This window comes from Sphingomonas sp. LaA6.9 (genome assembly GCF_022601895.1).
GTDB lineage: Bacteria > Pseudomonadota > Alphaproteobacteria > Sphingomonadales > Sphingomonadaceae > Sphingobium_A.
Window position 1 is genome coordinate 1 of record NZ_JAKVIO010000013.1, and the last position, 56630, is coordinate 56630.

Sequence of the window (56630 nt, forward strand, 5' to 3'; positions counted from 1 at the left end):
CCAGAGCATGCGCGCGGTGATCTTTTCGAGGCCGGGCCAGGGATTGTAGGTGCGCGAGGCGTCGAGCTGGTAGATCAGGTCGTTGGCGTCGCGGTCCTTGATTGTGCGCGCGAAGCTCGTGTCGAGATTGGCTTCGGCCTCAGCGCGCGTCGGGAATTGCTGCTGGAGCGCGAGCGGGTTGGCGCCTGCGAGTATCAGCAGGTCGGCGGCGGTGCGCAGGCCCAATGCGGGCTGGGCGGTGTAGTTGCCGGCGCTCCATGCGGGGTCTGCCTTGATCCCGTCGATCGCCATCTTGCGCCACATGCGGTTCATGCCCGCAATCTCGACGGGGAGGCACGCGAAGGGCGCGAGCGCTTGCGCGAAATCGGGGTGTGCCTCTCCCCAGACAAAGGCGTGCATGCAGCCCATCGAGGTGCCGAGGATCAGCTCCAGTTTCGTGACCTTGAGGCCCTCGACGAGCATGCGCCGCTGCGCCTCGACCATGTCGTCATAGTCGTATTTGGGGAACGTCGTCTTCATGCCGTCGCTCGGCTTTGACGAGGCGCCGTGGCCTATATTGTCGGGCAGGATGACGTAGTAACGCGTGATGTCGAGCGGCTGGCCGGGGCCGTAAAGCTCGCCCGCGAATTGCGGGGAGAGAAACTGCTTGCCGCTGCCGCCGGTGCCGTGGAGCACCATCACCGCATTGTCGATCTCACCCTTCGCATTGCGGTGGGGCGTGCCGAGCGTGGTGTAGTGGATGCGGAGCTCGGGGAGCTTTTCGCCCGAGCGGAAGGTGAAGTCCTTGAGGACCGCATCACCTTCCTTTGTCGGCAGGGTCTGGGCGGCAGCGGGGAGGGCGGCTGCGAGGAGGAGGGCGGAAATTGCTTTGGAGATCATGCGCATGGGCAATCGTACCGCTTGCTTGACTGGTACGCAAACACACCTCGGCCGCTCATCCTGAGGAGGGGCTGAGCGAAGACGAAGACCCGTCTCGAAGGATCAACATCGAACCGTCCTTCGAGACGCCGTTTCGGCAAGCTCAACGGCTCCTCAGGATGAGCGGGAATAGGAACACCGGCATGGCGCTACTGCCCGAAACCCGCTTCCCCCGCGATCCTGACGGCTTCCTTTGCGGCGGCGAAGAGCGCGCCTGACTTGGCCTCGCATTCGCGCTGCTCATAGGCGGGGTCCGAATCGGCGACGATGCCCGCGCCCGCCTGGACGTGCATGACGCCGTCCTTCACCACCGCGGTTCTGAGAACAATGCAGCTGTCCATCGAGCCGTCGGGGGAGAAATAGCCGACGCCGCCGGCATAGGCGCCGCGCGTTTCGGGTTCGAGCTCGGCGATGATCTCGCACGCGCGGACCTTGGGCGCGCCCGAGACGGTGCCGGCGGGAAAGCCCGCGAAGAGCGCGTCGAGCGCGTCCTTCTTCGGATCGAGGCGGCCGACCACGTTCGAGACGATGTGCATGACGTGGCTGTAGAATTCGACGGTGTAGCTGTCGGTAACCTGCACCGTTCCCGCCTCCGCCACGCGGCCGACATCGTTGCGGCCGAGATCGAGCAGCATCAGATGCTCGGCGCGTTCCTTGGGATCGGCGAGCAGGCTGGCCTTGTTCTCGGCGTCCTCGGCGGCGGTCTTGCCGCGCGGACGCGTGCCCGCGATCGGCCTGATCGTCACCTCGCCATCGCGCGCGCGGACGAGGATCTCGGGGCTCGACCCGATCAGCGCGAAGCCCGGCATGTCGAGATAATAGAGGAAGGGCGAGGGATTGATGCGCCGCAAGGACCGGTAAAGGTCGAAGGGCGGAAGCGGGAAGGGCGTTGTGAAGCGCTGCGCGAGCACGACCTGAAAGATGTCGCCCGCGGCGATATAGTCCTTGGCCTTCGCGACCATCTCGCCATAGCGGCCCGGCGCGAGCATGGGAGTCGACGCGATTTCGGGCAGGTCGGCGGGCTTTTGGCTCGCGGGCAGCGGGGCGGCGAGGCGCGCGGCGGCGGTCTCGATCCGCTCCTCGGCCAGTGCGACCTTCTCTTCGGGCGTGCCGGGCGCATCGGGCCAGACCGGCGAGACGAAGAACAGCTCGTCGGCGAGCCGATCGAAGATCAGGATCATCGTCGGGCGGACGAAAAGCATGTCGGGCAGTGCGAGCGGGTTTGCCGGCGGGCGGGGCAGCTTTTCGACGAGCCCCACGGTCTCATAGCCGAAATAGCCGACAAGGCAGGCGAGCGCGCGGGGGAGTGCAGCGGGCACGTCCATCCGGCACTGTGCGACAAGCGCACGCAAGGCCGACAGCGCATCGCCATTGACGGGCACGAAGGCATCGCGGTCCGACAGCCACCCGGCATTGATCGTCGCCGCGTTGCCATCGGCGCGAAAGACGAGATCGGGGGCGAGCCCGATCAGGCTGTGGCGCCCGCGCGTCTCCCCACCCTCGACCGATTCGAGCAGGAAGTCGCCGCGATCGGGTTCCATCAGCTTGAGCGCCGCCGATACCGGGGTGTCGGTATCGGCGATCTGGCGGCGCCAGACGAGCGCGGGCCGGCCCGCCTTCAGCGCGTCAACGGCGGCGAGGGTCACTGCACGGAGTCGGTGCCGGCGAGCTGGCGCTTCAGCGTGGCGGCGGCCTTTTCATTGCGCTTCACGCCGAGTTCCGCCTTGGCGGCATTGGCGAATTGCGAGACGTATTCCTGCCCTGTCACGCGCGTCATCTCGGCCTGGAGACTGGCGACGAGCTGGGGCTGGCTGGCGATGTCGCCGGGCGTGATCTTGTCCAGATAGACGATGAACCAGCCCTGCTTGCCCGGCGCCTCGAGCCGCTTGGTGCGCTTTTCGACCATCGAGAAGAGCAGCGCGAGCGGCGGCGGAACGCGCTGGCCGCCCGCGGTGAGTTCCATGCGCCGGCCGCCGATCGATTCGGGGGCGGGCAGCTTCACGCCCGCCTCGCTGATCGCCTGTGCGAGCGGCACGCCCTTCGACGCCTTGGCGACGATGGCATCGGCGATCGCTTTGGCCTGACGCGAGGCGCGCTCAAGCTCGAACGCCTTGACGACCTGATCGCGGATCTGCGCGAGCGGACGCGGCGCGGCGGGCACGATGCGCTCGACGTCGGACAGCGCATATTGCTCGCCCTGGGCGATGGTTTCGACCATCGGATCATCGTCGACCGCGGCATCGAAGGCGGGCTCGATCAGGCGGATAAAGGCCGGGTCGGGTCGGAAATTCGGCGAATCGGGGTCGACGCCTGCCGAGGTGATTGGCGGAGTAGACACCGCCTGAAGCCCGTTGGCCTTCACCACTTCGTCAAAGGTCGCGCCGTCGGCGATCGCATCCTCGATCTTTGCAGCAAGGTCGGCGACGGCAGCATCGAGCTTCTGCTTCGCGAGCGTCGCGGTGATCTCGGCGCGGACCGAATCGAGCGACTTGGCGGGGATCGTCTGGATCGCATCCACGCGGACGACGTGCCAGCCAAGACCCGAACGCTGCGGTGCGGTGACGGCGCCCTGCGCGGCCGAAAAGGCTGCGTCGGCGACGGCCTTCGACGCGAGGTCGGTCAGCTTTGCGCGATCCTGGGCGGCGAGCGTTGCGGGCTCGAGCCCGGCCTGCTGCGCGGCGGCGGCGAAGCTGGTGCCAGCCTTCACCTTGGCTTCGAAGGCGCGCGCGGCATTCTGGTCCTGCAGGATCACCTGCGTCAGATTGCGGGTCTCGCTGGCGGCGTATTTCGCGGCGTCGGCCTTGTAGGCGGCCGCGATCTCGGCTTCGGTCGGCTTCGCCTTGTCGGCCAGCATCGCCTTGCCAAAGGGCGCGTAGCGGATCACGCGGCGCTCGGGCACGGTGTAGCGCGCCGCATTCTGCTTGTAATAGGCGTCGAGCTCGGCCTGGGTTGGCGGATTGCCCCGGGCCATCGCCGCCGAAGGAACGAAGCCGACAAGCCCGCTGCGCGATTCGAGCGTGAGCGCCGCATAGGGGCGCGCGATCGCTGCGGGAACGCGCGACGCGCCCGCCACTGGCACGAGCATCTGACGGGTGAAGAGGTCGGCGCTGATATCGTCGCGGAGCTGCTTTTCGGTCACCTTGCGCTGGGCGAGGACCGAAAGGAAGGTGGTGCGGTCGAACTGGCCATTGGGTCCGTTGAATGCCGGGATGCTCGCGATCTCGCCATCGACAAGCCGCTTGCTGACCCCAAGCCCGACCGATCTTGCGAACTCCTCGAGCGCGCGCACGTTGATCATCTGTTCGAGCGTGTCCTCGAAGCCACCGGCGTTGACGAAGCTCGTCATGTCGATCCCGGGCATCTGCCGCCGCTGGACGTCAAGCTGGTTGTTCACGCGCATCGACAATTCCTCGGTGGAAATGTCGTGCTTGCCGACTTCGGCGACGGTGCTGCCACCCAGGGCCGAGCCCGACCCCATCGAACCGGTGATGTCGGCACCCGCGAACGAGATCGCGACGAGCACGATGAACACGAAGCTGACGATCAGCCCGATCCTGGAATTGAAGAGGCTGCGGAGAAAGGTGATCATGCTGCGGCTCGTCGCTCGAATAAAGGAAGTGAAGCGCTGCTTTAGGGGGCAGACCTTTTTTCGACAAGGCATCGGCGATATGGCCCGCGCGGAATCACACAAAGCGGAATCATCAAGGGAGCCCGATACATGGCATTGCGCAAACTGGTCGCCGGAAACTGGAAGATGAACGGCGATCGTGCCCAGCTGGCCGAACTCGACGCCATCGCGGCCGCAGCGGTCGCAAAATCGGGGGTGGATGTCGCGATCTGCCCGCCCTTCACGCTGATTGCGCCCGCGGCGGAGCGCCAGCCCGCACTTCCGATCGGGGCACAGGATTGTCATGCCGCGCCCAGCGGTGCGCATACCGGATGCGTTTCCGCGGCGATGCTCCGCGAGGCCGGAGCGAAGCTCGCCATCGTCGGGCACAGCGAGCGTCGTACCGACAACCATGAAGCTGATTCCGAGATTTGCGCCAAGGCCGAGGCGGCGATCGCGGCAGGGCTGATTGCAATCGTGTGCGTTGGCGAGACCGAAGAAGAACGCGATACGGACCGCGCGCTTTCCGTTGTCGAAGACCAACTCGACGGATCGGTGCCGCCCACGGGAACCGGGGATACGCTGGTTGTCGCCTATGAACCCGTCTGGGCGATCGGGACGGGGCGCACGCCCTCGGTGGCCGACGTTGCCGAGATGCACGCGGCGATCCGCGCGCGGCTGGTTTCGTTGCTGGGCGCCGAAGGCGAAAAGGTCCGCATTCTCTATGGCGGCTCGGTCAAGCCCTCCAACGCCGCAGAACTGCTAGGCGTCAAGGACGTCGACGGTGCACTCGTCGGCGGCGCGAGCCTGAAAGCGGCGGACTTCGTTCCCATCATCGAAGCTGCTGGCTGAGGACGTTTCCGCGCCGTTTCGGTCGAATAGATAACGCTGGGCTGCAAATTAGACCCACTCATCCTGAGGAGGGACTGAGCTTGGCGAAGGCCCGTCTCGAAGGGCTGGTATCGCTATGTCCTTCGAGACGGGCCTTCGCCGGGCTCAACGGCTCCTCAGGATGAGCGGAGGCATTGATATGTTCTACGCGCGCCGGATCACCTTCTTTATCGAGCCGCATGTCGCGCACTCATCCTCTTCGCGCACAAAGTCGCTGGTCGTCTCAAGCGCACCCGTTACCCTGGCTGATTGCTGGCGGCGGGAGAGGGTAAGGGCGTCGGCAATGCAATCATCGCAGAATGCTCGGGGGCGGCCTTCGGCAATATAGCTATTCACGCGTCGCGCTATTGTATCCATATTGTATCCATAATCCCTCCCTGCCTTCGCTTGGCACACAGTACCGCGGAAGAGAGGTCACCGGCGGTGTTCAAGCTGACGCACGTTGGCTTGTCTCGCGTGTTGAACATCCGGACGCGAGCGGGTATGGGGCAGCGCTTCATCTCTCCAGAATGTCGGCAAAAGCACTCATGTTCCAATTCCTGCTCGTCGTTCACGCCATCATCGCAGCAGCGCTTGTCGCGGTGATTCTCATGCAGCGTTCGGAAGGCGGCGGCCTGGGCATGGGCGGCAGCCCGTCGGGCCTGATGTCGGCGCGTGGCGCTGCCGATTTCCTGACGCGCGCGACGACCATCCTTGCGACGCTGTTCGTGGTGATGTGCATCGCGCTGGCCGCGCTCGCATCGTTCCGCACCTCGGGCACCGAGCTCGACACCTCGCTGGCGCGCCAGCCCGCAACCGCGCCCGTCGAAGGGGCGCCGCTGGGCGGCGAGGCGGCACCGGTGCAGCCGGTTCCGACCACCGATCCGCTCGCAGGTGCGACCGGAGCGCCCGCCGCTCCCGCGGCTGCGCCGGCGCAGAGCGCGCCGGCACCGCGCAGCGAACGCCGCGCGGCTCCGGCCAATCCCGATCCCGTGACGAGCACCGCGCCCGTCGCACCGCCGCCGGCAGTGCGCACGAGCAATGCCGCGGCGCCCGCTTCGAATAGTTCGGAAGCGCCGAACCCCTAAATCGACCCGTTTTTAGGGTCTTGACGCAATTTTACTGGCGGGCGCCAGATTCGGGCGCTTGCCGTAACCATATCTACAGGTCTAAGCCTTTTCTCCCATGGCGCGGTTCATATTCATCACCGGCGGCGTGGTCTCCTCGCTTGGCAAAGGACTCATGGCGGCAAGCCTTGCCGCCCTTTTGCAGGCGCGTGGCTATCGCGTGCGCATTCGCAAGTTCGATCCCTATCTGAACGTCGATCCGGGGACGATGTCTCCCTATCAGCACGGCGAGGTCTATGTGACCGACGACGGCGCGGAGACCGACCTCGATCTGGGGCATTATGAACGCTTCACGGGCGTTCCGAGCCGACAGTCGGACAATGTCACTTCGGGTCGTATCTATCAGACGATCATCCAGAAGGAGCGTCGCGGCGATTATCTGGGCGCGACCGTCCAGGTGATTCCGCACGTGACCGACGCGATCAAGGAATTCGCGCGCAACGAGGTCGACGATGTCGATTTCGTGCTGTGCGAGATCGGCGGCACGGTGGGCGACATCGAATCGCTGCCCTTCATGGAGGCGATCCGCCAGCTTCGGAACGATCTGGGCCGCAACAACAGCGTGTTCGTCCATGTGACGCTGGTGCCCTATATCGCGGCCGCGGGCGAGCTGAAGACCAAGCCGACGCAGCACAGCGTGCGCGACCTGACCTCGCTCGGCATCCAGCCCGATGTGCTCGTCTGCCGCTGCGAGCGACCGCTCCCCGAGAGCGAGCGCGCCAAGATCGCGCTGTTCTGCAACGTGCCCAAGGAAGCCGTGATCCCGGCGCTGGACGCGTCGAGCATCTATGGCGTGCCGCTGCAATATCATGCGGAAGGCCTCGACAATGCGGTTCTCGCAGCCTTCGGGATCGACGCAGGCGCGGCCCCGGCACTGACGCGCTGGGACGATATCATGGACCGCCTCGGCAATCCCGAGGGCGAGGTCACGATCGGCGTGGTCGGCAAATATGTCGGGCTTGCCGATGCCTACAAGTCGCTCAACGAGGCGCTGGTGCATGGCGGCATCGCCAACCGCGTCAAGGTCAATGTCCGCTGGATCGATGCCGAACTGTTCGAGAAGGGCGAGGCGGACATCGCGGCACAGCTAGAGCCGATGCACGCGATCCTCGTGCCTGGCGGCTTTGGCGAGCGCGGATCGGAAGGCAAGATCGCGAGCGTGAAGTTCGCGCGCGAGCGCAACGTGCCCTTTTTCGGAATCTGCCTCGGCATGCAGATGGCATGCATCGAGGGCGCGCGGAACACGGCGGGGATCGCGAGCGCATCGACCACCGAATTCGGCCCGACCGACGAGCCCGTGGTTGGCCTGATCACCGAGTGGATGACCGCCGAAGGCCTGCAGAAGCGCGAGGAAGGCGGCGATCTGGGTGGCACGATGCGACTTGGCGCCTATGACGCGAAGCTGACGGGCAACAGCCATGTCGCGAGCATCTACGGCAAGACCGACATCAGCGAGCGCCACCGGCATCGCTATGAGGTCAACGTCCATTACCGCGATCCGCTGGAAAAGGGCGGCCTCGTCTTTTCGGGCATGTCGCCGGACGGCACGCTTCCCGAAATCGTCGAACGGCCCGACCATCCCTGGTTCGTGGGTGTGCAGTTCCATCCGGAATTGAAATCCAAGCCGTTCGATCCGCATCCGCTTTTCGCAAGCTTCATCGCGGCGGCGCTCAAGCAGAGCCGGCTGGTCTGAGAACAAGGTCGGCCGTTGTGCTGGCCTTTGCGCACGCATCGGAAGTGCGCACGCTTGATTCGCTTGGATTTTATCACGCCCTTTCGATATGGTGCCGTTGGTGTTCCGTGCCGAAAGGGGGGAAATGAAGGCCGAGCAACTCTCTGCGCTGCTGCCCCAGCATTCGATTTTCGCGTCCTGCAGCGAGGAAGAACTCGCCGCGATCATCCTGCACGGCGCCCTCCACAGCTACAAAAAGGGCAGGGACATCGTGGCGCAGGGCGACGAAGGCACCTCGCTCTTCATCCTACTCACGGGCACCGCGCGGATTTCGATGGTGGCCAGCAATGGCCGCGAGATCATCCTCGATTATGCCGAACCCGGCAGCGTGATCGGCGAGATCGCGCTGCTCGACGGCGGCGAACGCACAGCATCGGTGACCGCGCTCGAAGAGGTGAGCGCGCTCAGGCTGTCGCGCGAGAGCTTCGAGAGCATCGTTTCGCAGCATCATGGCATGGCGCTCAGGATCATGCGCGAGCTTGCCCGCCGGCTGCGTCAGGCCAATGCGACGATCGAAAGCGATCGCGCCTATGCGACCGGGCCCAGGCTTGCGCGTTTCCTGCAGCGGCTGACGCTCAGCGGCGGCACCGACGGGCGCCTGCGCCTCGATCTGAGCCAGGGCGAACTCGGCATGTTCGCGGGAATGTCACGCGAACAGATTAACCGTCAGCTGGGGGCCTGGTCCGACTCGGGGATCATCGCGCTCCAGGGCGGGCGGATACGGATTACGGACAGCACCCTGTTGGCGGAGATTGCCGAAACGGCCGAATAGGCTTGGTCGTCCGGGTCCCTGCGACCCTGGCCCGGACGACATAGCAATCGGTGGCAATCGCGCTTTGGGTGTCCTGGGGCAGCCGCCCACCGAGGCGCCGGCTGCCCCTTTTTTTCAGGGGCCGGAACGCGAAAAGGGCGCCCCGACGTGATCGCCGGGGCGCCCCAGAGGTGAGATTGGAGTTGGAATCAGGCAGCGTCACGCTGCTCGATCAGCTTGCCCTCTTCGATGGGGGTTGCCGACCCGATCGCGATCTTCTGCGGTTTCATGGCTTCCGGAATCTCGCGCACCAGATCGACGGTCAACAGGCCATCCTGAAGGTTGGCGCTCTCGACGCGCACGAAATCCGCAAGTTCGAAGCGGCGCTCGAAGTTGCGGCTGGCGATTCCGACGTGCAGATAGTTGGTGCGGTCCTGACTGACGCTATCCTTTTCGCCCTTGATCAGCAGCAGATTCTGCTGCGCGGTGATATCGATCTCTTCGGACTTGAAGCCGGCGACGGCCAGCGTGATCCGGTAGCGGTCCTCGCTCAGCCGTTCGAGGTCGAAGGGCGGATAGTTGTCGCTCTGCTGCTGGCGAGCGCTGTTTTCGAGCAGATCGAACAGCCGGTCGAAACCAACGGTGGAGCGGCGATATGGGGTGAAGTCGAATGTCCTCATCTTTCAAATCCTCCAATGAGCAAAATGAAAAACATGTCGGGCCCGAAAGCGGCGCCCGGCTTGCGTCCGGCCCTGAAAAGCTACCGGACATGACGAATCTAGGTGAGGCAAAATCGGTTTCAAGAGATGGGACGCACCCTGGAAATGACAAGTGCCCGGATCGTTTCCGATCCGGGCACCCGCGTGACGAATGCTCGTCAGCCCCCTTGGATTGACTTCGGCGCGCTTCCGGTCCGCTCCCTTAAACGTCCCGTTGGGCGAAGCCTTTTCCCCGAACCACGGCCTTTGGCCTGCGTTTCAGCATGCGGACGCTACGCAAAGCGATTTGGCTTGTCATCGCCCGAATCGCGACGACGCTACGATTGCCTTAACCCTGTGTTCATTTGGCAACAGGCTCAGGGTGTTGCCAGTGCCCCGACTTCTTCCTAGACCGCGATGCAACATGCCCGCTTTGCCAAGGCTTCTTCCATGATCCTTTCCCGCTACGAGCGGATGATCGCCAAACGTTATCTGCTGCCGGGAAAGGGGGAGGGATTCATCTTCCTCGTTGCCGGAATCAGCCTGTTCGCGGTGATGCTGGGCGTTGCCGCGCTCATCATCGTGATGAGCGTCATGAACGGCTTTCGCGCCGAACTGTTCGACAAGATCACCGGACTGAACGGCCATGCCGTGGTGCAGGGATATGGCGGCCGGCTCGACGACTGGCAGCAGGTGCTGATCGAGGCGAAGAAGACGCCCGGCGTGACCTCCGCGACGCCGCTGATCGAGCAGCCGCTGATGGCGAGCGCTGACGGACGCGTCGAAGGCGTGCTCGTCCGCGGCATGACGCTCGAGGATATCCGGGGCAATGCGCAGATCGCGGGCAATGTCCGCCAGGGGAGCCTGAACGCGCTCCAGCCCGACAGCGACAATATCGCGATCGGGGCGCGGCTGGCCGAGGCGCTCGGCGTACGCGTCGGCAGCACGATCAGCCTGATCAGTCCGCAGGGGCTGACAACGCCCTTCGGCAGCGTGCCCAGGATCGTAAGCTACCGTGTGGCGGCGATTTTCGAGGTCGGCGTCTATGACTACGACAAGGCGTTCGTCGTGATGCCAATGGCGAACGCGCAACTGCTGCTGCTGATGGGCGACGCGGTGAGCATGATCGAGGTCGAGACCGTCGATCCTGACAGGGTCGGGCCGATCCTGGCGCCGCTGGCGCAGACGGTGGCGGGCAAGGCGATCATTTCCGACTGGCGCTCGATGAATGCGCAGCTCTTCGAAGCGCTCGCCGTCGAGCGTGTCGCGATGTTCGTGGTGCTTTCAATCATCATCCTCGTCGCGGTGTTCAACATATTGTCGTCGCTCATCATGCTCGTGCGCGCGAAGAGCCGCGACATCGCGATCCTGCGCACCATGGGCGCGACGCGTGGCGGGCTGATCAAGATCTTCGTGACGGTGGGGGTGACGATCGGCACGCTCGGCATTGTCGCGGGACTGATCCTCGGCGCGATCTTCCTGTTCTTCCGCCAGTCGGTGGTGAATTTCATCCAGCTCATCACGGGGCAGAATCTGTGGGATCCCTCGATCCGTTTCCTCACCGAACTGCCCGCGAAAACCGATCCTTTCGAGGTGGCGGGCATCTGCGCAATGGCACTGATCTTCAGCTTCCTCGCCACGCTTTACCCCGCCTTCAAGGCGGCGAGCACCGATCCCGTGCAGGTGCTGCGCTATGAGTGACATCCTGGCCACCACCAACCTGCGCCGCAGCTTCATCCAGGGCGAAGAGACGATCGAGGTGCTGCGCGGCATCGACCTGCATGTCTCCCCCGGCGAGATCGTCGCGCTGCTCGGACCCTCGGGGTCGGGCAAGTCGACCCTGCTCCAGGCGGTCGGGCTGCTCGAGGGCGGGTTCGAAGGCTCGATCCGGATCAGGGGACAGGAAGCCGCGAAGCTCGACAATGACGGGCGCACCACGCTGCGCCGCGATGCGCTGGGCTTCGTCTATCAGTTCCACCACCTGCTTCCCGACTTCAACGCCGAGGAAAATGTCGTTCTGCCCCAGCTCATCCACGGGGCTGACAATCCGGCCGCGCATGCGCGCGCGCAGTCGCTGCTGACGTCGCTGGGGCTCGGGCACCGGCTCAGCCACCGGCCGAGCCAGCTTTCGGGCGGTGAACAGCAGCGGGTTGCGGTCGCGCGCGCGCTGGCCAACCGGCCCGCGCTGGTGCTCGCCGACGAGCCCACGGGCAATCTCGACGAGCATACCGCCGATATCGTGCTCGCCGAGTTCCTGCGGCTGGTGCGCGAGGAAGGCTCGGCAGCGCTGGTCGCGACGCATAACGAGCGGCTTGCGGCAAAGATGGACCGCGTGGTGAGGCTGCACGAAGGGGTGCTTGAATAGGGAGGTGACGATGACGGCGGTAACGGATTTCGCGGTGAAGCTGCCTGATGGCGCCGAGCAGAAGCTCGCCGGCTATGCGGGCAAGGTGCTGCTGATCGTCAATGTCGCGTCCAAATGCGGATTTACGCCGCAATATAGCGGGCTCGAGGCGCTGTATCGCAAGTACAGGGACCGCGGCTTCGAGATCCTTGCCTTTCCGTGCAACCAGTTTGGCGCGCAGGAGCCGGGCAATGCGGAGGAGATCAAGAATTTCTGCTCGCTGACCTATGACGTGACATTCCCGCTCTTCGCGAAGATCGAGGTCAACGGCGCGGGCGCGGACCCGCTTTACGACTATCTCAAGGCCGCAAGGCCGGGGGTCATGGGCACCAAGGCGATCAAGTGGAACTTCACCAAGTTTCTGGTCGATCGCGCGGGCAATCCGGTGAAGCGCTACGCGCCCAACGACACGCCGGAATCGCTCGAGAAGGACATTGAAAAGCTGCTTTGAGCCTCTGTCATTCCCGCGAAAGCGGGAATCCAGAAGGAGCCGGTGTGCTCGGGCATCGTCTGGATCCCCGCTTTCGCGGGAATGACACATATAATTCAACTTATATGTGACCGAATCACTTCAAAAGTGACTAGGGTGCCGGCATGCCTCATGCGCCCTTTGTTCCGCTTCGTATCTTTTCGTCCTTCACCATGCTCGATGGCGCGATCGAGCCCAAGAAGATCGCGGCGCGCGCGCGTGAGCTGGGCTTTCCGGCCGCGGCGATCACCGATCGCAACGGGCTCTACGGCGCGATGGCCTTTTCGGATGCGTGCAAGGGCGCGGGGGTCCAGCCGATCATCGGCGGGATGCTGTGCGTCGCGCGGCCCGACCTGCCCGACGGCGTCGAGCCGATCTTCGACTGGCTGGCGCTCTATGCGCAGGACGAACAGGGCTATGACAATCTCTGCGCGCTCGTCTCGGCAGCGCATCTCGACCGGCCCGTCGAGCAACAGGCGCATGTGCGGTTCGAGGCGCTGGAGGGGCGCACCGACGGCCTGATCGCGCTCACCGCGGGCGCCGAGGGCGGGTTGACCAAGTTGTTGGCTGAAGAGCAGATGGCGCGCGCCGAAGGCTATGCCGACCGGCTTCAGGCGCTGTTTCCCGACCGTCTCTATATCGAGATCGTCCGCCGGCTCGACGAGTGCGAGGGCAAGGCCGAGCCGCATCTGCTCGATCTTGCCTATGCGCGCGACATTCCGCTGGTGGCGACCAATCCCTGCTGCTTCTCCGACGCGGGCTTCCACGCGGCGCATGATGCGATGCTGTGCATCGCGGGTTCCTCCTATGTCGAAAGCGACGACCGCAAGAAGAGTTCGCCCGATGCGTGGCTGAAGCCCGCCAAGGACATGAAGCTGTTGTTCGACGATCTGCCCGAGGCGCTGGCGAATACGCTTGTCGTGGCGCAGCGCTGCGCGGTGATGGCGCCCAAGCGCGCGCCGATCCTGCCGAGTCTTGCAGGCGACCGCGATGGTGAGGCGAAGAAGCTGCGCGAGGATGCCCATGCGGGTCTCGAAGCGCGGCTCGAAAAGGCGGGCATCGCCGACGACGAGGCGCGAAAGACCTATTTTGACCGGCTCGACTTCGAGGTCGGCATCATCATCCAGATGGGCTTTCCCGGCTATTTCCTGATCGTCGCCGACTTCATCAAATGGGCGAAGGACAATGACATTCCGGTGGGGCCGGGCCGCGGATCGGGTGCGGGCTCGGTGGTCGCCTGGGCGCTCACCATCACCGATCTCGACCCGATCAAGCTGGGTCTGCTGTTCGAACGCTTCCTCAACCCCGAACGCGTCTCGATGCCCGACTTCGACATCGACTTCTGCGAAACCCGTCGCGAAGAGGTGATCCGCTACGTCCAGCAGAAATATGGCCGCGATCACGTCGCGCAGATCATCACCTTCGGCCGATTGAAGGCGCGCGCGGTGCTCAAGGATACGGGGCGTGTGCTCCAGATGAGCTATGGGCAAGTCGATCGCCTCGCCAAGCTCGTTCCGAACCATCCGACCGACCCGTGGACGCTGGAACGCACGCTGGAAAAGGGCGGCGTGCCCGAGTTCCGGCACGAATATGAAACCGACAAGGAGGTCCGCCGGCTGGTCGATCTCGCGATGAAGCTCGAGGGGCTGCCGCGCCACAGCTCGACACACGCCGCGGGCGTGGTGATCGGCGACCGTCCGCTCGACCAGCTCGTACCGCTCTATCGCGATCCGCGCTCGGACATGCCCGTCACGCAGTTCGACATGAAATATGTCGAGGGCGCGGGGCTGGTGAAGTTCGACTTTCTCGGCCTCAAGACGCTGTCGGTGTTGCAAAAGGCGGTACAGCTGCTTGCCAAACGCGGGATCACGGTCGATCTGGCCGCGCTCGAATGGGATGATCCCAAGGTCTATGAGCTGCTCCAGCGCGGCGACACTGTCGGCGTGTTCCAGCTGGAATCGGAGGGCATGCGCCGCACGCTCGCCGCCGTCCGCCCGTCCAATTTCGGCGACATCATCGCGCTCGTTTCGCTCTACCGGCCGGGCCCAATGGACAACATCCCGATGTTCGGTGCGCGCAAGAACGGCCGCGAATCGATCGAATATCCGCACCCGATGCTTGAGGGCATCCTGTCGGAGACCTACGGGATCTTCGTCTACCAGGAACAGGTGATGCAGGCCGCGCAGATCCTTGCGGGCTACAGCCTGGGCGACGCCGACCTCCTGCGCCGCGCGATGGGCAAGAAGATCAAGGCGGAGATGGACGCGCAGCGTGCGCGCTTCGTCGATGGCTGCGCGAAGAACGACATCAGCGCCGAAAAGGCCAACGAGCTGTTCGATTTGATCGACAAGTTCGCGGGCTATGGGTTCAACAAGAGCCATGCCGCGGCCTATGCGCTGCTCGCCTATCAGACCGCCTGGCTGAAGGCACACCACGCGCCCGAATTCTTTGCGGCGTCGATGTGCTTCGACATGGCACTCACCGACAAGCTCGGCATTTTCGTCGAGGATATGCGCAAGCTCGGGATTCCCTGCCTGTCGCCCTGCATCAATGCGAGCGAGGCCGAATTTTCGGTGGAAGACGGCCCCGAGGGACTTTCGGTGCGTTACGCGCTCGCCGCATTGAAGGGCGTGGGCGAGAAGGCGATGGAATCGATCGTCGCGGAGCGCGTTGCCAAAGGGCCCTATGCGTCGCTCGACGACTTTGCCGATCGTGTCGATCCGCGCGCGCTCAACCGGCGGCAGATGGAAAGCCTTGCCGCGGGCGGCGCGTTCGATGCGATCAATTCCGATCGAGCGGGCGTGTTCGCGGTGGTCGAGACGATGCTCGCGGTCGCCTCGCATGCCGAGGAGCAGCGCACCAGCGGGCAGGGCGGGCTGTTCGGCGGAAACGAGGCGAAAGCCGCCGCGATTCAGATCCCGCAAAGCGCGCACTGGACGCTCGCCGACCGGATGGCGCAGGAAAAGGACGCTTTCGGATTCTATTTCTCGGCGCACCCGATCGATCGCTATCGCCATCTCGCCGATGCGCACGGCGCGCGCAGTTATGCCGCGCTCTGTGCGCAGGCCGCGCCCAGCGAGGCGACACGTTCGCCGGGCATGATGGCCGGGCTGATCGAGGATGCGCGCTGGCGCACCTCTGCGCGCGGCCGGCGCTATCTGATGGCGACATGTTCGGATGCCTCGGGCCAGTTCATCGCGACCTGCTTCGATGACGACGTCGCCAAGGATCTGGAGGATGCGGCACGCGAGAATGGTTGCGGCCTGCTGACGGTCGAGCTCGATCGCCGACCCGGCGAGGAAAACCCGCGCGTAACGGTCAAGCGCATCCAGCGCTTCGAACAGCTTGTCGGCAATGTCCGGCTGATGCTGGAAGCAACGGTCGACGATCCCGCGACGATCGCGCTGCTCGCGAACCTTGTTGCGGGCGCGCGGGGCAGCCGGGGCGAACTGGTCATCAACGCGCAGATGGCCGATGGCGCAAGCGCGCGCGTGCTGCTCGGGCGCGACTTCATGCTCGATGCCGAGCTTGCGGCGCGGATCGAGGCGCTTCCCGGGATCCTCGCGGTATCGCTGCGATCGGCCGATCAGCCGCGGCTTGCGCTCGTCTCCTGAGCGCGCCGGTTCCGCGCATGCCAGCCTTGCCGTAGCGTCAGTTCGCGGCGCTGGATTCCCGCGGGTTTTCGGGTAATCTTCTCGTCAAATACGAGGGTCCGAACACGGAGCCCGCGCTATCGAGGAGAGTCATTGATGCTTGGTGGAATGCAGGATTTCGAGCTGCGCGTGCCGCGACTGATCGACTATGCGGAGCGCGAGCACGGCGACCGCGAAATCGTGAGCTACTGGGCCGACGGCACGACGACGCGCACCAACTGGTCGGGGATCGCACGCGATGCGAGGAAGCTGGCACAAGCACTTGAAAAACTTGGCATGAAGCGCGGAGACCGCATCGCCACGCTGGCGATGAACCATAGCCGCCATCTCGTCGCCTGGTATGGCGTGATCGGGATGGGCGGGGTGATCCACACGATCAATCCGCGGCTGTTCGACGAGCAGCTGGTCTATATCGCCAACCATGCCGAAGATCGCGTCCTGCTTTATGACAAGGCTTTCCAGCCGATCGTCGACCGGCTGAAGCCGGAGTGGACGAGCATCGAGCATTTTGTCTGCTTCGATTCGGACGGGCCCGACAGCTTCGAGGCACTGATCGCGGCCGAGGATGGCGACTATCAATGGGCCGAGGGGCCCGAGCGCGAGCCCTGCATGCTCTGCTACACCAGCGGAACGACGGGTCATCCCAAGGGGGTGCTTTACGAGCATCGCTCCTCGGTGATCCATGCCATGGCCGAGGTCGCGCCCAATGTGTTCGATCTGTGCAACCAGTCGGTGGTGCTGCCGATCGTGCCGATGTTCCACGCCGCGGCCTGGGGCCTGCCCTTTGCGGGCGCGGTGGCGGGCGTGAAATTCGTCTATTCGGCGGTCAATGACGGCGCGGTGCTGTGCCGGTTGTTCAATCAGGAGAAGGTGACGCATTCGGCAGGCGTGCCGACGGTCTGGCTCGCGATGTTCCAGCATATGGACGCGACGGGCGAGACACCCGAGCATCTGAAGCTGGTGACCATTGGCGGGTCGGCCGCACCGCGCGCTATGATCGAGCGGCTGATGGGCATGGGCATCCGCGTCGGCCATGCCTGGGGAATGACCGAAACCTCGCCGATTGGCACGATGGGCGCGCCGACCTGGAACTGGGAGGAAATGGATTTCGAGGCGCGCGTCAATCAGGTCGCGAAGCAGGGGCGCGTGCCCTTTGGCGTCGAGCTGCGCGTGGTCAATGAGGATGGCGCGGAGATGCCGCGCGACGGCGAGAGTTCCGGACGCCTCCAGATCCGCGGGCCGTGGATCATCAAGCGCTATTTCCAGGACGAGAAGGGCGACTGCGTCGAGGCCGGAAACTGGTTCGACACGGGCGACGTCGCGGTGATGCACCCGTGCGGGACGATGCAGATCACCGACCGCTCGAAGGATGTGATCAAATCGGGCGGCGAATGGATCAGTTCGGTCGAGCTCGAAAATGCCGCGGTGGGCTGCCCCGGCGTCGCCGAGGCGGCGGCGATCGGCATCTATCACCCCAAATGGGACGAGCGGCCGCTGCTGCTGATCGTGCGCAAGCCCGGCGCCGAGGTCTCCGCAGCCGAGATCAGCGCCTATCTTTCGGACAAGGTCGCGAAATGGTGGCTGCCCGACGAAATTCTCTTCGTCGACAGTCTGCCGCATACCGCGACGGGCAAACTGCTCAAGACCGCGCTCAGGACGCAGTTCAAGGACCACAAGCTGCCATCGGCCTCGGCGGCGGCCTGAGGCGTGGGCGCGGTTCCGCCGCGTTCCTCACGGCCTGCTTGCGGTGCAGTTGCGGCGGTAAGATCCTCCCCGTTACGGGGAGGTGGCAGCCCGAAGGGCTGACGGAGGGGCTGCACTGAATTTGCGGGTTTCGCGCCAGCCCCTCCACCACGCTGCGCGTGGTCCCCCTCCCCGTACCGGGGAGGATTCCAACGTCCGCTTACACCCGACATAGCCCCCATCGCCGGCCCCTTCAGAACAGGCTCAACTGATCCCCTTGCGGCGGACGGAACAGGTCGTGCCGCAGCGGGGGGCGTTCGTGCTGGTTGAGGCCGTTCTTGCGGCAGGCCAGCTTGAAGCGCGTGCGGAGCAGTTCGGCCCAGGCGCCCTGACCGCGCATCCGGCTGTTGAAGCCCGGATCATTATCGCGCCCGCCACGGATCGACCGGATGATCGACATCACCTTGCCCGCGCGTTCGGGGAAATGTTCGTCGAGCCAGGCCTTGAACAGCGGCGCCACCTCGAATGGCAAGCGCACCGGGATATAGGCGGCGTGGGCCGCGCCCGCTTCCGCCGCGGCCTCGAGCAGATGTTCCACCTCATGGTCGGTGATCGCGGGAATGACGGGCGAGATCGAGACGGTCACGGGCACGCCGGCATCGGCGAGCGCCTTGACCGCGGCAAGCCGCCTGCGCGGGGCGGGGGCACGCGGCTCGAGCGTCATCGCGACCTTCGGATCGAGCGAGGTGATCGAGACCATCACCGATACCAGCCCTTTCTCCGCCATGGGTGTCAGCAGGTCGAGATCGCCGAGCACGCGGTCGGATTTGGTGGTGATGAGCAGCGGATGGCTGGTCTCCGCGAGCACTTCGATGCACTGGCGGGTGATGTGCCATTCGCGCTCGATCGGCTGGAAGGGATCGGTGTTGGTGCCCATCGCGATCGGCGCGACGACATAGCCCGGTTTCATCAGCTCCTTGCGCAGCAGCTCGGCGGCGTCGGGTTTGGCAAACAGCTTCGTCTCGAAATCGAGGCCCGGCGACAGGTCATGAAAGGCGTGGGTGGGGCGCGCGAAGCAATAGATGCAGCCATGCTCGCACCCCCGATAGGGGTTGATCGAGCGATCGAAGACGACATCGGGCGAGGTGTTGCGCGTCAGGATCGTCCGGGGATGCTCTACGGTCACGGTCGTCCGCAGCGGGGGCGGGGCGCCATCGAGCGCCTCGCGATCGTCAAGCCAGTCGCCATCGACGATGCGCTCGGGCAGGTTGAAGCGGCCGCTCTCGCGGTTGAGCGTGGCGCCGCGCGCAGGGCGGAGCTTCGAATCCATGCGCGCATGATGCGCCCGCATTCGGAACATATCAAGAACAAATGCGCCGGGTTGCGCTGTCAGCGCTCCATCAGTCGCGGCATCAGTTCGACGAAATTGCAGGGCTTGTGGCGGCTGTCGAGCTGGCTGGCGAGAATGCCGTCCCAGCCGTCCCTGACCGCGCCCGTCGAGCCCGGAAGCGCAAAGATATAGGTGCCGCGCACGACGCTTGCGGCCGCGCGCGACTGGATCGTCGAGGTGCCGATCGTCTGGTAGCTGAGCCAGCGGAACAGCTCTCCAAAGCCCGGAATATCCTTGCCGCCCAATCGTGCCAGTGCTTCGGGGGTGACGTCGCGCCCGGTGACGCCTGTGCCGCCCGTGGTGAGGATGCAGTCGACCGCGGGATCGTCGACCCAGGCGTGGAGCCGCGCGACGATGGTGTCGATGTCGTCGCGGACGATCGCGCGATCGGCGAGATTGTGCCCGGCACCCGTCAGCCGCTCGACGAGCAGGTCGCCCGAGGTGTCCTCATCGGGGCCGCGCGTGTCTGAGATGGTCATCACCGCGATATTGACCGGACGGAAGGTCCGGCTCTCGTCAATCGGCACTTTGCGTCCTGTTCGCCGCGTCCATGCGCACCGCGGTCACGCCGCGAAGCCCGGGGAAGCGCGGCCACATGCCCTGTGCCATCGCCGCCAGGCTGGCCGATTTCTCGCCCGCATTGCGCTGGTACATCCAGTAGTTGCGCAGCACGATCGCGACATAGCCGCGCGTTTCCCAATAAGGCAGCGATTCGATGTAGAGCAGCGGATCGCCGCGATCGATATTGCGATAGTTCCAGTCGCGCACCGGCGCGGGCCCCGCATTATAAGCGGCGATCACCTTGGGCAGCAGTCCCTGCGTCCCGTCGAAATCGCGGAGATATTCGAGATAGCGCTGGCCGAACTCGATATTGGTCGACGGATTTGTCAGCGCCTCGCGCGAAAAGTCTCCGCCACGATCGCGCGCCATGTGGCGTGCGGCGGCGGGCATCACCTGCATCAGGCCATAAGCACCCGCAGGGCTCACGACGTCGCGGCGGAAATTCGATTCCTGAAGCGCGTGCGCGAACACCAGCGATTTGTCGACGCGCCAGCCGCCATCGGGCGTCCAGTCGGGCGCGGGATAGCGCGCGCTTGCGGTCGGCTGTGCGCCGCTGGGACCGTTATGCGCGAGCCAGATCTGCGTTTCGGGCAGGTTGAGCCGCGCGGCGAGGTCGCAGAGCGCGGCATGGTCGGCGCGCGTGCCGATCCGCGCCTGATGCCGCAGCGTTTCGTCGGCCAGCTTGTACTCGCCGATCTCCCCGAGCGCGATGGCTGCGCGGACATTGCCGAGCTTCGAGATGCGCTTCCAGTCGGCCGAGAGCGGATCGGGCGCGTTATCGTTCATGCCGAGCGTCTGCGCGGCGAGCAGGCCATAGAAAGTCTCGTCATTGCGCGCTGCGCTGCGCAGCAGCGGCTGGACCTTTTCAGGCTCGCCACTGGCCATGAAGGCGCGCGCTGCCCAGAACTGGCCCGCCGCGCGGAACTCGCTGTCCTGCCCACGCGATGCGACAGCCTGGAAGGCCGCGGCCGCAGCCTTGAAATCCTGCGCGCGCCAGCTTGCCAGTCCGACGACCCAGTCAGCCTGCGCGGCCCATTCACCGATGCCGCGCTGTGCCTTGGCGGCAAGCATGCGCGCAGCCTGATCGTTGCCGACGATGTAATGCGACCATGCAATGCGCTGCTGCCATTCGGTCAGCGCCTGCGGAGTGAGCTGGCCTTCGACCTCGCTGAGAAGCGTCTCGGCGGTGACGGGATCATTCTCCTTGATGAGCGGAAGCACCCGTGCGCCCAGCGCATCGGAGACCGGATCGCCCCTGGTCGCCGCCGCGCGCGCGCGCAACGGCTTGCCGCCCAGCCAGACGAAGCGCTGGCTTTGCGGAATATCGGGAAGCGCCGTTGCGCCGCGCGTGGTTGCCAGCCGTCCGATCTGTGCCGCCTTGGGCATGTCGGGCGCCTCCGACAGCAACGCCATCAGCGGATCGAGTTCGGTCTTGGGCGAGCCCTTGGCGAGGTAAAGTTCGGCGCGCGCGATCGGCGTGAGCAACCCGTCCTTTGCCGCATCGAGGCGGGCGGCGGCTTCGGGCCAACGGCCCGCGCGAATATCGGTGAAGACCGCGCGATAGAGTTCGCGCTCCGAAGAAGAAAGCTGTTGCGGCGCCTGTTCGCGCGACGCCTTGCGCGCCGAAGCCTGAACGCCCTCGTTGGCGGCGATCGCGGGATGCGCTGAAAACAGCAGCAGCGCGCCAGCAAGAACGGGTATCAGCTTCATTCCATTCCCTCGATAAGCAACCGCAGATCGCGCCAACTGTCCGCCTTGCGTTGCGGATTGCGGAGCAGGAACCGGGGCGCAAATGTCGCGACGACCTCCATATTGACCCCGCCATGGTTAACGACGTGTAACCTTCCGCGCGCCGCTACCAAATCCAGCCCGAGAACCGCACGGCTCGCCGCCTGACCCATCAACAAGAGTCGGCGGGGATGGACGAGTGCGACATGATGTTTCGCAAATGCACCGATCGCTTCGACGCGCTGGGCATCGATCCCGCCGCTTATGGGGCGTTCCAGCGTCAGCGAGGCCAGCCAGATCGTCTCGCGATCACGGCCGATTGCCGCCAGCATGCGATCGAACAACCGGCCGGAATCGTCCGAGAGCAGCGTGCCTGCGTCAGCATCGCCCTGTTCGGGCATGTCGACCATGATCATCAGTGGCGATGAAACATCGCCCGAGGGAAAAATGCGGCGTCCTTTATGCGAGCCGTCGGGCAGAACATCCGACTCTTCCAGCCAGGCGCGAAAGGCGGGCATGGTATCGGGTGTCGCGGGAGCGGGGGGCTGATGCGCGGCCTCAACCGACGCTACGGCAGGCACGCGCGGCTCGGCGAGCCAGTTGCGCGGCGCCTCGTCGACAAGCATGTCGACGCCGGCATCCTGCCACCAGCCGAGCACATTCAATGCTGCGTGCGTATCCACGATTTCGGCCCCCGCTTCCATCGCGATCACTAGAGTCAGAGGTTGACGGCGGGGTCAATCTGAATGCACGGGCATTATGACAAAGCGTTGTCGGGGCGCGATGACAGGAACCTCAGCGCACCGGACATGGAGGGAAGCGGAAGATGAGCGAACGGGAATCGATGCCCTATGACGTCGTCATCGTGGGCGCCGGGCCGGCCGGCCTGGCGGCGGCGATCCGACTGAAACAGCTGGCAAATGAAAAAGGCAGCGAACTGTCGGTCTGCGTGCTCGAAAAGGGCTCCGAAGTCGGCGCGCACATCCTTTCGGGCGCGGTGGTCGACCCCAAGGGACTCGACGAACTGCTGCCCGACTGGCGCAATATGGGCTGCCCGATGGCCGAGACGCCGGTCACCGAGAATCATCACTGGGTGCTGACCGCGACGGGCAAGTTCGAGATGCCCCATATCATGATGCCCCCGTTCATGAACAACAAGGGCACCTATACCGGCTCGCTCGGCAATCTCTGCCGCTGGCTCGCCGAGCAGGCCGAGGGCCTGGGCGTCGAGATTTTTCCCGGTTTCGCCGCGGCAGAGGTGCTGTTCAATGAGGACGGATCGGTCAAGGGCGTCGCTACGGGCGACATGGGCGTTGCGCGCGACGGCACGCACAAGCCCGATTACCAGCCCGGCCTCGAACTCCACGCCAGATACACCTTCTTCGCCGAGGGCGTGCGCGGTCACCTGACCAAAGAGCTCAAGCGGATCTTCGATCTTGAAGCGAACTGTGAGCCGCAAGTCTATGGTATCGGGCTGAAAGAACTCTGGGACATCGATCCCGCAAATCATGTGCCCGGCCGCGTGATCCACAGCCAGGGCTGGCCGCTCGACGACGCATGGGGCGGGGGCTTCCTCTATCATCAGGCCAATGGCCAGGTCGCGCTCGGCTTCGTCGTCGCGCTCTCCTATTCGAACCCGCACCTCTATCCCTTCCAGGAGTTCCAGCGCTGGAAGACGCACCCCGAGATCAGGAAGATCCTCGAGGGCGGCAAGCGCGTGTCCTACGGCGCGCGTGCGATCAACGAGGGCGGCTGGCAGGCGGTGCCCAAGCTGGTCTTCCCCGGCGGCGCGCTGATCGGCTGTTCGGCTGGTTTCGTGAACGTGCCGCGCATCAAGGGCAGCCACACCGCGATGAAATCGGGAATGCTCGCGGCCGAGGCGGCGTTCGAGGCGATCGCCGCCGACCGCGCGGCTGATGAATTGTCGAGCTATCCTGATGCGCTCCATGCCAGCTGGGTCGCGAAAGAGCTGAAGATGGTGCGCAATGTCGAGCCATCTGTGTCCAAATTCGGCAGCTTTTTCGGCACGCTGTTCGCAGGGCTGGACATGTGGATGCGCTATCTGAAGATCGGTCTGCCTTTCACCTTCGGGCACAAGCCCGACCACACCAGGCTCCACCGCGCCGATCATGCCAAGAAGATCGAATATCCCAAGCCCGATGGCGTGTTCAGCTTCGACCGGCTGTCTTCGGTGTTCCTGTCGAACACCAACCATGAGGAAGACCAGCCCTGCCATTTGACGCTGAAGGACCCCGAGGTTCCGATCAGCTACAATTTGCCGCTCTATGACGAGCCCGCACAGCGTTACTGCCCCGCGGGCGTCTATGAGGTCGTCGGACAGGACGAGGGCAATCCGCGCTTCCAGATCAACGCGCAGAACTGCGTCCACTGCAAGACCTGCGACATCAAGGATCCGACGCAGAACATCAACTGGGTCGTGCCCGAGGGCGGCGGTGGCCCCAATTACCCCAATATGTGAATGAAAAAGCCCGGCCTGCACGAAGCGGGCCGGGCTTTACGATAGCGGCGTACGGTCAGTCGTGCGCCCGCGGTCAGGGAACCCATCGCAGCCTCACCGGTTCTGAACGGTTGAGTCGGCGCCAAAGCCGGCGAAGTCGATGGAGATTGTCATGCGTGCACCGGTCCTTCACGGAATCACCGCAGCGTTGCTCATCACGACCCCCGCATTCGCCCAGGCGCAGTCAGCCGCCCAGCCCGCAGCGTCGACGCAACCGGTGCAGCGTCTTTCGCTGGCCAACTCGCCCGCGATACGCGCAGGCGCCGCCACCACGAACCGGAACCGCGCCTCGGACGGCAATTGGGGTTGGATCATTGGCGGCGTCGCGTTGGCCGCGGGCGTGATCTATGCCCTTGTCGAAGTTGAGGGCGACGATGACGACGATTTCCCCGCCAGCCCGTGATTCACGCTGCTGTCGCAAACGCCGTTTGATAACGATCAAGGTCCGGCCCGGGATCGTGGTGCATTGATCGCAACACCGCCCTGTCTGATGCGGACAGCGACGGATTGACCGGGGTCAGCCGCAATGTGCCGGTGATGTCACCGTGCGACGATGCGGGTGCGGATCGTTTGAGTTCGTTGAAGGTCTGGCAACAGGGAGCCCCTACACCCGGGTCGCAAAGGAGATTGGAGCCCCCCGCTGCCAATCCGGCTGGGTCACCTAGCCGGTAGTGGAGTAATGACAGGGTTGGCTTCGATTGAAAAGTAATAATCATGCACCGCTTCAAATTTTCCTAGTATTGACACCTGTGTAAGATCGACATTCATTCGCCGCGTCTTCGATTGTGACAATAGTGTCGAAGCATCTCCTGAAATTCATTGTATAATTCACGCGGGTCGGATCGGGGCAACGATTCGGGGCGGTAACGATTCCGAAGTGATGGATCGTAAATTTACGTAGGGCAAATCTTGTATCGTCACCGGTGTCATAACATCATGTGGCGTTCTTGCTGGCATAGCTGACGATCTCGAATTCGATTCCGTCATGGTCGAGGAAATAGAATCGTCGACCCGGGGCATAGTCTCCATGCCCGAAGGAAATGAGACCGGCTGATTTAACTTTCGCCTCAATAGCATCGAGGTCGTCCACAACTATGCCGACATGGTTCAGCGGCTGACCCTTGGCAAAGGCTTCGCGCGCAGAGGCATGATTGGCGGTGTAGAGCGCCAGATAGGAGCGATCGTCGCCGACATGGATCGTGCGCCCGCCATCGATGGCAGGGCCCTGCCAACGGATATGCCATCCGAACAGCTCGGCCATGAGCCCCGCCGTGCGCTCGGGGTCGCTGACCGTCAGATTGACGTGCTCGATGAAGGTGGAGGGCATGTACGGGTCCTTTTCCAGGCGTGAATGGAATGCCCGCGACTCGTACAACTTCAAGTGAACTTTAGATCAAGGGCAATTCGCCAATGGTTTTGCGACGATGAGGCGAGCCTCACGCGGCGCTTGCCTGTGGGGCGTCGCCATGGTGTATGCTGGGCGTGGCCCGCATTTCTGCGGCTGCCGCGTCGGAGTACCCCGCTGGATGTTCGCCCGGATGTTCGCCACGTCGACAAGCCTGGTCGCGCCCGCGTTGATCGCGGCGAGCCTGCTGTCGTCACCAGCCGTCGCGAACCGGCCCGACGCGGAGGCAATGGCGCATTATGTCCGCGCGCGGCTGGCCGACAATGCGGGCGAGCCGATCGCGGCCGCCTCTGGCTATGCCGCGCTGCTGGTTGCCGATCCCGGCGATCTCACCATGGCGCTGCGCACCTATCGCGGTGCGCTGGCGGCAGGCGATTCGGCGCTTGCGCTCGACGCCGCGCGGATCCTCGATGCCCGCGGCGCGCTGCCTGCGGACGGGCGGCTGATGTTCTTTGCCGAGGCATTGTCAGCGGGCGACTGGAGCGGCGCGCGCGCCGCCATCGCGACCATGGAGAAGGAGGAAACCTTCGCCTTTCTCGCGCCCATGTTGCGGGCCTGGACCAATTTCGGTGCGGGCGATGGCGCCACGACCGATCTGCTGAGGGCGCGCACGACGAGCGCGCTCACCTCGGCCTACAGGGGCGAACAGGAGGCCCTGCTGCTGCTCGCGCAGCGCAAGGCCGATGAAGGCGCCACGAGTTACAGGGCGCTGACCGCGATCGGCGGGGGGGCGTCCGAGGTTGCGATCCGGATAGCCGTGGCGGGCCGGCTGACCAAGCTGGGCGAACGCCGGACTGCGCTGGACCTGCTCAATGGCAATGATCCGACGCTGAAGGCCGCACGCGCACTGCTCGCGAACCACAAGAAGCTGCCCGGCGGCGTGACCAGCCCGGCAAAGGGTGTGTCGCTGTTGTTCGCGCGACTGGCCGAAGATATCGGGCGGCAGGATCTGCCCACGCCCATCGGCCTCTCCATCGCCCGGATCGCGCTGACGCTCGACCCGAAGAGCGACGTCGCGCTGCTGCTCGTTGCCGAGATGATCGCCGCGAAGGGAAATGCCGAGATCGCGTTGCCGCTGCTCGACCGCATAAATCCCAAGGGGCCATGGACCGCGGCCGCGCGCGATACGCGAGTGCAGATTCTCGTCGATGCCGGCGAGCCGCAGCGCGCGCTCGAAACCGCGACCGCGGCGACGCTGGGGCGTGACGCGACCGTTGGCGATTTCACCCGGCTGGGAGAGCGTTACGCCGAGTTGAAGCGGCATGGCGAGGCCGCGGCTGCCTACGATCAGGCGCTGGCCATGGCCGAGAAGACGGAGGATGGCGCGGGCTGGGCGCTCTGGCTGCTCAAGGGCAGTGCGCACTATGAAGCCGGCGACTGGCCGCAGGCCAAGGCCGCGCTGACGCGCGCGGCCGAACTTGGCCCCGAACAGGCGGTGGTGCTCAACTATCTCGGCTATGCCAAGCTCGAATATCGCGAAGATCTGGAGGAGGCCGAACGGCTGATCCGGCGGGCAAGCGAACTGGCACCGCAGGATCCCGCGATCACCGATTCACTCGGTTGGGCCTATTTCATTCGCGGCAACATTCCCAAGGCGGTCGAGGCGCTGGAGCGCGCCGCCGCCGCGGTGCCCGACGAACCGACGATCAACGAGCATCTGGGTGACGCATACTGGGCCGCTGGGCGCAGGATCGAAGCGCGCTATGCCTGGACCGCTGCCAATGTGAATGCCGACGGGCATGTCGCCGAGCGGATCAAGGCCAAGCTCGATATCGGGCTCAAGCCCGAAAACGCCGCGCCCTGAACTCATCGATGTTGAGTGAAATCGCCCCGGCCAAGATCAATCTGGCGCTGCACGTCCGCGCGCGGCGCGCCGATGGCTATCACGATATCGAAAGCCTGTTCGCCTTTGCCGAGGATGGCGACGTCCTGCATGCCGAGCCTGCCGACGCGCTTTCGCTCATAATCGAAGGGCCGTTTGCCGAAGCGCTTGCGCACGAGGGCACCGACAATCTGGTACTGCGTGCAGCGCGTGCTCTGGCGCAGGCATTCGATGTTGACGCCGGCGCGCGGCTGACGCTCGACAAGCGCGTGCCCGTGGCGGCGGGGCTGGGCGGCGGCTCGGCCGATGCCGCGGCCGCGCTCCGGTTGCTCGCCCGTCTCTGGCGGATCGACGCCGGGGACCCATGTATCGGTGAGATCGCCGCCGGACTGGGGGCCGATGTGCCCGCCTGCCTGGCGAGCCAGACGTTGCGTGGCGAGGCGCGCGGCGATGTGCTGCTGGTGGCGGACGGCTCCGGGCTTTCGACCATGCCGCTGCTGCTCGCCAACCCGCGAATTCCGCTGGCAACGGGCCCGGTGTTCAAGGGCTGGGACGGCGTGGATCGCGGCGCGCTGGCGCCGGGCGATCCGCTCGATGCCGCGCGCGCCGGGCGCAATGATCTCGAGCCGCCCGCGATCGCGCTCGTGCCTGAAATCGGTGCACTGGTCGCGATGCTGGCCGCGCAGCCGGGTGCCGTGCTCGCACGGATGTCGGGCTCTGGCGCCAGCTGCTTCGCGCTGTTTGATAGGCCTGCCGCGCGATCCGCCGCCGCCACTGCGCTACGCGCACGCTGGCCCGGTTACTGGTGTCTCGAAACCGTACTCAAATGATCCTTCAGTCCCGAATCGGGACCGGTTTTTCGGCAGCGCTGCTCCGGAAATCTGAGAATTTGGCGGCTGGCATGCGGCTTGCGTGGAATGGCGCGAACGGATCGGGCGCAGCGTGCCCCGTCCGCGGATGATCCATGCCTCGCGCGGCGTGCATCATTGGTCGGGGCGGTGGTCGAGGAGGCTGCCGCCCCGATGCCTTTCGGACAGGTGACAAATCGCGGAAGCACGGGCACTAAAGGCGCCATGTTCGATCTCGCACGCGATGGACCGGTCGCCCGACTCAGCCTCAACAGGCCCGAAGCCCACAACGCCATTCCCCATGCCGGATGGGCCGAACTCGAGGCGGTGCTCGACGGGCTCGCCGATGCGCCGCCGCGCGCGCTGATCGTCCATTCGCACGATCCCGGGCAGTTCTGCGCGGGCGCCGACCTGGGCGACCTCGCCAAACTCGCGAACGATGCCTTGGCGCGCCGCGAGATGCGCGTCACCATGCGCGCGGCGCTTGCCAGGCTGGCAAGCCTGCCGTTTCCAGTGATTGCCGCAATCGACGGCGCCTGTTTCGGTGCGGGTGTTGCGCTTGCGCTCGCCTGCGATATCCGCGTGGCGGGGCATGGTGCGCGCTTCTCGATCCCGCCCGCGCGGCTCGGCATCAGCTATCCGCACGAGGATATCGCGCGGCTGGTGGAACTGGTCGGCTGGGGCCAGGCGTCGCGCCTGTTGTTCACCGCTGCGCCTTTCAACTCGGAGCAGGCGCTGGCGATGGGGCTGATCGAGATCGCCGAGAGCACCGCCTGGAGCCCGGCCAACCAGCTTGCGACCGAGATTGCGAGCAACGCGCCCGGCAGCCTCGCGCTGTTGAAGCGATCGATTGCGCTTGCTGCCACGGGCGTCCTTACGAGCGACGCGATGGATGACGCTTTCGAGATGAGCTTTCAGAGCGACGAATTTGCACAACGGCTCGCTGCGATGCGCACACGCTCCAAGACACCGGGCAATGGCCGATGATGCCGCACAAGGTTGACGGGCAGCGCGATTCGGGGCTGCTCATCATCGTCGACCATGCCTCCAATGCCGTGCCCGAGGATATCGACCTCGGCGTTCCGGCCCCGCTGATGGCCGAGCATATGGCGATCGACATCGGGACATGGGATCTCTGCCACGCGCTGTCGCAGCGGCTTTCGGCGCCTGCGCTGCTGGCAACGGTTTCGCGGCTGGTGATCGACCTCAATCGCGAGGAAGACGCGCATACGATCATACCGCTGCACAGTGACGGACATGAGATCCCGGGCAATGCTTCGCTCAGCGATGCCGAGCGGGTGGCGCGGATCGATCGCTTCTGGCATCCATATCATGATGCCGTGGCCGACCACATTGCGGAGCTCCGGCCCGCAATGCTCGTTTCGTTGCACAGTTTCACGCCAATGCTCAGAAGCGATCCGCATCAGCAGCGGCCGTGGCAGATCGGGATTCTCTACAATGACGATGATCGCGCCGCGCGGCTCGCGATCCCGGCTTTCGAGGCCGCGGGCGTCGCGACGGGGGACAATCTTCCCTATTCGGGCAAGGTGCTCAACGCGACGATGAATCGGCACGGCGAGGCCAATGGCATTGCCTATCTGGGGATCGAGGTGCGTCAGGATCTGATTTCAGATCCAGCGGGCGTCGAACGCTGGGCCGACATAATCGCGCCGATTATCGCGGAAACGCGCAACGGGGTTGCGCGAGAGGCGGCTTTCGGGACATAGGCGTGCGCTCAAAGGAGCCCCCATGACGCACAGTTTCGACAAGTCCCGCCTTCCCAGCCGCCATGTTTCGGTCGGCCCCGAGCGTGCCCCGCACCGCAGCTATTATTACGCGATGGGGCTTACCGAGGAGGAAATCGCGCGGCCTTTCGTGGGAATCGCGTCGGCGGGCAACGACAGCGCGCCGTGCAATACGACGCTCGATCACCAGGCGGATTTCTGCCGCCAGGGTGTGAACGAGGAGGGCGGCATGCCGCGCCGTTTCAACACGATCACCGTCACCGATGGTATCGCGATGGGCCATCAGGGCATGAAGAGCTCGCTCGCGAGCCGCGAGGTGATCGCGGATTCGGTCGAGCTGTCGGTGCGCGGGCACTGCTATGACGCGCTCGTCACCTTTGCGGGCTGCGACAAGTCGCTGCCGGGCATGATGATGGCGATGCTGCGCCTGAACGTGCCGTCGATCTTCGTCTATGGCGGCTCGATCCTTCCCGGTCGTTATCAGGACCGTGACGTCACCGTCGTCGACGTGTTCGAGGTGGTCGGCAAATATGCCGCCGGTGCCTGTCCGCTCAAGGACGTGATCGCGCTCGAAAAGGTCGCATGCCCCGGGCACGGCGCGTGCGGCGGCCAGTATACCGCCAACACCATGGCCTGCGTCGGCGAGGCGATCGGATTGTCCTTGCCCAACAGCAACATGGCGCCCGCGCCTTACAAGAGCCGTGAGGAGGTCGCGGTCGCGGCCGGCAGGCAGGTGATGGAGCTGCTGGCGAAGAATATCCGTCCGCGCGACATCTGCACGCGCGAGGCGTTCGAGAATGCGGCGCGGATCGTCGCGGCGACGGGCGGCTCGACCAATGGCGCGCTGCATCTGCCCGCGATGGCCAACGAATGCGGGATCGAGTTCGACCTGTTCGACGTCGCCGAGATCTTCAAGACCACGCCCTATATCGCAGACCTCAAGCCCGGCGGGAAATATGTCGCCAAGGACATGTACGACGCGGGTGGCATCTACATGCTGATGAAGACGCTGCTCGACAACGGCCTGCTCCACGGCAATCCGATGACGGTGACGGGCAAGACGATCGCCGAAAACATCGAAGAGGTGACGTGGAACCCCGACCAGAAGGTGATCTACGACGTGAAGGCGCCGATCACACCGACGGGCGGCGTCGTCGGCCTGAAAGGCACGCTTGCCCCAAATGGCGCGATCGTGAAGGTCGCAGGCATGCATCGCCTGCAGTTCGAGGGGCCGGCGCATGTTTTCGAGTGCGAGGAGGATGCCTTCGAGGCGGTCGAGCATCGCAGGATCCAGGAGGGTGAGGTCGTCATCATTCGCAATGAAGGGCCCAAGGGCGGCCCCGGCATGCGCGAAATGCTCTCGACCACCGCCGCGCTCTACGGCCTTGGCATGGGCGAGAAGGTGGCGCTGATTACCGACGGGCGCTTCTCGGGCGCGACGCGCGGCTTCTGCATCGGCCATGTCGGCCCCGAGGCGGCCGAAGGCGGACCGATCGCGCTGGTCGAAAATGGCGACATCATCGCGATCGACGCCGAAGCGGGCACGATCGACCTCAAGGTCGACGAAGCGGTGCTCGCCGAGCGCCGCAAGGCGTGGACCCCGCGCACGAACGATTACCAGTCGGGCGCATTGTGGCGCTATGCGCAGAATGTCGGTCCTGCCTATAAGGGGGCGGTGACGCACCCCGGGGCAAAGGCCGAAACGCATGTCTATGCGGACATCTAGAGCAGCCGCACCCATGATGTTGCTCGCCGCGTGCGGCGGGCAAGGGGGTGGGGAGGATGCCTCCACCGCGACCGCCGAGCGGATCGAATGCGCAGCGGCGGGCCAAAGCGCGTTGCGCCGCGACTGCACCGTCGAGCGCGGCAAGGACGGTGCGGGCGCACTGATCCTTACCGTCAGCCATCCCGATGGCCATTTCCGGCGGCTGCGCGTCGTTGATGACGGACGCGGCGTGGTCGCAGCCGATGGCGCGGAGGAGGCGCAGGTCGTGGTGCTGGGCGAGGGCGGAATCGAGGTCACACTGGCGGGTGAGCGCTATCGCCTGCCCGCGACGATCAAGGGCCAATGACCGGACCGCGTCCGATCCTGACTGCCGTGCAGATGCGGGCGGCTGAGGAGGACGCGATCGCTGCGGGGACGAGCGTCGACGAATTGATGGATCGTGCGGGGCGTGCGGTGGCCGAGGCGGCGTGGCGTTTCGGCGGTACGCGGCCCGTGCTGGTGCTGTGCGGACCGGGCAATAATGGCGGCGATGGCTATGTTGCGGCGTGCTATCTGAAGGCGCGCGGCGCAAAGGTGCGCGTGGCGGCAACGGGCGAGCCGAAAAGCGCGGCCGCGATCAACGCACGCAAGGGCTGGGACGGCCCCGTCGAGACGCTGGGCGAGGCGCAGCCCGCGCCGGTTCTGGTCGATGCGCTCTTCGGCACGGGGCTGACACGGCCGCTCGATGTCACGATCACGGCGCCGCTCGAACGCCTTGTCGCCGCCGCGCATTTTGCGATCGCGGTCGATGTGCCGAGCGGGCTCGCGACCGATGAGGGTGCGTTGCTGGCGTCGGTTCCGTATTTCCACCTGACCGTCGCGCTCGGTGCGATGAAGCCCGCGCACCGGCTGCAGCCGGCAGCGAGCCATTGCGGAACGGTGATTGTCGGCGACATCGGGATCGCGTTCGCGTCGAAATGCCGCGAGCTGTCGCAGCCGGCATTGCGCGCGCCAGGCGTCGGGGATCACAAATATACGCGCGGGCTTGTCGCGGTGATTGCGGGCGCGATGGCGGGTGCAGCGCGATTGTCCGCCACCGCGGCGGCGCACGCGGGTGCAGGCTATGTCCGGCTCTATGGCGGGTCAGGCGGGCCCGACGCGCTTGTGCATCTGCCCGCCGACGAACTCGATGCGGCGCTTGAGGATGCGCGGATCGGCGCGGTGCTGATCGGGCCGGGGCTTGGGCGCGATGCCGTAGCGAAACGGCGGCTCGATGCGGCTCTGGCCAGCGGCAGGCCATTGGTGCTCGATGCCGATGCGTTGCATCTGCTCGGCAAGCTCGGCCTGAAGCGGCTCTCGCGCCTCGAAACGCCTGCGATCCTGACCCCGCATGGCGGAGAATTTTCTGTGCTTTTCGGCGAGGGCGCGGGGAGCAAGATCGACCGCGCCGTCGCGGCGGCGCGCGATGCGAATGCCATCATCGTGCACAAGGGCGCGGACACGGTGATCGCGTCTCCTGACGGTATGGCAACCATTGCACCGCCCGCATCGACCTGGCTTTCGACCGCGGGGACGGGCGATGTGCTTGCCGGGATCATCGCGGCAATGCGCGCGCGTGGCATCAGTGCAGCCGATGCGGCGGCGGCTGGCGTCTGGCTTCACAGCGAGGCGGCACGGCGCGCGGGCTCCGCTTTTATTGCCGATGAGCTTGCAACGCATCTGCCGGGCGCTATTGCAGCCTGCCTGTAGTGAACGATCACGTTATTGCCCCGCTCATCCTGAGTAGGGACTGAGCCCGGCGAAGGCCCGTATCGAAGGATCGTCTGCTCCGTATGTCCTTCGATACGCCATTTCGACTTCGCTCAATGGCTACTCAGGATGAGCGGATTGATTGAAAGCGAGCTATTTAGACGGTGACGACCGACACTTCCGAAATCCTCCGCATCGCCGCGCGCGGCGACGGTGTAACTGCTGACGGGCGCTATTTCGCGCTGACCGCGCCCGGCGACCGCGTGGCCGCCGATGGCGCGATCATCCCCGGCCCGCACCACGCGCCGCCCGCCTGCCCGCATTTTCCGGAATGTGGTGGCTGTCAGCTCCAGCAACTGGATGAAGCGAGCTTCGCGCAGTTTGTCACCGAGCGCGTGACCAATGCGCTTTCGGGGCAGCAGCTCGCGCTGCCCGAGGTTATGCCCGCGCATATCTCGCCGTCCAACAGCCGGCGCCGCGCCAGCCTGCGCGCAGAGCGCCGCGGCAGGAAGGTGCTGATCGGATTCAATGCGGGCAAGAGCCATCGCATCGTCGACATGACGGAATGCGCGATCCTGCACCCCGCGCTGTTCGCGCTGATCGCGCCGCTGCGTGCGCTGCTCGGCCCGATGCTGCGCGAGAAGCGCGCGGCGGGCGTGAGGATGACGCTGACCGATCAGGGCGTCGACCTGCTGCTCGACGGGATCGAGGCCGAGGGGCTTGCCGCGGCCGAAGGATTGTCGCGTTTCGCCGAGGATAATGCGCTGGCCCGGCTGTCACTCGACGATGGCCTCGGTCCCCAGACGCGCTGGGAGCCCGAGCCGGTGACGGTGACGCTGGGCGGCGTTGCGGTGGGCGTGCCGCACGATGCCTTTCTTCAGGCGACGCAGGATGGCGAGGCCGCGCTGATCGCCGCGGTGCGCGATGCGATCGGTGACGCGCCGACCGCCGCCGATCTGTTTTCGGGGCTTGGCACCTTCGCGCTTTCGGTTGTCGAGGGGCGCAAGGTCTATGCCGCCGAAGCTGCGCGCGACTCGGCCTTTGCGCTGAAGGGCGCTGCGGGACGCGTGCAGGCACCGGTGTTCGTCGAGCATCGCGACCTTTATCGCCGTCCGCTCACCACCGCCGAACTCGATCGCTTCGGCGCGGTCATCCTCGACCCGCCGCGCGCGGGTGCCGAGGAGCAGATCAGGGCGCTCGCAAGCTCGAAGACGCCGCGGATCGCCTATGTCTCGTGCAACCCGGCCACCTTCGCGCGCGACGCCAAGACGTTGATCGAGGGCGGCTACCGGATGGACTGGGTAAAGCCCGTCGGCCAGTTCCGCTGGTCAACCCATGTGGAACTGGCCGCGGCTTTCGCGCGATAGGTCAGAATATGGCCATCGCGGCGTGGAGCGTGAGCGCAACCACGCACAGCGTCGACAGCACGAAGATCGAAAAGCGGACCATGATGTTGTTGACGGTTACCTGCACAAGGCTGTGGATAACCCTGAGGACAACAAAGGCCCAGGCGATCGTCGCGTTGAGACCGTCGCCCTGACCGATCATCGCGAGCGTCAACGCGATCGCGTAGAAAATCGTCGGCTGTTCCATCAGGTGATTATAGTTGTCGGCCTTCCATCGCACATTGGCTGGGAGACCCGACATCAGCTCGCCGGGCGGGATCGTCGGATCGAGCACGAGCTTCGCCTTCTGCATCGCAGGGATGCGCGTGGCGTACATCCACACCCACATGACGAGCGACCAGGCGACAAGTGCCACCACCGGGCCAAGTATCTGACTATGATGCATGACCTTTTCTCCTCAAAGCGTTGCGCGCAGCGCGTTGACTGCCAGCGCCAGCAGCGTGAGTGATGACAGCGCGAAGGTCGGGAAACGGAAGGCGATCCGGTTGACGGTCGCCTGGACGAGGCTGTGCAGGATCCGCAGGCCGACATAGGCCCAGGCCAGCGCGACGTTGAGCGGCGTCGACGCACCCGCGATCGCGAGGATGGCGACGGTCGCGTAGAAGATCGTCGGCTGCTCCACCAGATGCGTGTAATTGTGCGACTTCCAGTTGACCCTGGCCGGCAGCACGCCTTCAAGGTCGGCGCCGCGGCCTCCAACGGCCTTGCTCATGTCGATGCCGACGCTCTTGAGCGCGGGCAGTCGCGTCGCGCCGACCCAGAACAGCATGACGATCGTCCACAGCACCAGCACTGCCGCCGGCGTCAGAATTCCGTTGCCCATGAAGAAAAACCCCCTCCTTCCGTGTCTTGGAAGGAGAGGGTGGTTCAGATTGTTTCAGTGGTCAAACGAAACTTAAAGCCGCTTGATCGACACCACGGTGCCGGGCTTGCGCGCCGGAGCTTCGCTTTCGTCCTCGAGATAGAGGCTCGCCATCGGCTCGTCTTCCACGATCGACACTTCGGTTTCGCCGAAACCGTTGAAGCCGGTGCGCATCGCGCAGCCATAGGCGCCGAGCATGCCGATCTCGATATAGTCGCCGGCCTGCGTGTCGGCGGGCAGCATGAACGGACCCGCCATGTGATCGAGATCGTCACAGGTGGGGCCGTAGAAGCTGAACGGCATGTCGCGCGTCTCGCTCTCATCCTCGCGGATAAGGTTGACGGGGAAACGCCAGCCGACATGCGCCGCATCGAACAGCGCACCATAGGCGCCGTCATTGATGTAGAGCTCGTCGCCGCGGCGCCGCTCGACGCGGACCAGAAGGCTCGCATACTCGGCGCACAGCGCGCGGCCCGGCTCGCACCAGAGCTCGGCCGAATAGCTGATTGGCAGGCTCTCGAATGCGTCGTGGATCGCGCTGAAATAGGCTTCGAGCGCGGGCGGTTCCATCCCCGGATAGATCGAGGGGAAACCGCCGCCGACATCGACGAGGTCGACGGTGATCGCCGCCTGGACGATTGCCTGACGCACACGCTCCATCGCCTCGACATAGGCCTGCGGCGTCATCGCCTGCGAACCCACGTGGAAGCAGATGCCGAGCGTGTCCGCCGCCTGACGCGCCGCGAACAGGAGTTGCGAGACTTCGGTCGGTTCTGCGCCGAACTTGGCGGCGAGGCTGAGCTTCGAATGATCCGACGAAACGCGCAGCCGTACCGCGAGCGTGAGATCGCTGGCGTGTCGCGTCGCGCGCTGGATCTTTTCCAGCTCTTCCATCGTGTCGAGCGAGAAAGTCTTCACGCCGTGCGTGAAATAGGCCTCCGCGATCGCCTCCTCGGCCTTGACCGGGTGCATGAAGCACAGCTCGGCGTCGGGAAGAGTCCGCGCGACCAGACGCACCTCGGCAATCGACGCCACGTCATAATGCGTGATGCCGTTGTCCCAGAGGATCTGGAGCAGGTCGGGCGACGGGTTCGCCTTCACGGCATAGAGCGACCGTCCCGGAAACTTCTCGACAAAGAAGCGGGCGGCACGCTGTGCGGCGTGCGGACGAAGGAGCGTGACCGGCTGAACCGGACGAAGGGCGGTAGCTAGCCCCAGCGCGCTATGATGCTTGTGCAACTCAAGGGACCTCCAGTGGGTAGTTTCCAACGAAGCTGCCTTGCGGTGGAAGTCCCATGGGGCAGCGGGAAGCGCGATATAGGTCCGGGGGGGCAGGGTGTAAAGTGCGCTTTTGGGTACGCAGATTCGTGTTGCGTCAATATGACAGCCGCGATCGGCGTCCGGCGGCGGTTCAGGACAGACGGCCGCGGAAATCCTCGTATCCGAACTGCCTGATTACCCTCAACGAATCATCGTCGCTGTTCCACAGCGCGATCGCGGGCAGGGGCACGCCATTGAAGGTATTGGTCTTTACCATCGAATAATGGCCCTGATCGAGAAAGGCGATTCGCGTTCCCGCAGGAGGTGATTCGGCAAAGGTGTAGTCGCCGATCACATCGCCCGCGAGGCAGGACGGTCCGCCCAGCCGCATAGTCACGCCCTCGGCCGCCTCGTGCAGCATCGCGGGGCGATAGGGCGCCTCGATCACGTCGGGCATGTGGCAGGTGGCCGAAATGTCGGTGATGCCGATCGGCAGCGCATTCTCGAAAGTATCGAGGATCTCGCCGACAAGGATACCCGCATCGAGCGCCACCGCCTCGCCGGGTTCGAGATAGATGGTGAGCCCGGTACGCTCGCGAACGTCCTTCAGGAAAGCCACCAGCTCATCGCGCTGATAGTCGGCGCGCGTGATATGGTGACCGCCACCAAAATTGAGCCATTTCAGCTGTCTGAAGTATGGCGCTATTTTCGGTTCGAGCGATTCCCAAGTGCGGCGGAGCGGTTCGAAATCCTGTTCGCACAAAGTGTGGAAATGGAGGCCGTCAATCCCCTCCATATGTTCGGGGAGAAGCTGCGAGACGGGGAAGCCAAGGCGCGATCCCGGCTGGGCGGGATCATATTTGGGGACCTCGCCCTCGCTATGCTCGGGATTGAGGCGCAACCCGAGGTCGAACTGCTCGCCGGCCGCGCGGGCGGCCGCGATCTCACCCGCGAAGCGGCGATGCTGCGCGGGCGTGTTGAAGACGACAGTGTCCGAAAGCCGGAAGATCTCGGGCAGGTCGCCGGCCTTGTAGGCGGCCGAATAGGTTTCGACGATGCCGTGATAATGGTCGCGGCCGAGCTTGGCTTCCCACAGGCCCGAGGCGCAGGCGCCGTCGAGATATTCGCCGACGACATCGCCGAGCGACCACATCGAAAAGGCCTTGAGCGCAAGCAGGACCTTCACGCCCGCGCGATCGCGGACGTCCTTGAGAACACCGAGGTTGCGCCGAACCGCTGCCTCGTCGACGACAAAGCAGGGGCTCGGCACGCGGCCAAGGTCGAAATGCGCGAAAGCGCCCGGATCGCCGGCTCTGGTTTCCATGCTCGTCCCGCCGATCAGAACGCCAGCGGGGCGTCGAGTTCCTTCACCTGCCAGGGCAGGCCGTGCTTATTGAGCATGTCCATGAAGGGATCGGGATCGAACTGTTCCATGTTGAACACGCCTTCGCCCTTCCACTTGCCCTGCAGCATCAGTGCGGCGCCGATCATGGCCGGTACACCAGTCGTGTAGCTCACTGCCTGGTTGCCCGTCTCGGCATAGGCGTCCTCATGATCACAGATATTGTAGACGTAGAAGGTCTTCTGCTTCCCGTCCTTCTCGCCCGTGGCGATCGTGCCGATATTGGTCTTGCCGTGCGTCGTCGGGCCCAGCGAGGCGGGTTCGGGAAGAACCGCCTTGAGGAACTGGAGCGGGATGATCTCCTTGCCCTCGTAGATCACGGGGTCGATTCGCGTCATGCCGACATTCTGCAGCACCTCGAGGTGCTTGAGATAGGCGTCGCCGAAGGTCATCCAGAAGCGGATGCGCTTGATCTCGGGATAGTGCTTCGCGAGCGATTCCAGTTCCTCATGATACATGAGGTACATGTTCTTCGGGCCGACCTGCTCGAAATCGAAGCTCTGCTTGTGGCTGAGCGCGGGCCCTTCGACCCACTCGCCATTCGCCCAGTGCCGCGAGGGAGCGGTCACTTCGCGGATGTTGATCTCGGGATTGAAGTTGGTCGCGAAGTGCTGGCCGTGATCGCCGCCATTGCAGTCGAGGATATCGAGCGTGTCGATCCGGTCGAGCAGGTGCTTCTTCGTATGGCTGGTGAAGACCGAGGTCACGCCCGGGTCGAAGCCCGAGCCGAGCAGCGCCATCAGGCCGGCCTGCTTGAAGCGGTCCTGATAGGCCCATTGCCACGAATATTCGAACTTCGCCTCGTCGCGTGGCTCGTAGTTCGCGGTGTCGAGATAGTTGACGCCAGCGGCGAGGCACGCGTCCATGATCGCGAGGTCCTGATAGGGGAGCGCGAGATTGACGACGAGGTCGGGCTTCACCTGCTTCAGCAGCGCCGTCGTGGCCGCGACATCATCGGCGTCGACCTCGGCGGTGTCGATCGTCACGCCCGTGCGCTGCTTCACCGATTCGGCAACCGCGTCGCACTTGAACTTGCGGCGGCTCGCGAGCGTGATGTGCGAGAAAATGTCGGTGTTCATCGCCATCTTGTGGACTGCGACCGACCCGACGCCGCCCGCGCCGATGACAAGGACCTTGCTCAATTCTGTCTCCATTTGCCGGAAAATTTGGGGGCTATATAGGGACGTACCATGACAGGGCAAAGTCCACACAGAAAACCGTCACGCCAGGGCGTGCTCGCGGCCGCCGCAAAGGTTGCGGAGATCGTTCCCGAAACCCCGCTGCTGCCGCTGGAAATCGCGGGCCGCACCGTCTGGTGCAAGGCCGAATGCCTGCAGCCGATCGGCGCATTCAAGCTGCGCGGCGCATGGCATCGCCTGACCGACATCGACGCGGACGACTGGGGGGCGGGCGTTGTCGCTTTTTCCTCGGGCAATCATGCGCAGGGCGTCGCCTGGGCGGCACGCCGGCTCGGCATCGAGGCCACGATCGTGATGCCGTCTGACGCGCCTGCCAAGAAACTGGCCGCGACCAGGGCGCTAGGTGCATCGGTGGTGCTCTATGATCGCATGACCGGGAGCCGCGAGGAGATTGCGGGCGCGCTCGCCGCCGAGCGTGGCGCGGTGCTGGTGCCGAGCTTCGACGACCCCTGGGTAATCGAGGGGCAGGGCAGCGTCGGCATCGAGATCGCCGCGCAGATGGAGGCGCTGACAGGCGCGGCGCCCGACCGCATCGTCATTCCCTGTGGCGGCGGCGGCTTGTCCGCCGGCATCGCGCTGGCTTGTCCCGAGGCCGATATCCGCATCGCCGAGCCCGAGGGCTGGGATGATATGGCGCGCTCGCTGGAGGCGGGCGAGATCGTGCCCGTAGCACCCAATCCGCCCTTTACGTCATGCGATGCGCTCCAGACGCTGCGCGTCTCGCCGCTGACCTTCGGGCCGCTTGCGGCGGCGGGCGCGAAGGGTGTCGCCGTCACGGAGGCAGAGATTGCCGAGGCCATGCGCGTCGCTTTCGGGCAGCTTCGGCTCGTCGTCGAACCCGGGGGCGCGGTGGCGCTCGCCGCGGTGCTCGCGGGCAAGGTGCCGATCGCCGAGCACACGGTGGTCGTGCTTTCGGGGGGCAATGTCGATCCGGCCGCCTTTGCGCGCGTACTGGAGGGCACCCGCTGATGGAGTCGGTTCTTGCAGCAATCGCTGGATTCGCGATTTCCGCAGGCCCCGGGCTGCTCATGCTCGCTGCGTTCGCGCTTGCCTTTGCGGGCGTGCAGATGATCCGCAAGGGGCAGAACCGGCAAAAGGGCGTTCTCATGATCGTCTGCGCCGCGGTGTTTGTGGCCAATGTCATGATCTGGACGCTCTGACATGGCGCGCGTCTTCGATTTCGATTCCGCGATTGTGCGCGTTCCTGCGCCGAGTGTGGTCAATGGCCTCAGCGCATCGGGCGGCGAGGCGCCGTCCTATCAGGGCGTGCTGGCCGAGCACCGCGCCTATGTCACCGCGCTCGAGGCTGCGGGCGTGGTGGTGGACATATTGCCTGCGCTCGACGCCTATCCGGATGCGATCTTCGTCGAGGATCCCGCCTTTGTGCTCCCGGAAGGCGCGATCCTGCTGCGCCCGGGGGCGCCCACGCGAATCGGTGAGGTCGCAGAAATCGAGCCCGCGCTGAAACGTCATTTTGATCAGGTGCTTACTTTGCCCAATGGCTTTGCCGATGGCGGAGATATCCTGATCACCCCCACCGAGATCCTGATCGGCCTGTCCGCGCGGACCGACATTGCCGGTGCCGAGGCCTTTGTCGCCCAGGTCGAAAGACTCGGCCGTCGCGCGCGCATCGTCGAGACGCCAGCCGGTACGCTTCACTTCAAGACCGCGTCGTCGCTGCTCAGCGAGGACTGCGTGGTCGCGACACCGGCACTGGCCGCGACGGGCGTGTTCGCGGGGCTGGACGTGCTGGTGACGCCCGAGGGTGAGGAGGCCGGTGCAAATCTTTTGCGTGTCAACGATACGGTGCTGGTGGGGGCGGCCTATCCGCGCATGGCGGACCTGATAGCCGCGCGCGGACTGGACATCGTTGCACTGGATGTATCGGAGATTGCGAAGATCGACGCGGGGTTGTCGTGCATGTCTCTCCGATGGGTACGGAGCACACGCGCGTAAAGAGAACAGAACAACGGGCCCTTAATTCGGAGCGCCTACAATTCAGCTTTTTCGTGGCGAAGATAGGTTGTCGGCGATGGCGATGGACGAGGTATTGGCGTGGGAATCGGAAAAGCGCTTTCGAAACGCGGTGCCGGATTTTTTTGAATTCGACCTGCAGATCGACACCAACGCGTACGACCGCGAAGGCTATTCGAAGCGCTCTATAGCATGGGTGTCGCGATCACCTGCGGAGCGACTTTCTTGTTGCGGTAACCCTCAGTGTAAAGGCACGCAACTAGACTTACTGGAACTGATCCGCATTGCGCGCAGTTTGCCGCGACTGCGTTGCCTGTCCAGATCCTACCTGCCCCTATTCAAGCGGGGTGAGTTCGTTGAAGAGGTTTTGCTGGACGAGCACGTTGCCTGCCGCGGCACTGTGCTGGGCCCCTCCGGATGGGATGACAGGCAATGCTGCAAAAATGTATTTCACATCACCGGCCGAGTGAGATTCGCGAACGGCCTTAAGGTGACATAGCTGCCAGCAGAAGGCGGACATCACTCGATACCCGCCTTCGCTGAATTCACCGGATCGGGCAGTTCGGATCCAGGCGGAAGTCGAGATAATTGTCGACCGAGCGCATGAGGTCGTCGAGTTCGTGCTCGAAGAAATGGTTGGCGCGCGGAATCTCGTCGTGGTGGATCGTGATGTGCTTCTGCGTGCGCAGCTTGTCGACCAGCTTCTGCACCGCGCTCGGCGTCACGACCTCGTCGCCTGTGCCCTGGACGATGATGCCCGAAGCCGGGCAGGGGGCGAGGAAGGTGAAATCATACATGTTCGCGGGCGGCGCGACCGAGATGAAGCCGCGAATCTCCGGGCGGCGCATCAGCAGTTGCATGCCGATCCAAGCCCCGAAGCTGAAGCCCGCGATCCAGGTGGTCTGCGCTTCGGGGTGGAAGCTCTGGACCCAGTCGAGCGCGGCGGCGGCGTCGGAGAGCTCGCCAATGCCGTTGTCGAAGGTGCCCTGGCTCTTGCCGACGCCACGGAAATTGAAGCGCAGCGTCGCGAAACCGCGGCGCTGGAAGGTCTTGTAGAGCGCCTGGGTGATCCGGTCGTTCATCGTGCCACCGCCTTGCGGGTGCGGATGCAGGATCATGGCGACGGGCGCGCGCGGACGCGGCGGGGGGCTGAAACGGCCTTCGAGACGGCCTTCTGGGCCGGGAATAATGACTTCGGGCATAGCACCTACGGGCGAAAAGATGATTTGGGCGCAGCTTGAGGCTGTGCACGGACGTGCAAGCCTATATAGAAATGCCTCAGGGTTTCGCAATTAAAACGGGTAGTCTGTTGTCCGACCGTCTCTATCTGGACCACGCGGCGACGACGCCGGTGCTGCCGCAGGCAAGACAGGCGGTTGCCGAAGGGCTCGCGCGCTGGGCCAATCCATCCTCACCCCATGCCGAGGGACGCGCGGCGCGCGCCGCGCTCGAGGACGCGCGCGAGCGGATCAGGAAGGCGCTGGGCTGGGAGCATGAACTGATTTTCACCAGCGGCGCGACCGAGGCGATCCGCATTGCGCTCGGCCGCGCCAATGCCGATGCGCAGATCGTCTCGGCGGTTGAGCATGACGCCGTCCACCGCGCCGCGCCCAAGGCCTTTTTCCTGCCCGTGCAGGGCGATGGCACGGTGTCGCGCGATGCGCTCACCGGACGCCTTGGGGCACTGGCGGCGGCTCGCCCGATCGTCGCAATCCAGTCGGTCAACAACGAAACGGGCGTCATCCAGCCACTCGACGAACTTGTGCCCATCGTCCAGCGCGCGGGCGGGATCGCCTTTGCCGACTGTTCGCAATCGGCGGGCAAGATGGCGCTGCCCGACGCCGATCTGATTGCGGTCTCGGCGCACAAGCTGGGCGGTCCGCCGGGGATCGGTGCGCTGCTGGTGCGCGACCTGCGCGATATCGAGCCCGATGGCGGGCAGGAAAAGGGCTATCGCGGCGGGACGGAGAATCTGCCTGCGATCCTTGGCTTTGCCGCGGCACTCGAGGCGTCCAATGCCTGGGTACGGCGCGCCGAGGACCTGCGTGCGCATCTCGACGGCGCGCTCGAGGCGTCGGGTGCGATCATCGCCGCGCGCAAGACGCCGCGGCTCGCGACGATCGCCACCTATCGCATGCCCGGCATGGCCTCGGCCGCGCAGCTCATCCAGTTCGACATGGCGGGCATCGCGGTTTCGGCGGGATCGGCGTGCTCTTCGGGAACGCTCAAGACCAGCCATGTGCTCGCCGCAATGGGCTGGGACGAGAAGGAGGCGGGGGAGATCGTGCGCGTCAGCTTCGGTCCCGACACGAGCCGCGCCGACGTCTATCGCTTCGTCGAGCAGTGGCAGCGCCTCGCGCGCGAGGCGAAGGCACGCGCGGCATGAGCAAGCCCGTCATCTATCTCGATTATCAGGCGACCACCCCGCTCGCCCCGGAAGCGCGCGCGGCGATGCTGCCCTGGCTCGACGACAAATTCGCCAATCCGCATTCGCCGCACAAGCCGGGACGCGAAGCCGCAGCCGTGGTCGAGGCTGCGCGCGACTCGATATCGCGCGCGCTGGGCGGTGCGGGCGGACGGCTGCTCTTTACGGGCGGCGCGACCGAGGCGGCCAACATGGCGATCCAGGGCGCTGCGCTGAAGGCAGGCCCCAGGCGCCGCAAGATCGTGACCATCGCGACCGAGCATGCCTGCGTTCGCGACACAGCCCTGTGGCTCGGGGCGCATGGTCATGAATGCGTGCTTTTGCCGGTTCATGCCGACGGGCTGGTCGATCTCGACGCCGCGGCCGAGGCGATCGACGATGAGACTGCGCTCGTCGCGGCGATGCTGGTCAACAACGAGATCGGCGTGATCCAGCCGATCGCCGCATTGTCGGCGCTGGCGCGTGCCAAAGGCGCGCTGTTCTTCTGCGACGCGGTACAGGGATTTGGCCGGGTATCGCTGCCGATCGATGCGTGCGACATGGTCGCGCTCTCGGGCCACAAGATTCACGGCCCCAAAGGCGTCGGCGCGCTCTGGCTGCGCGATGGCGTCGCGATCGAGCCGATCATTCATGGAGGCGGTCAGGAAGGCGGAATACGTTCGGGCACGCTTTCGCCCGCGCTCTGTGCGGGGTTTGGCGCCGCCGCCGACCTGCTGGGCGCGCGCGCCTCGGAGGATGTACTGCACGTTGCTGAACTCGCGACGCTGGCGATGCAGCGACTCGGATTGTGGGTAATCAATGGTTCTGTTACAGAACGTTATCGTGGAAACCTCAATATCAGGATGAATGGCATCGACGCCGCGCGGATGATCTCGGAGGTGCGGCAGGTCGCGTTTTCGGCGGGCTCGGCATGCGCCAGCGGATCGGGCCGGCCGAGCCATGTCCTGTCCGCGCTCGGACTGACGGAGGCCGAGGCGCGTTCGAGCATCCGCCTCGGCTTCGGGCGCTATACGACGCTCGACGAGCTGGACGGCGCGCTCACGCTGATCCTCGAGGCCGCCGAGCGACAGGGAGCCATAGCGGCGTGACGCGCGTCCGCTTCATCAGCGCGGACGGCCAGACCGTCCGCGAAGTCATCGGCGCGCCGGGCGACAATCTGCTGACGCTTGCGCAGAATGACGGCCAGCCGCTCGAGGGGACGTGTGAGGGGCAGATGGCGTGCTCGACCTGCCATGTGATCGTCGATGCCGATGATTTCGCCAGGCTCCCGCCGGCCTCCGAAATGGAGGAGGACATGCTCGATCTTGCCGCTGGCGCGACGCGCAACAGCCGGCTTTCCTGCCAGATCTGGCTCGATGAGACCCTCGAAAGCCTCTCGGTCCGCGTGCCCGGCGAAGTTCGCAACATGCAGGGGCGTTGATTCCTTCGGCGACATCGCCCATATGGCGCCCGGGAGTCGGGCGGGCGCAGCACTCGCCAACCCGGTCAGGTCCGGAAGGAAGCAGCCGTAACGAATTCGTTGCGGGTCGTCCCGGCTCCCACCCATGCACAGGAAATCGACCGGATCGAATGGCATAGAAGGCTTCGACAAGCGGAGCCTGAACGCCTAGTTTGCCCCCATGTCCGATTCACCCCAGCCTTACCGCGTCCTCGCGCGCAAATACCGGCCGCAGAACTTTTCCGAGCTGATCGGACAGGATGCGATGGTCACCACGCTCGGCAACGCGATCAGGCGGGACCGGCTGGCGCATGCGTTCCTGCTGACGGGCGTGCGCGGCGTCGGCAAGACCTCGACCGCGCGGCTGATCGCCAAGGCACTCAACTGCATCGGCCCCGACGGACAGGGCGGGCCGACGATCGCGCCCTGCGGCGTCTGCGAGCCGTGCGTTGCGATCGCCGAAGGACGCCATATCGACGTCGTCGAGATGGACGCCGCATCGCATACGGGCGTTGATGACGTCCGCGAGATCATCGAGGCGGTGCGCTATGCGGCGGTCTCGGCGCGCTATAAGGTCTACATCATCGACGAAGTCCACATGCTGTCGAAGAACGCGTTCAACGCGCTCTTGAAGACGCTCGAGGAACCACCAGCGCATGTGAAGTTCCTGTTCGCCACGACCGAGGTGAACAAGGTGCCCGTGACGGTGCTCTCGCGCTGCCAGCGCTTCGACCTGCGTCGCATCCCCGCCGAAAAGCTCGCCGCGCATTTCGGCAATGTCGCAAAAGCCGAAGGCGTCGAGGCCGAGCCCGAGGCGCTGGCGCTGATCGCGCGCGCGGCCGAAGGATCTGCACGCGACGGCCTCTCGATCCTCGACCAGGCGATTGCGCATGCCGACATTGAAGGCAGTCATGGCGTCAATGCCGCGCAGGTGCGTGAGATGCTTGGCCTTTCCGATCGCGGCGCGATCAGGCGATTGTTCGGCGAGCTTTTGACCGGCGATGCGCAGAAGGTGCTCGGCGGTTTGCGCGACCAGCATGATCTGGGCGTCGATCCGGTCGCGATCCTGCGCGCGCTGCTCGAAACCGTCCACGGCGTCACGCTCGCCAAGGTCGGCAGTGGCGACGATCCTGCGCTTTCCAACGAGGAGCGCGAAGCGCTGGCCGAATGGGCGGGGCGGCTTTCGTTCGCGGCGCTCCACCGGCTCTGGCAATTGCTGCTCAAGGGGCATGACGAGGTCGTCCGCGCCTCGATGCCGATCGAGGCGGCGGAAATGGCGCTGCTGCGCGTCATCCATGCCGCGCAGCTTCCCGATCCCGGCGAGTTGATGAAGAAGCTGGCGAACGGGGAGGGCGTTGCCGTGCCCCAGTCGTCTGCGCCCGCCAGGGCACCAGCGCATGAAACCGTCCAGCAGCGTTTTCCCGACAGCTTCCCCGCGATGATCGATCTGCTTGCGAATGGCGGTCGCGCGCATATGGCGCAGCAACTCCATGACTATGTCGGGCTGATCCGCTATGCGCCGCCCGCACTCGACATTCGTCCGGCCAAGCCGATGGCGAGCGAGTTCAACCGCGATCTTGCGACCGCGCTCAAGGCGCTAACCGGCGAGACCTGGGAAATCGGCTCGCCCGACGGCCCCGCAGAGCCTACATTGCTCGAACAGGATCAGGCCCGCGAAATGGCGGCGCGCGACGCGATCCTGGCAACGCCGATCGTCAAAGCCGCTTTCGATGCCTTTCCAGAGGCCGAGCTGCTGGAATACAAGGCCGCCGCGCGCGGCTGAATCGCTCGGCCAGATTTTCAATATAAGGTTACAACGCAATGAAAAATCTCGATGAAATCCTGAACATGGCCAAGAATGTCCAGGAAGAGCTGGAAAAGGCACAGGCCAATCTTGATACGATCGAGGTCGAGGGCGTCTCGGGCGGTGGTCTTGTGAAGGTCAAGGCGAGCGCCAAGGGCCGCATCATCGGCGTGTCGATCGACGACAGCCTGCTCAACGTCTCGGAAAAGCAGATGCTCGAGGATCTTGTCGCGGCGGCATTCAACGATGCGCGCGCCAAGGCGGATGCCGCGTCGAGCGCGGAAATGAGCAAGATGACCAGCGGCCTGCCGCTCCCCCCGGGCTTCAAGCTGCCTTTCTGAGGCGGAACGACACGCGACCTTCCCGCGTTGGCTGATGAGTTAATCAGGAAGGGTCGCACCATGACTGAAGAACGTATGACCGAACGGACGGATACCCCGCCGGCACCACCACAATCATCGAACGCCGCGGGAGCGGCGGGCTGGTGATTGGACTCATCGTGCTGCTCGGCGCGATTCTGGCGTTCTTCCTGTTCAGCATGAACAAGGAGGAAAGCCGTCAGACCGACGCGGTCTCGCAGGCCGCGCAGAGTGTTGGCGAGGGCGCGAAGAAGGTTGGCGACGCCGCCGATCGTGCTGCCGACAAATATACGGGCGAGAAAAACTAGGCGGGTTCCGGTCCGGGCCAGCCCGCCTCAGCGCAGGCAGCTGTCCAGTCCGTCGCGGCGGACGACGCCTACCCAGCGTGCCAGACGATTGCCGTGCCGCCGTGTGAAGCCGCTGGGTGAGATCGCCGCGCGTTTCTTGGGCAGCGGCAGTACCGCTGCGATGCGCGCCGCCTCGACGGGCGTCAGCCGGCTCGCATCGTGCCCGAAATAGCGCTGCGCCCCGGCATTGGCGCCATAGGTGCCGATGCCGGTCTCGGCGATGTTCAGATACACCTCCATGATCCGCGGCTTGCCCCAGATCAGTTCGATGAGGACGGTGAAATACGCTTCGAGGCCCTTTCGGAAGAAACCGCCGCCCTGCCACAGAAACGCGTTCTTGGCGGTCTGCTGGCTGATCGTCGAACCGCCGCGGATGCGGCCGCCCCTGGCGTTGCGCTTCATGGCGTCCTCGATCGCCTCCGCGTCGAAGCCGTGGTGCGAGCAGAACTTGCCGTCCTCACCCGCGATCGCGGCGCGCGCCATATTGGGATCCATGCGCGACAGGCTCATCCAGTCCTTGGTCAGCCCCCGACCCGCAAACACATCGCCCAGCATCGTCGCGGTGATCGGCGGAGGAACGAATCGGTAGAGAGCGACCCAGGCGATCGAGACGCCAAGGAAGATCAGGATCGCACGAACGATCCACCAGCTGATTCGGGCGGGGAGGGACTGTCTTTTCACCTTGGCCATGCGTCGCCGTTAGCAAAGCAAACCGGGCTTCGTCATCCCATCGATGAAGCGGTGATCTCCAATGGCGAATGCGTCCGCGCAAGGTCTTGCGCAGCGACGGGAGCGGTGCGATAGGCGCCGGCCCGCCGCACCTGCGGTCATTCCCGCCTTCGGAGCTCATCAATGCAGACGCGCGCGGCTGGCGCCGCCCTGGGCCTTGATTTCGGGACGACCAACAGCGTCGTCGCGCTTGCCGACGGCACGGGGACATCCGAACTCGTTGCGTTCGAAGGCGCGCATGCGACGGGAGCGGTGTTTCGCTCGGCACTGTGCTTCTGGCATGACGAAGCCGTGCGCGGCGGGCTGGCGCATGAGGCCGGGCCCTGGGCGATCGCCGAATATCTCGAATATCCGCAGGACAGTCGCTTCATCCAGTCGTTCAAGTCGGTGGCGGCGAGCGCGATTTTCGAGCACGCCACGGTGTTCGAAAAGCGCTTCCGCTTCGAGGAGCTAGGCCGGTTCTTTCTGGGAAAACTGGTCGAGCATGCGGGCGGTGCGCTCGATACGCGGCCGCGGCGTGTGATCATCGGCCGCCCCGTGGACTATGCGGGCGCGCGCGTCGATCCCGCGCTCGCGCGTCAGCGCTACGATCGCATGTTCCAGGATTTCGGAACCGAGATCCACTATGTGTACGAGCCGCTGGGCGCCGCATTCAGCTATGCCTCGCGCCTGAGCGAGCCAGCCACGATCCTCGTCGCCGATTTCGGTGGCGGCACCAGCGACTTTTCGGTGGTGAAGGTCGCCGCGCCGGGAGCCGCGCGGCGCTGCATTCCGCTAGGTTCGGTGGGTATCGGTATCGCGGGCGATCGCTTCGATTATCAGATCGTCGACCGGCTCGTGCTGCCGATGCTGGGCAAGGGCGGCCTCTATCGTTCGTTCGACAAGATCCTTGAGATACCGCGCAGCCATTTCGCCGATTTCGCGGACTGGTCCCGCCTCGCGCTGATGCGCAATCGGCGCACGATGGACGAACTCGCACGTCTGCAGCGCAGTGCGCTGGACCCGCAAGCGATCGGGCGGATGATCGCGATCATCGACAATGAACTCGGCTATCCGCTCTATGATGCGGTGGGGCGGCTCAAGCGTGCGCTGTCCACCGAAGAGCACGCGCCATTCCATTTTTCCGGTGCCGGCATCGAGATTGCGGCCGACGTTTCACGCGCCGAATTCGAAAGCTGGATCGCCGCGGACGTCGCGCGGATTTCCGCCAAAGTGGACGAGGCGCTGGACAAAGCGGGTGTCGGGCCGGATGCGATCGACCGCGTCTTCCTGACCGGGGGCTCGTCGCTGATCCCCGCGATCCGGCGCATCTTCAGCGAACGCTTCGGCGACGCGCGGATCGCAACGGGCGGGGAACTCACCTCGATCGCGCATGGACTGGCGTTGATCGGCGAAGAAGACAATGTCACCGAATGGGCGACCTAATGGGACATGCCCAAAAAAGTTGAGCCCCTCGTGAGAGGGGCTCAAGCTGTATCCGATATCTTATTGTCTGATGATCAGGCCATCGAAGGCAGCAGGCGACGTTCGCCCGCGATGCGCATCATCGCCTTTTGCAACTTTTCGAACGCGCGAACCTCGATCTGGCGCACGCGCTCCCGCGACACGCCATAGACCTGGCTCAGTTCCTCGAGCGTCTTGGGATCCTCTGCGAGCCGACGCTCGGCAAGGATGTGCTTCTCGCGATCGTTGAGGTCTTCCATCGCCGCAACGAGCATCTCGTGGCGCACGTCCTTTTCCTCGGCATCGGCGATGCGCTCGTCCTGCAGCGGATCGGTGTCCTGCAACCAGTCCTGCCACTGGCCATCGCCGTCCTCACGCATTGGCACGTTGAGCGAGGTATCCCCGCCCATCGCCATGCGACGGTTCATGCTGATGACGTCTTCGTTGCTCACACCGAGGTCGGTCGCGATCTTCTGGACGTCATCGGGATGCAGGTCGCCGTCCTCGAACGCGTCGAGCTTGTTCTTCATCCGGCGAAGGTTGAAGAAGAGCTTCTTCTGCGCCGCGGTGGTGCCCATCTTCACGAGACTCCACGAACGCAGGATATATTCCTGGATCGAGGCGCGGATCCACCACATTGCATAAGTCGCGAGGCGGAAACCGCGATCGGGCTCGAATTTCTTCACGCCCTGCATCAGCCCGATATTGCCTTCGGAGATCAGCTCGGACGTCGGCAGGCCATAGCCGCGATAGCCCATGGCGATCTTCGCGACGAGGCGAAGGTGGCTCGTGACCAGCTGCGCGGCAGCTTCGGGATCCTGGTGCTCCTGATAGCGCTTCGCGAGCATGTATTCCTGCTCGGGCGCCAGAATCGGGAACTTCTTGATCTCAGCCAGGTAACGGTTGAGGCTCTGCTCACCACCCAAAGCGGGGATCGTCGCGGGGACGTTGGTGTTGGCAGCCATGACTTCACATACTCCCTGAATCAGTGCCCCCGTTGGGGAGCTACTGTGCTTGTACTCTTATACACGTAATGCCCTGAACAGTTCCTGCATATCGTCAGGAATTTCGCTATCGAAGGCTAAAGTGTTGCTACTGATCGGGTGGACGAACCCGAGATGCGCCGCGTGCAGCGCCTGACGCTCAAATCCGAGGTCCTTCAGCACCGCCCGATGTGCCGGCTTGGGACGCCCGTAAACCGGATCGCCCAGCAGGCTGTGGCCGATCGAGGCCATGTGGACGCGCACCTGATGCGTGCGCCCCGTTTCGAGCCGGCATTCGACCAGCGCGGCGTCCTTGAGCATCTCGACGGTGCGATAATGCGTTACTGCGCGCCGGCCCGACTGGACGATCGCGATCTTCTTGCGATTGACCGCCGAGCGCGCAAGCGGGGCATCGATGGTTCCCGATGTGGGGTTCGGCCTGCCGCTGACGATCGCCAGATAACGCCTGTCGATGCTGTGCACCGCGAACTGCCTGGCGAGACCCTCATGCGCGCGGTCGGTTTTTGCCGCCATCATCAGCCCCGACGTATCCTTGTCGATGCGGTGCACGATCCCCGGGCGGGCGACTCCGCCGATCCCCGAAAGACTGCCGCCGCAATGATGAAGCAGCGCGTTGACCAGCGTGCCGTCGGGATTGCCCGCTGCCGGGTGAACGACGAGCCCGGCAGGCTTGTCGACGACGATCAGATGCTCGTCCTCATAGGCGATGACGAGCGGAATCTCCTGCGCCTCGTTGTGCGCGGGGGTGGGCAGGGGAATGTCGAGCGCGAAGGCCGTGCCTGCCGCCGCCTTTATGGACGGATCGCGGACCGCGACGCCCTGTTCGTTTCGGACATTGCCGCTCGATATCAGCGCCTTGATGCGCTCGCGCGAGAGCGTAGGCACCGCCTGCGCAAGCGCACGGTCCAGACGCCAACCTCCGGCGTCTGCGGAAATCCGAGCCTCAACAGTAGAAATCCCCCGATCCATCGGTAGATATGTGGGTATGGTCGTGCGCATATCAAGATCGTTGCTGGACTGGATTCTGGCCGAAGCTGCGGCGATGCCGGCGCGCGAGGTGTGCGGCCTCCTTTTGGGCACGAGCGATGCCATTCTGGACGTGCGGCCCGCGCACAATGTTGCCGCATATGCCGAGGATCGTTTCGAGATCGATCCGCAGCTTTTGTTCGATCAGGCGCGTGCCGAACGCGCGGGCGGCATGATGCGCATCGGCCATTATCACAGCCACCCCAACGGTCGCGACGAACCCTCGCGCACCGATGCCGCCGCCGCGGAGGCGGAGCCGGATCAGCTCTGGATGATTGTGGCCGCGGGCGAGGCGAGCCTGTGGCGTGCCGATGCGCCCGCCGGGCTTCATGGACGTTTTGCGCGCGTCACGCTGGAGGTTGATTGAGGCCGCTGGTTGCAACATCGTCCCACGTCGGCCAGAAGGGCAAAAAATTTCTTACCTTCCCGAGGGGCATGGGATGTCTTCGATCAATGCGGTGGATTTTGCGAGCTTGCTTTGTTCGCGCCTGTGCCATGACCTTCTGAGCCCGGTCGGAGCACTCAACAACGGACTTGAGCTTCTTGCCGACGAGCATGATCCCGAAATGCGCCAGCGTTGTCTCGATCTGCTCAGCGAAAGCGCGCGGACCTCGGCGAACAAGCTCAAATTCTTCCGCCTCGCCTTCGGTGCAGCTGGCGGCTTCGGCGAAGAAGTTGACGCGCGCGAAGCCAAGGGGGCGATCGAGGGACTGTTCGGCGCCGATGGCCGTATCGAGCTGGGCTGGATGGTCGGCGAGGCCGCACTCAGCAAGACCGCGATCAAGGTCCTTCTGAACCTTGCTCTGATCGCGGGCGATGCACTGGTCCGCGGTGGCCGGCTCGATGTGGGTGCCGAGCGTCATGACGGCGGCACCGAGATCGTCGTGCGCGCCGAAGGGCCGCGCCTCGTGCTCGACCCGGAATTGCGCAAGGCGCTGCTTGGCGAGATCGCCGATGACGCGTTGACCCCGCGCGCCGCAGCTGCGTGGCTCGCCCACAAGATCGTGACAGAAACGGGGGGCACCATTCAGGTCTCGAACCCCGAGGATCCGTTCCTGCTCTTCGGCGCGGTGATCGCCGGACGCTAGTCCTGCACTCCATAAATGTGAACAATTGCAAGCTGTTGAATGGCGCGTTGACCGACGTGTCAATCTTCGCGATGAGGCCGGACGACCGCTTCCCCGCGAGACCCGGCTGGGGCAGCAGGCAATTTTTCGCAAGTTAAACGGGGGATAAGGGCCGTCGGATCAGGATCGCGGCGGCCCTTATTACCGGCGTCGCGCGCCGTCCGACAAGGCTAACGCCTTTTTAACCAGCGCTGACGCAATACCACGCCTCGATACGCGCCGGAGCGGACGGGGACATGGACGACATTCTCGCTGAATTCATCGCGGAAACGCGCGAGACGCTGGAGGCCGTAGCGGGCGAACTCGTCGCCTGGGAGGCCAATCCCAATGATCGCGACCGGCTCGACACGATTTTCCGCTTTGTTCACACAGTCAAGGGAAGCTGCGGCTTTCTCGATCTGCCGCGGCTGGAGAAGCTGAGCCACGCTGCCGAGGACGTGCTGTCCGAAGTGCGCGACGGCAAGCGCGTGGCCGACACCCATCTTGTGAGCGCAGTGCTTGCGGTCATCGACCGGATCGGTGAGCTCGCCGAGGCCATCGAGACGGGCGAGGCCATTCCCGATGGTGACGACCTCCTGATCGCAGCGCTGCGCGCTGACCACGTCGCAGAACCCGTCGAGGTCGAGGCGCAGGCAGTGCCCGCGCTCAGGGGCAATACGCGCAGCATCCGCATCTCGCTCGACCTGCTCGACCGGATGATGAGCGGCGTTTCCGATCTTGTGCTGGCGCGCAACGAATTGTCGCGGAGGCTGCAGGATGCGGGCGTCGATCCCTCGATCGAGGGATCGTTCGACAGGCTTTCGACCTGTGTCGGTGACATGCGCGACACGATCACACGCACGCGGATGCAGCGGATTGAAAAGCTGTTCAATTCGATCCCGCGCATGGTCCGCGATATCGCTGGCGAACTCAGCAAGAGCGTGGACCTTCAGATCGACGGCGGTGATGTGGAGCTGGACCGCGAGATGATCGAGATCATCCGCGATCCGCTGACGCACATCATCCGCAATGCGCTGGATCATGGCATCGAGACGCCTGCCGTGCGCGAAAAGGCGGGCAAGTCCGCAACCGGCCGCCTGCGCGTCTCGGCGCGACAGTCGGGCAATCAGATCGTCATCGAGGTCAGCGACGACGGGCGTGGTATCGACGCCGAAAAGCTTGTCGCCAAGGCGGTCGCCGCCGGGGTTGTTACCTTCGACCGTGCGGACAAGCTCACCAAGGACGCGCAGCTTGCGCTGATCTTCGAGCCTGGCCTGTCCACGGCCAGAAGCGTGACCGCCCTTTCGGGGCGCGGCGTTGGCATGGACGTCGTGCGTTCCAATATCGAACGGATCGGCGGGGTCGTCGACCTCGACAATGCGTGGGGCAAGGGCCTCACTATCTCGATCCGGGTGCCGCTCACGCTCACCATCATTCCCGCACTCACCGTCAGCGCAGCCGGACAGAGCTTTGCCATCCCGCGCTCGGCGATCCAGGAAATCGTGCGCGAGAACAGTGCCTCGGTCACGCTGGAATGTGTCGGCACCGCACAGGTCGCGCGCATTCGCGATCAGCGCATCCCCGTTGTTGCGCTTGAGGCGGTGCTTGGCCTCGACGAAGTGGAAGGGGAGGGCGCCCGTTCGCTCGTTGTGCTCAATCCGCTGGGCGGCGCAAGCTATGCGATCAGCGTCGCCGCGCTGCACGATCATCAGGAACTCGTGATCCGTCCGTCCTGTCCCGCGATCATGGCGACCGGGGTCTATGCGGGCATGACCTTGCCCGATACCGGGCGGCCAATGCTGCTGCTTGACCCCGCAGGCATCGCCGAGAAGTCAGGAATCCTCGCGATCGCCTTCGAGGAAGATGTTACAATCCAGACCGCGCGCGACACGGAAACGGCCGAACGCGTCTCGATGCTGCTGTTCCGTGATCTCGACGGCGCCGAACGCGCGGTGCGACTGGGCGTGGTGGAGCGCATCGAGGAAGTCGCTGGCGATCAGATCCGCTACGCCGCCGGCCGCCTGCGGCTTGCCATCGATGGCCGCATCATTCCGATGGTGAGCTTTGATGCGCTCGCCGAGCGCGAGAGCGTCGGCGTGCTGCGCCTGAACGACGGCGCGGTCGAACTCGCCTATGCGATCGACGAGGTAATCGACATCGTGGCGCTGCCGAGCGAGATCGTTCGCGCCAAGGCCGAAGGCATCGTGGCGGGTGTCGCGCTCATCGACGGGCGACAGATCGAGATTCTCGACCCCTATTGGCTCTTCGCGGACGCCACTGGCAGCGGTCCTGTCAGCAGCGAAAAGCCCATATGCCTGCTTTCGAACGGCGACGACACATGGACGCGCGAGGTATTGCGCCCGCTCGTCGAGGCCGCGGGCTATCGTGTCGCCTTTGCCGGCGATCTCGAGCCGGGCGACGCCGACATCGTGATCGCCAGCGACACCGAGCCGCTGGACGAGGAGCTTCCGCCCGGCCGGCTGCTCAGGTTGCGCAGCGATATGGGTGCGCGCGATGCCGACCCGTCGAGCGTCTATCGTTATGATCGCGCCGGGCTCATGTCCGCGCTCCAGGCTGGCCGCGCGGGGAGGGCATAGCAGCATGAACGATCTCTACCTCATCGCGCATATTGCCGGGCAGCGCGTCGCGCTCGCCGCAGCAGCGATCGATTCGGTGGTGCACGTCACGCACACGACATCGGTGCCGCTGGCGCCGCCGCACCTGAAGGGGCTCGCGGCGCTGCGCAGCCGCGTCATCACGATGATCGACGCGCGCGTCGCGCTGGGCCTCGATCCTGCCGAACAGACGCAAACGCTCACCACGGTCGTGGTCAATCTCGACGGCCATCAATACGGCCTCGTCGTCGACATGGTCGAGGATGTCTGCGCCATCGCCGGCGCGCCGTCGCCCGTTCGCTCGCGTCTCGGCGCGGGCTGGGCGCGCGCGTCGCTCGGTCTGCTCGACCATGATGGCGCGTCGCTGCTGCTGATCGATCCCGCGATCGTCGCAGCGGGCAATGTCGCGCTCGCGGCGTGAGCGTATCTTAACCCGGCGCTTACGCTTTGGCGCTATCCAGTCTTCTGACCGTTGGTCACAGATCCAAAAGGGTTGCAGGAACAATGTCGAAGAAGTGTCTGGTCGTCGACGATTCGAAGGTGATCCGCAAGGTTGCCCGCCACATTCTCGAAACGCTCGACTTTACCGTCGACGAGGCGGTCGATGGGCGCGATGCGCTCGATCAATGCCTTGAAACCCCGCCCGATGTGGTCCTGCTCGACTGGAACATGCCGGTCATGAGCGGCATGGAATTCCTGCGCGCCCTGCGCCAGAGCGACCTGCCGATCAGGCCGAAGGTCGTCTTCTGCACCACCGAGAACGGCATGGGTCATATCCGCGCCGCGATCGAGGCGGGCGCCGACGAATATGTCATGAAGCCGTTTGATCGTGAAACGCTCGAGAGCAA

At 64.8% G+C, this 56630-nt stretch carries 52 protein-coding genes, 1 other RNA gene and 1 pseudogene (1 of these 54 running past the window's edge); 36 read left to right on the plus strand and 18 right to left on the minus strand.

The window, feature by feature from the left end:
* From MKI88_RS08680 to MKI88_RS08690, 3 genes are all read right to left on the minus strand, one after another.
* Positions 1–879: alpha/beta fold hydrolase (locus tag MKI88_RS08680; protein WP_241630869.1), on the minus strand; the 879-nt coding region annotated here is incomplete at its 3' end.
* Positions 880–1067: 188 nt separating this feature from the next.
* Positions 1068–2564 carry an anthranilate synthase component I gene (gene trpE, locus MKI88_RS08685; RefSeq protein ID WP_241630871.1) on the minus strand — a complete coding sequence of 499 codons (1497 nt, stop codon included), beginning with the start codon at positions 2562–2564 and terminating at the stop codon, positions 1068–1070.
* Positions 2561–4507: a SurA N-terminal domain-containing protein gene (locus MKI88_RS08690; protein ID WP_241630873.1), complete on the minus strand. Its 1947-nt coding sequence runs from the start codon at positions 4505–4507 to the stop codon at positions 2561–2563. Before MKI88_RS08690 ends, trpE begins: the two co-directional genes overlap by 4 nt.
* A gap of 129 nt (positions 4508–4636) precedes the next feature.
* Between MKI88_RS08690 and tpiA the strand changes: the two genes are divergently transcribed.
* From tpiA to MKI88_RS08710, 4 genes and pseudogenes are all read left to right on the plus strand, one after another.
* Positions 4637–5377, plus strand: coding sequence for a triose-phosphate isomerase (gene tpiA, locus MKI88_RS08695; protein ID WP_241630875.1), 741 nt, complete (start codon positions 4637–4639; stop codon positions 5375–5377).
* Positions 5378–5943: 566 nt separating this feature from the next.
* A pseudogene (secG, locus tag MKI88_RS08700) lies at positions 5944–6345 on the plus strand (preprotein translocase subunit SecG); the annotation flags it as partial.
* A 235-nt stretch (positions 6346–6580) separates the two neighbouring features.
* Positions 6581–8215, plus strand: a complete 1635-nt coding sequence (locus MKI88_RS08705) for a CTP synthase (RefSeq protein WP_241630878.1) — start codon at positions 6581–6583, stop codon at positions 8213–8215.
* Between the two features lie 124 nt (positions 8216–8339).
* Positions 8340–9026: a Crp/Fnr family transcriptional regulator gene (locus MKI88_RS08710; RefSeq protein WP_241630879.1), complete on the plus strand. Its 687-nt coding sequence runs from the start codon at positions 8340–8342 to the stop codon at positions 9024–9026.
* A gap of 188 nt (positions 9027–9214) precedes the next feature.
* Here MKI88_RS08710 and MKI88_RS08715 read toward each other — a convergent pair whose 3' ends face one another.
* A complete protein-coding gene (locus tag MKI88_RS08715; protein ID WP_241630881.1) occupies positions 9215–9685 on the minus strand; it encodes an Hsp20 family protein in 471 nt (156 codons plus the stop codon).
* Positions 9686–10153: 468 nt separating this feature from the next.
* On the opposite strand from MKI88_RS08715, the gene MKI88_RS08720 reads away from it, so the two are divergent.
* The 5 genes from MKI88_RS08720 to MKI88_RS08740 all read left to right on the plus strand — a co-directional run bounded on the left by MKI88_RS08720 (position 10154) and on the right by MKI88_RS08740 (position 17933).
* Positions 10154–11404 carry a lipoprotein-releasing ABC transporter permease subunit gene (locus MKI88_RS08720; protein ID WP_241630883.1) on the plus strand — a complete coding sequence of 417 codons (1251 nt, stop codon included), beginning with the start codon at positions 10154–10156 and terminating at the stop codon, positions 11402–11404.
* The gene (locus MKI88_RS08725) at positions 11397–12068 is read left to right on the plus strand and encodes an ABC transporter ATP-binding protein (RefSeq protein ID WP_241630885.1); all 672 of its coding nucleotides are present in this window, start codon (positions 11397–11399) and stop codon (positions 12066–12068) included. The genes MKI88_RS08720 and MKI88_RS08725 overlap by 8 nt, the downstream gene beginning before the upstream one ends.
* Before the next feature lie 10 nt (positions 12069–12078).
* Complete coding sequence (locus tag MKI88_RS08730) at positions 12079–12558, plus strand: glutathione peroxidase (protein WP_241630886.1); 480 nt, start codon at positions 12079–12081, stop codon at positions 12556–12558.
* Positions 12559–12701: 143 nt separating this feature from the next.
* Entirely contained in the window at positions 12702–16190 is a 3489-nt protein-coding gene (dnaE, locus tag MKI88_RS08735; protein ID WP_241630888.1) for a DNA polymerase III subunit alpha, read from the plus strand.
* 135 nt (positions 16191–16325) lie between these two features.
* A complete protein-coding gene (locus MKI88_RS08740; protein WP_241630890.1) occupies positions 16326–17933 on the plus strand; it encodes a long-chain fatty acid--CoA ligase in 1608 nt (535 codons plus the stop codon).
* 232 nt (positions 17934–18165) lie between these two features.
* Here the strand turns inward: MKI88_RS08740 and MKI88_RS08745 are convergent, their stop codons facing one another.
* Genes MKI88_RS08745 through MKI88_RS08760 form a run of 4 tightly spaced genes read right to left on the minus strand, consistent with a single transcriptional unit; the run spans position 18166 to position 22274 of the window.
* Positions 18166–19242, minus strand: coding sequence for a PA0069 family radical SAM protein (locus MKI88_RS08745; protein WP_241630893.1), 1077 nt, complete (start codon positions 19240–19242; stop codon positions 18166–18168).
* Positions 19243–19301: 59 nt separating this feature from the next.
* On the minus strand, positions 19302–19829 hold the full coding sequence (gene moaB / locus MKI88_RS08750; RefSeq protein ID WP_241630895.1) for a molybdenum cofactor biosynthesis protein B: 528 nt from the start codon (positions 19827–19829) through the stop codon (positions 19302–19304).
* The gene (locus MKI88_RS08755) at positions 19819–21573 is read right to left on the minus strand and encodes a lytic transglycosylase domain-containing protein (RefSeq protein WP_241630897.1); all 1755 of its coding nucleotides are present in this window, start codon (positions 21571–21573) and stop codon (positions 19819–19821) included. Before MKI88_RS08755 ends, moaB begins: the two co-directional genes overlap by 11 nt.
* Positions 21570–22274: a uracil-DNA glycosylase family protein gene (locus tag MKI88_RS08760; RefSeq protein ID WP_241630900.1), complete on the minus strand. Its 705-nt coding sequence runs from the start codon at positions 22272–22274 to the stop codon at positions 21570–21572. The genes MKI88_RS08755 and MKI88_RS08760 overlap by 4 nt, the downstream gene beginning before the upstream one ends.
* A gap of 143 nt (positions 22275–22417) precedes the next feature.
* Between MKI88_RS08760 and MKI88_RS08765 the strand changes: the two genes are divergently transcribed.
* Together MKI88_RS08765 and MKI88_RS08770 are read left to right on the plus strand one after the other, a co-directional pair.
* Positions 22418–24070 (plus strand): electron transfer flavoprotein-ubiquinone oxidoreductase, encoded by a 1653-nt coding sequence (locus MKI88_RS08765; RefSeq protein WP_241630902.1) that lies wholly within the window; start codon positions 22418–22420, stop codon positions 24068–24070.
* 151 nt (positions 24071–24221) lie between these two features.
* Positions 24222–24512 carry a hypothetical protein gene (locus MKI88_RS08770; protein WP_241630904.1) on the plus strand — a complete coding sequence of 97 codons (291 nt, stop codon included), beginning with the start codon at positions 24222–24224 and terminating at the stop codon, positions 24510–24512.
* Positions 24513–25043: 531 nt separating this feature from the next.
* Here MKI88_RS08770 and MKI88_RS08775 read toward each other — a convergent pair.
* Positions 25044–25436 (minus strand): VOC family protein, encoded by a 393-nt coding sequence (locus tag MKI88_RS08775; RefSeq protein WP_241630906.1) that lies wholly within the window; start codon positions 25434–25436, stop codon positions 25044–25046.
* Between the two features lie 211 nt (positions 25437–25647).
* Between MKI88_RS08775 and MKI88_RS08780 the strand changes: the two genes are divergently transcribed.
* From MKI88_RS08780 to MKI88_RS08815, 8 genes are all read left to right on the plus strand, one after another.
* Entirely contained in the window at positions 25648–27318 is a 1671-nt protein-coding gene (locus tag MKI88_RS08780) for a tetratricopeptide repeat protein (RefSeq protein ID WP_241630908.1), read from the plus strand.
* A gap of 8 nt (positions 27319–27326) precedes the next feature.
* The gene (locus MKI88_RS08785) at positions 27327–28166 is read left to right on the plus strand and encodes a 4-(cytidine 5'-diphospho)-2-C-methyl-D-erythritol kinase (protein WP_241630910.1); all 840 of its coding nucleotides are present in this window, start codon (positions 27327–27329) and stop codon (positions 28164–28166) included.
* 243 nt (positions 28167–28409) lie between these two features.
* Complete coding sequence (locus MKI88_RS08790; protein ID WP_241630912.1) at positions 28410–29171, plus strand: enoyl-CoA hydratase/isomerase family protein; 762 nt, start codon at positions 28410–28412, stop codon at positions 29169–29171.
* Positions 29168–29911, plus strand: coding sequence for an N-formylglutamate amidohydrolase (locus MKI88_RS08795; RefSeq protein ID WP_241630914.1), 744 nt, complete (start codon positions 29168–29170; stop codon positions 29909–29911). The genes MKI88_RS08790 and MKI88_RS08795 overlap by 4 nt, the downstream gene beginning before the upstream one ends.
* 22 nt (positions 29912–29933) lie before the next feature.
* Positions 29934–31655: a dihydroxy-acid dehydratase gene (gene ilvD / locus MKI88_RS08800; protein WP_241630916.1), complete on the plus strand. Its 1722-nt coding sequence runs from the start codon at positions 29934–29936 to the stop codon at positions 31653–31655.
* Positions 31656–31668: 13 nt separating this feature from the next.
* On the plus strand, positions 31669–32001 hold the full coding sequence (locus MKI88_RS08805; protein ID WP_241630918.1) for a hypothetical protein: 333 nt from the start codon (positions 31669–31671) through the stop codon (positions 31999–32001).
* Entirely contained in the window at positions 31998–33383 is a 1386-nt protein-coding gene (locus tag MKI88_RS08810; RefSeq protein WP_241630920.1) for an NAD(P)H-hydrate dehydratase, read from the plus strand. Before MKI88_RS08805 ends, MKI88_RS08810 begins: the two co-directional genes overlap by 4 nt.
* A 164-nt stretch (positions 33384–33547) precedes the next feature.
* The gene (locus MKI88_RS08815) at positions 33548–34750 is read left to right on the plus strand and encodes a class I SAM-dependent RNA methyltransferase (protein ID WP_241630922.1); all 1203 of its coding nucleotides are present in this window, start codon (positions 33548–33550) and stop codon (positions 34748–34750) included.
* A 1-nt stretch (position 34751) separates the two neighbouring features.
* On the opposite strand, the gene MKI88_RS08820 is transcribed toward MKI88_RS08815, so the two are convergent.
* From MKI88_RS08820 to MKI88_RS08840, 5 genes are all read right to left on the minus strand, one after another.
* Positions 34752–35174 (minus strand): MAPEG family protein, encoded by a 423-nt coding sequence (locus MKI88_RS08820; RefSeq protein ID WP_241630924.1) that lies wholly within the window; start codon positions 35172–35174, stop codon positions 34752–34754.
* A 12-nt stretch (positions 35175–35186) separates the two neighbouring features.
* Entirely contained in the window at positions 35187–35612 is a 426-nt protein-coding gene (locus tag MKI88_RS08825; RefSeq protein WP_241630926.1) for an MAPEG family protein, read from the minus strand.
* 72 nt (positions 35613–35684) lie between these two features.
* The gene (locus MKI88_RS08830) at positions 35685–36890 is read right to left on the minus strand and encodes a type III PLP-dependent enzyme (protein WP_241630928.1); all 1206 of its coding nucleotides are present in this window, start codon (positions 36888–36890) and stop codon (positions 35685–35687) included.
* A gap of 172 nt (positions 36891–37062) precedes the next feature.
* On the minus strand, positions 37063–38235 hold the full coding sequence (locus MKI88_RS08835; protein ID WP_241630931.1) for a carboxynorspermidine decarboxylase: 1173 nt from the start codon (positions 38233–38235) through the stop codon (positions 37063–37065).
* A 14-nt stretch (positions 38236–38249) separates the two neighbouring features.
* Positions 38250–39455 carry a saccharopine dehydrogenase family protein gene (locus tag MKI88_RS08840; RefSeq protein ID WP_241630932.1) on the minus strand — a complete coding sequence of 402 codons (1206 nt, stop codon included), beginning with the start codon at positions 39453–39455 and terminating at the stop codon, positions 38250–38252.
* 48 nt (positions 39456–39503) lie between these two features.
* On the opposite strand from MKI88_RS08840, the gene MKI88_RS08845 reads away from it, so the two are divergent.
* The 4 genes from MKI88_RS08845 (at position 39504) to MKI88_RS08860 (ending at position 41985) form a co-directional block, all read left to right on the plus strand.
* Positions 39504–40481, plus strand: a complete 978-nt coding sequence (locus MKI88_RS08845) for a threonine/serine dehydratase (protein ID WP_241630934.1) — start codon at positions 39504–39506, stop codon at positions 40479–40481.
* A complete protein-coding gene (locus MKI88_RS08850) occupies positions 40481–40672 on the plus strand; it encodes a hypothetical protein (protein WP_241630936.1) in 192 nt (63 codons plus the stop codon). Before MKI88_RS08845 ends, MKI88_RS08850 begins: the two co-directional genes overlap by 1 nt.
* A 1-nt stretch (position 40673) precedes the next feature.
* Positions 40674–41468: a dimethylarginine dimethylaminohydrolase family protein gene (locus tag MKI88_RS08855; RefSeq protein ID WP_241630938.1), complete on the plus strand. Its 795-nt coding sequence runs from the start codon at positions 40674–40676 to the stop codon at positions 41466–41468.
* 76 nt (positions 41469–41544) lie between these two features.
* Positions 41545–41985 (plus strand): hypothetical protein, encoded by a 441-nt coding sequence (locus MKI88_RS08860; protein ID WP_241630940.1) that lies wholly within the window; start codon positions 41545–41547, stop codon positions 41983–41985.
* A 46-nt stretch (positions 41986–42031) separates the two neighbouring features.
* Here MKI88_RS08860 and MKI88_RS08865 read toward each other — a convergent pair whose 3' ends face one another.
* Entirely contained in the window at positions 42032–42688 is a 657-nt protein-coding gene (locus tag MKI88_RS08865) for an alpha/beta hydrolase (protein WP_241630942.1), read from the minus strand.
* 104 nt (positions 42689–42792) lie between these two features.
* Between MKI88_RS08865 and MKI88_RS08870 the strand changes: the two genes are divergently transcribed.
* The 7 genes from MKI88_RS08870 (at position 42793) to MKI88_RS08900 (ending at position 47820) form a co-directional block, all read left to right on the plus strand.
* Positions 42793–43872, plus strand: a complete 1080-nt coding sequence (locus MKI88_RS08870) for a cysteine desulfurase family protein (RefSeq protein ID WP_241631036.1) — start codon at positions 42793–42795, stop codon at positions 43870–43872.
* Positions 43869–44999, plus strand: a complete 1131-nt coding sequence (locus tag MKI88_RS08875; RefSeq protein WP_241630944.1) for a cysteine desulfurase family protein — start codon at positions 43869–43871, stop codon at positions 44997–44999. The genes MKI88_RS08870 and MKI88_RS08875 overlap by 4 nt, the downstream gene beginning before the upstream one ends.
* Complete coding sequence (locus MKI88_RS08880) at positions 44996–45331, plus strand: 2Fe-2S iron-sulfur cluster-binding protein (RefSeq protein ID WP_241630946.1); 336 nt, start codon at positions 44996–44998, stop codon at positions 45329–45331. The genes MKI88_RS08875 and MKI88_RS08880 overlap by 4 nt, the downstream gene beginning before the upstream one ends.
* A gap of 28 nt (positions 45332–45359) precedes the next feature.
* An RNA gene (gene ffs, locus MKI88_RS08885) (signal recognition particle sRNA small type) lies at positions 45360–45457 on the plus strand.
* Positions 45458–45530: 73 nt separating this feature from the next.
* On the plus strand, positions 45531–47132 hold the full coding sequence (locus MKI88_RS08890; RefSeq protein WP_241630948.1) for a DNA polymerase III subunit gamma/tau: 1602 nt from the start codon (positions 45531–45533) through the stop codon (positions 47130–47132).
* A 38-nt stretch (positions 47133–47170) separates the two neighbouring features.
* Positions 47171–47494, plus strand: coding sequence for a YbaB/EbfC family nucleoid-associated protein (locus MKI88_RS08895; RefSeq protein WP_241630950.1), 324 nt, complete (start codon positions 47171–47173; stop codon positions 47492–47494).
* A gap of 143 nt (positions 47495–47637) precedes the next feature.
* The gene (locus MKI88_RS08900) at positions 47638–47820 is read left to right on the plus strand and encodes a hypothetical protein (protein WP_348636249.1); all 183 of its coding nucleotides are present in this window, start codon (positions 47638–47640) and stop codon (positions 47818–47820) included.
* A 27-nt stretch (positions 47821–47847) separates the two neighbouring features.
* On the opposite strand, the gene mtgA is transcribed toward MKI88_RS08900, so the two are convergent.
* The gene (gene mtgA / locus MKI88_RS08905) at positions 47848–48549 is read right to left on the minus strand and encodes a monofunctional biosynthetic peptidoglycan transglycosylase (RefSeq protein WP_241630952.1); all 702 of its coding nucleotides are present in this window, start codon (positions 48547–48549) and stop codon (positions 47848–47850) included.
* Between the two features lie 162 nt (positions 48550–48711).
* Here mtgA and MKI88_RS08910 point away from each other — a divergent pair, with 162 nt between their 5' ends.
* Positions 48712–50013: an Hsp70 family protein gene (locus tag MKI88_RS08910; protein WP_241630954.1), complete on the plus strand. Its 1302-nt coding sequence runs from the start codon at positions 48712–48714 to the stop codon at positions 50011–50013.
* Positions 50014–50087: 74 nt separating this feature from the next.
* Here the strand turns inward: MKI88_RS08910 and rpoH are convergent, their stop codons facing one another.
* Positions 50088–50996 carry an RNA polymerase sigma factor RpoH gene (gene rpoH / locus MKI88_RS08915; protein WP_241630957.1) on the minus strand — a complete coding sequence of 303 codons (909 nt, stop codon included), beginning with the start codon at positions 50994–50996 and terminating at the stop codon, positions 50088–50090.
* Between the two features lie 57 nt (positions 50997–51053).
* The gene (locus tag MKI88_RS08920; RefSeq protein WP_241631038.1) at positions 51054–52004 is read right to left on the minus strand and encodes an RluA family pseudouridine synthase; all 951 of its coding nucleotides are present in this window, start codon (positions 52002–52004) and stop codon (positions 51054–51056) included.
* A 40-nt stretch (positions 52005–52044) separates the two neighbouring features.
* Here MKI88_RS08920 and MKI88_RS08925 point away from each other — a divergent pair, with 40 nt between their 5' ends.
* The 5 genes from MKI88_RS08925 to MKI88_RS08945 form a co-directional block, all read left to right on the plus strand.
* On the plus strand, positions 52045–52428 hold the full coding sequence (locus MKI88_RS08925) for a M67 family metallopeptidase (RefSeq protein WP_241630959.1): 384 nt from the start codon (positions 52045–52047) through the stop codon (positions 52426–52428).
* A gap of 73 nt (positions 52429–52501) precedes the next feature.
* A complete protein-coding gene (locus MKI88_RS08930; RefSeq protein WP_241630961.1) occupies positions 52502–53149 on the plus strand; it encodes a histidine phosphotransferase family protein in 648 nt (215 codons plus the stop codon).
* Positions 53150–53424: 275 nt separating this feature from the next.
* On the plus strand, positions 53425–55764 hold the full coding sequence (locus MKI88_RS08935) for a chemotaxis protein CheA (RefSeq protein WP_241630963.1): 2340 nt from the start codon (positions 53425–53427) through the stop codon (positions 55762–55764).
* Positions 55765–55768: 4 nt separating this feature from the next.
* The gene (locus MKI88_RS08940; RefSeq protein ID WP_241630965.1) at positions 55769–56203 is read left to right on the plus strand and encodes a chemotaxis protein CheW; all 435 of its coding nucleotides are present in this window, start codon (positions 55769–55771) and stop codon (positions 56201–56203) included.
* 83 nt (positions 56204–56286) lie between these two features.
* Positions 56287–56630: the 5' portion of a response regulator gene (locus tag MKI88_RS08945; protein WP_241630967.1), read on the plus strand. 25 nt of this gene lie beyond the right edge of the window; 344 of the gene's 369 nt are visible here — the first part of the coding sequence; its start codon is at positions 56287–56289; its stop codon lies beyond the right edge, outside the window.

Bases quoted from the DNA above. Each gene is read 5' to 3' on its own strand.
- MKI88_RS08690 (WP_241630873.1), bottom strand. From the start codon at position 4,507: ATGATCACCTTTCTCCGCAGCCTCTTCAATTCCAGGATCGGGCTGATC.
- tpiA (WP_241630875.1), top strand. From the start codon at position 4,637: ATGGCATTGCGCAAACTGGTCGCCGGAAACTGGAAGATGAACGGCGAT.
- MKI88_RS08705 (WP_241630878.1), top strand. From the start codon at position 6,581: ATGGCGCGGTTCATATTCATCACCGGCGGCGTGGTCTCCTCGCTTGGC.
- MKI88_RS08710 (WP_241630879.1), top strand. From the start codon at position 8,340: ATGAAGGCCGAGCAACTCTCTGCGCTGCTGCCCCAGCATTCGATTTTC.
- MKI88_RS08715 (WP_241630881.1), bottom strand. From the start codon at position 9,685: ATGAGGACATTCGACTTCACCCCATATCGCCGCTCCACCGTTGGTTTC.
- MKI88_RS08720 (WP_241630883.1), top strand. From the start codon at position 10,154: ATGATCCTTTCCCGCTACGAGCGGATGATCGCCAAACGTTATCTGCTG.
- MKI88_RS08725 (WP_241630885.1), top strand. From the start codon at position 11,397: ATGAGTGACATCCTGGCCACCACCAACCTGCGCCGCAGCTTCATCCAG.
- MKI88_RS08730 (WP_241630886.1), top strand. From the start codon at position 12,079: ATGACGGCGGTAACGGATTTCGCGGTGAAGCTGCCTGATGGCGCCGAG.
- dnaE (WP_241630888.1), top strand. From the start codon at position 12,702: ATGCCTCATGCGCCCTTTGTTCCGCTTCGTATCTTTTCGTCCTTCACC.
- MKI88_RS08740 (WP_241630890.1), top strand. From the start codon at position 16,326: ATGCTTGGTGGAATGCAGGATTTCGAGCTGCGCGTGCCGCGACTGATC.
- MKI88_RS08745 (WP_241630893.1), bottom strand. From the start codon at position 19,242: ATGGATTCGAAGCTCCGCCCTGCGCGCGGCGCCACGCTCAACCGCGAG.
- MKI88_RS08755 (WP_241630897.1), bottom strand. From the start codon at position 21,573: ATGAAGCTGATACCCGTTCTTGCTGGCGCGCTGCTGCTGTTTTCAGCG.
- MKI88_RS08765 (WP_241630902.1), top strand. From the start codon at position 22,418: ATGAGCGAACGGGAATCGATGCCCTATGACGTCGTCATCGTGGGCGCC.
- MKI88_RS08770 (WP_241630904.1), top strand. From the start codon at position 24,222: ATGCGTGCACCGGTCCTTCACGGAATCACCGCAGCGTTGCTCATCACG.
- MKI88_RS08775 (WP_241630906.1), bottom strand. From the start codon at position 25,436: ATGCCCTCCACCTTCATCGAGCACGTCAATCTGACGGTCAGCGACCCC.
- MKI88_RS08780 (WP_241630908.1), top strand. From the start codon at position 25,648: ATGTTCGCCACGTCGACAAGCCTGGTCGCGCCCGCGTTGATCGCGGCG.
- MKI88_RS08785 (WP_241630910.1), top strand. From the start codon at position 27,327: ATGTTGAGTGAAATCGCCCCGGCCAAGATCAATCTGGCGCTGCACGTC.
- MKI88_RS08790 (WP_241630912.1), top strand. From the start codon at position 28,410: ATGTTCGATCTCGCACGCGATGGACCGGTCGCCCGACTCAGCCTCAAC.
- MKI88_RS08795 (WP_241630914.1), top strand. From the start codon at position 29,168: ATGATGCCGCACAAGGTTGACGGGCAGCGCGATTCGGGGCTGCTCATC.
- ilvD (WP_241630916.1), top strand. From the start codon at position 29,934: ATGACGCACAGTTTCGACAAGTCCCGCCTTCCCAGCCGCCATGTTTCG.
- MKI88_RS08805 (WP_241630918.1), top strand. From the start codon at position 31,669: ATGATGTTGCTCGCCGCGTGCGGCGGGCAAGGGGGTGGGGAGGATGCC.
- MKI88_RS08810 (WP_241630920.1), top strand. From the start codon at position 31,998: ATGACCGGACCGCGTCCGATCCTGACTGCCGTGCAGATGCGGGCGGCT.
- MKI88_RS08820 (WP_241630924.1), bottom strand. From the start codon at position 35,174: ATGCATCATAGTCAGATACTTGGCCCGGTGGTGGCACTTGTCGCCTGG.
- MKI88_RS08825 (WP_241630926.1), bottom strand. From the start codon at position 35,612: ATGGGCAACGGAATTCTGACGCCGGCGGCAGTGCTGGTGCTGTGGACG.
- MKI88_RS08835 (WP_241630931.1), bottom strand. From the start codon at position 38,235: ATGGAAACCAGAGCCGGCGATCCGGGCGCTTTCGCGCATTTCGACCTT.
- MKI88_RS08845 (WP_241630934.1), top strand. From the start codon at position 39,504: ATGACAGGGCAAAGTCCACACAGAAAACCGTCACGCCAGGGCGTGCTC.
- MKI88_RS08850 (WP_241630936.1), top strand. From the start codon at position 40,481: ATGGAGTCGGTTCTTGCAGCAATCGCTGGATTCGCGATTTCCGCAGGC.
- MKI88_RS08855 (WP_241630938.1), top strand. From the start codon at position 40,674: ATGGCGCGCGTCTTCGATTTCGATTCCGCGATTGTGCGCGTTCCTGCG.
- MKI88_RS08860 (WP_241630940.1), top strand. From the start codon at position 41,545: ATGGCGATGGACGAGGTATTGGCGTGGGAATCGGAAAAGCGCTTTCGA.
- MKI88_RS08865 (WP_241630942.1), bottom strand. From the start codon at position 42,688: ATGCCCGAAGTCATTATTCCCGGCCCAGAAGGCCGTCTCGAAGGCCGT.
- MKI88_RS08875 (WP_241630944.1), top strand. From the start codon at position 43,869: ATGAGCAAGCCCGTCATCTATCTCGATTATCAGGCGACCACCCCGCTC.
- MKI88_RS08890 (WP_241630948.1), top strand. From the start codon at position 45,531: ATGTCCGATTCACCCCAGCCTTACCGCGTCCTCGCGCGCAAATACCGG.
- MKI88_RS08895 (WP_241630950.1), top strand. From the start codon at position 47,171: ATGAAAAATCTCGATGAAATCCTGAACATGGCCAAGAATGTCCAGGAA.
- mtgA (WP_241630952.1), bottom strand. From the start codon at position 48,549: ATGGCCAAGGTGAAAAGACAGTCCCTCCCCGCCCGAATCAGCTGGTGG.
- MKI88_RS08910 (WP_241630954.1), top strand. From the start codon at position 48,712: ATGCAGACGCGCGCGGCTGGCGCCGCCCTGGGCCTTGATTTCGGGACG.
- rpoH (WP_241630957.1), bottom strand. From the start codon at position 50,996: ATGGCTGCCAACACCAACGTCCCCGCGACGATCCCCGCTTTGGGTGGT.
- MKI88_RS08920 (WP_241631038.1), bottom strand. From the start codon at position 52,004: ATGGATCGGGGGATTTCTACTGTTGAGGCTCGGATTTCCGCAGACGCC.
- MKI88_RS08930 (WP_241630961.1), top strand. From the start codon at position 52,502: ATGTCTTCGATCAATGCGGTGGATTTTGCGAGCTTGCTTTGTTCGCGC.
- MKI88_RS08935 (WP_241630963.1), top strand. From the start codon at position 53,425: ATGGACGACATTCTCGCTGAATTCATCGCGGAAACGCGCGAGACGCTG.
- MKI88_RS08940 (WP_241630965.1), top strand. From the start codon at position 55,769: ATGAACGATCTCTACCTCATCGCGCATATTGCCGGGCAGCGCGTCGCG.